This is a genomic window from Flavobacterium cheonanense, from assembly GCF_039539185.1.
Lineage (GTDB): Bacteria > Bacteroidota > Bacteroidia > Flavobacteriales > Flavobacteriaceae > Flavobacterium > Flavobacterium cheonanense.
Genome location: NZ_BAABCT010000009.1, coordinates 1 through 57671, shown reverse-complemented (window position 1 = coordinate 57671; position 57671 = coordinate 1). Strand labels below are relative to the sequence as shown.

Annotated in this window: 52 protein-coding genes (1 of these 52 running past the window's edge); 28 read left to right on the top strand and 24 right to left on the bottom strand. The window is 33.1% G+C overall.

Annotation, left to right across the window (positions count from 1 at the left end):
* From ABD766_RS13585 to ABD766_RS13565, 5 genes are all read right to left on the bottom strand, one after another.
* On the bottom strand, nt 1–285 hold the 5' portion of the coding sequence (locus tag ABD766_RS13585; RefSeq protein ID WP_344817185.1) for a sensor of ECF-type sigma factor. Its footprint begins 174 nt before the window's first position; only the first 285 of its 459 coding nucleotides appear in the window; the start codon lies at nt 283–285; its stop codon lies beyond the left edge, outside the window.
* A gap of 12 nt (nt 286–297) precedes the next feature.
* The gene (locus ABD766_RS13580; RefSeq protein WP_344817184.1) at nt 298–711 is read right to left on the bottom strand and encodes a hypothetical protein; all 414 of its coding nucleotides are present in this window, start codon (nt 709–711) and stop codon (nt 298–300) included.
* Between the two features lie 30 nt (nt 712–741).
* On the bottom strand, nt 742–1284 hold the full coding sequence (locus ABD766_RS13575) for an RNA polymerase sigma factor (protein ID WP_298308502.1): 543 nt from the start codon (nt 1282–1284) through the stop codon (nt 742–744).
* 96 nt (nt 1285–1380) lie between these two features.
* Complete coding sequence (locus ABD766_RS13570; protein ID WP_344817183.1) at nt 1381–2484, bottom strand: SRPBCC family protein; 1104 nt, start codon at nt 2482–2484, stop codon at nt 1381–1383.
* A 119-nt stretch (nt 2485–2603) separates the two neighbouring features.
* Nucleotides 2604–2822, bottom strand: a complete 219-nt coding sequence (locus ABD766_RS13565) for a hypothetical protein (protein WP_425556445.1) — start codon at nt 2820–2822, stop codon at nt 2604–2606.
* 48 nt (nt 2823–2870) lie between these two features.
* On the opposite strand from ABD766_RS13565, the gene ABD766_RS13560 reads away from it, so the two are divergent.
* Nucleotides 2871–3254 (top strand): pyrophosphohydrolase domain-containing protein, encoded by a 384-nt coding sequence (locus ABD766_RS13560; protein ID WP_344817182.1) that lies wholly within the window; start codon nt 2871–2873, stop codon nt 3252–3254.
* 166 nt (nt 3255–3420) lie between these two features.
* Here ABD766_RS13560 and ABD766_RS13555 read toward each other — a convergent pair whose 3' ends face one another.
* A complete protein-coding gene (locus tag ABD766_RS13555) occupies nt 3421–3915 on the bottom strand; it encodes a GNAT family N-acetyltransferase (RefSeq protein WP_344817181.1) in 495 nt (164 codons plus the stop codon).
* A 164-nt stretch (nt 3916–4079) separates the two neighbouring features.
* Between ABD766_RS13555 and menD the strand changes: the two genes are divergently transcribed.
* A complete protein-coding gene (gene menD / locus ABD766_RS13550) occupies nt 4080–5738 on the top strand; it encodes a 2-succinyl-5-enolpyruvyl-6-hydroxy-3-cyclohexene-1-carboxylic-acid synthase (protein ID WP_344817180.1) in 1659 nt (552 codons plus the stop codon).
* Here the strand turns inward: menD and ABD766_RS13545 are convergent.
* Entirely contained in the window at nt 5735–6172 is a 438-nt protein-coding gene (locus ABD766_RS13545) for an SET domain-containing protein-lysine N-methyltransferase (protein ID WP_344817179.1), read from the bottom strand. The genes menD and ABD766_RS13545 overlap by 4 nt on opposite strands.
* A gap of 210 nt (nt 6173–6382) precedes the next feature.
* Here ABD766_RS13545 and ABD766_RS13540 point away from each other — a divergent pair, with 210 nt between their 5' ends.
* A complete protein-coding gene (locus ABD766_RS13540; protein ID WP_344817178.1) occupies nt 6383–7210 on the top strand; it encodes a CvfB family protein in 828 nt (275 codons plus the stop codon).
* A gap of 812 nt (nt 7211–8022) precedes the next feature.
* Here the strand turns inward: ABD766_RS13540 and ABD766_RS13535 are convergent.
* The gene (locus ABD766_RS13535; protein WP_344817177.1) at nt 8023–8706 is read right to left on the bottom strand and encodes a hypothetical protein; all 684 of its coding nucleotides are present in this window, start codon (nt 8704–8706) and stop codon (nt 8023–8025) included.
* Nucleotides 8707–8838: 132 nt separating this feature from the next.
* Here ABD766_RS13535 and ygiD point away from each other — a divergent pair, with 132 nt between their 5' ends.
* Entirely contained in the window at nt 8839–9672 is an 834-nt protein-coding gene (gene ygiD, locus ABD766_RS13530; RefSeq protein ID WP_344817218.1) for a 4,5-DOPA-extradiol-dioxygenase, read from the top strand.
* A gap of 36 nt (nt 9673–9708) precedes the next feature.
* Here the strand turns inward: ygiD and ABD766_RS13525 are convergent, their stop codons facing one another.
* Nucleotides 9709–10137, bottom strand: coding sequence for a PH domain-containing protein (locus tag ABD766_RS13525; RefSeq protein WP_344817176.1), 429 nt, complete (start codon nt 10135–10137; stop codon nt 9709–9711).
* Between the two features lie 2 nt (nt 10138–10139).
* Nucleotides 10140–10667, bottom strand: coding sequence for a hypothetical protein (locus ABD766_RS13520; RefSeq protein WP_344817175.1), 528 nt, complete (start codon nt 10665–10667; stop codon nt 10140–10142).
* Between the two features lie 60 nt (nt 10668–10727).
* On the opposite strand from ABD766_RS13520, the gene ABD766_RS13515 reads away from it, so the two are divergent.
* The 12 genes from ABD766_RS13515 to ABD766_RS13460 all read left to right on the top strand — a co-directional run bounded on the left by ABD766_RS13515 (nt 10728) and on the right by ABD766_RS13460 (nt 22049).
* Entirely contained in the window at nt 10728–11567 is an 840-nt protein-coding gene (locus ABD766_RS13515) for a 1,4-dihydroxy-2-naphthoyl-CoA synthase (protein ID WP_298392284.1), read from the top strand.
* A gap of 85 nt (nt 11568–11652) precedes the next feature.
* Entirely contained in the window at nt 11653–12249 is a 597-nt protein-coding gene (locus ABD766_RS13510) for an outer membrane beta-barrel protein (protein ID WP_344817174.1), read from the top strand.
* A 3-nt stretch (nt 12250–12252) separates the two neighbouring features.
* Nucleotides 12253–12768 (top strand): PH domain-containing protein, encoded by a 516-nt coding sequence (locus tag ABD766_RS13505; RefSeq protein WP_344817173.1) that lies wholly within the window; start codon nt 12253–12255, stop codon nt 12766–12768.
* Nucleotides 12768–14279, top strand: coding sequence for a PH domain-containing protein (locus ABD766_RS13500; protein ID WP_344817172.1), 1512 nt, complete (start codon nt 12768–12770; stop codon nt 14277–14279). Before ABD766_RS13505 ends, ABD766_RS13500 begins: the two co-directional genes overlap by 1 nt.
* A 76-nt stretch (nt 14280–14355) precedes the next feature.
* Nucleotides 14356–14793: an Imm7 family immunity protein gene (locus ABD766_RS13495; RefSeq protein WP_344817171.1), complete on the top strand. Its 438-nt coding sequence runs from the start codon at nt 14356–14358 to the stop codon at nt 14791–14793.
* A gap of 125 nt (nt 14794–14918) precedes the next feature.
* The gene (gene menA / locus ABD766_RS13490) at nt 14919–15875 is read left to right on the top strand and encodes a 1,4-dihydroxy-2-naphthoate octaprenyltransferase (protein WP_344817170.1); all 957 of its coding nucleotides are present in this window, start codon (nt 14919–14921) and stop codon (nt 15873–15875) included.
* Between the two features lie 12 nt (nt 15876–15887).
* Nucleotides 15888–16565, top strand: a complete 678-nt coding sequence (locus tag ABD766_RS13485; RefSeq protein ID WP_298308556.1) for a metal-dependent hydrolase — start codon at nt 15888–15890, stop codon at nt 16563–16565.
* A 111-nt stretch (nt 16566–16676) separates the two neighbouring features.
* Nucleotides 16677–17882: a tetratricopeptide repeat protein gene (locus tag ABD766_RS13480; RefSeq protein ID WP_344817169.1), complete on the top strand. Its 1206-nt coding sequence runs from the start codon at nt 16677–16679 to the stop codon at nt 17880–17882.
* 37 nt (nt 17883–17919) lie between these two features.
* Nucleotides 17920–18957: an o-succinylbenzoate synthase gene (locus ABD766_RS13475; RefSeq protein WP_344817168.1), complete on the top strand. Its 1038-nt coding sequence runs from the start codon at nt 17920–17922 to the stop codon at nt 18955–18957.
* A 71-nt stretch (nt 18958–19028) separates the two neighbouring features.
* Nucleotides 19029–20120 (top strand): efflux RND transporter periplasmic adaptor subunit, encoded by a 1092-nt coding sequence (locus ABD766_RS13470; protein ID WP_344817167.1) that lies wholly within the window; start codon nt 19029–19031, stop codon nt 20118–20120.
* A complete protein-coding gene (locus tag ABD766_RS13465) occupies nt 20120–21376 on the top strand; it encodes an ABC transporter permease (protein ID WP_344817166.1) in 1257 nt (418 codons plus the stop codon). The genes ABD766_RS13470 and ABD766_RS13465 overlap by 1 nt, the downstream gene beginning before the upstream one ends.
* Before the next feature lies 1 nt (nt 21377).
* Nucleotides 21378–22049, top strand: a complete 672-nt coding sequence (locus ABD766_RS13460; RefSeq protein ID WP_344817165.1) for an ABC transporter ATP-binding protein — start codon at nt 21378–21380, stop codon at nt 22047–22049.
* Between the two features lie 101 nt (nt 22050–22150).
* On the opposite strand, the gene ABD766_RS13455 is transcribed toward ABD766_RS13460, so the two are convergent.
* Nucleotides 22151–22723, bottom strand: coding sequence for a pentapeptide repeat-containing protein (locus ABD766_RS13455; protein WP_298308570.1), 573 nt, complete (start codon nt 22721–22723; stop codon nt 22151–22153).
* Nucleotides 22724–23391: 668 nt separating this feature from the next.
* On the opposite strand from ABD766_RS13455, the gene ABD766_RS13450 reads away from it, so the two are divergent.
* From ABD766_RS13450 to ABD766_RS13415, 8 genes are all read left to right on the top strand, one after another.
* A complete protein-coding gene (locus ABD766_RS13450) occupies nt 23392–24432 on the top strand; it encodes a GMP reductase (RefSeq protein ID WP_344817164.1) in 1041 nt (346 codons plus the stop codon).
* 1 nt (nt 24433) lies between these two features.
* Nucleotides 24434–24961 (top strand): NUDIX hydrolase, encoded by a 528-nt coding sequence (locus tag ABD766_RS13445; RefSeq protein ID WP_344817163.1) that lies wholly within the window; start codon nt 24434–24436, stop codon nt 24959–24961.
* A gap of 72 nt (nt 24962–25033) precedes the next feature.
* Nucleotides 25034–26152 (top strand): vWA domain-containing protein, encoded by a 1119-nt coding sequence (locus tag ABD766_RS13440; protein WP_344817162.1) that lies wholly within the window; start codon nt 25034–25036, stop codon nt 26150–26152.
* A gap of 217 nt (nt 26153–26369) precedes the next feature.
* Nucleotides 26370–27827, top strand: coding sequence for a MoxR family ATPase (locus ABD766_RS13435; protein ID WP_344817161.1), 1458 nt, complete (start codon nt 26370–26372; stop codon nt 27825–27827).
* Nucleotides 27828–28201: 374 nt separating this feature from the next.
* Nucleotides 28202–29278 (top strand): acyltransferase family protein, encoded by a 1077-nt coding sequence (locus ABD766_RS13430; protein WP_344817160.1) that lies wholly within the window; start codon nt 28202–28204, stop codon nt 29276–29278.
* Nucleotides 29279–29335: 57 nt separating this feature from the next.
* Nucleotides 29336–31627, top strand: coding sequence for a beta-glucosidase BglX (bglX, locus tag ABD766_RS13425; RefSeq protein ID WP_344817159.1), 2292 nt, complete (start codon nt 29336–29338; stop codon nt 31625–31627).
* 698 nt (nt 31628–32325) lie between these two features.
* Nucleotides 32326–33522 carry a tail fiber domain-containing protein gene (locus tag ABD766_RS13420; RefSeq protein ID WP_344817158.1) on the top strand — a complete coding sequence of 399 codons (1197 nt, stop codon included), beginning with the start codon at nt 32326–32328 and terminating at the stop codon, nt 33520–33522.
* Between the two features lie 487 nt (nt 33523–34009).
* The gene (locus ABD766_RS13415) at nt 34010–34288 is read left to right on the top strand and encodes a hypothetical protein (RefSeq protein WP_344817157.1); all 279 of its coding nucleotides are present in this window, start codon (nt 34010–34012) and stop codon (nt 34286–34288) included.
* A 258-nt stretch (nt 34289–34546) separates the two neighbouring features.
* Here ABD766_RS13415 and ABD766_RS13410 read toward each other — a convergent pair whose 3' ends face one another.
* The 10 genes from ABD766_RS13410 to ABD766_RS13365 form a co-directional block, all read right to left on the bottom strand.
* Complete coding sequence (locus ABD766_RS13410; protein WP_344817156.1) at nt 34547–34846, bottom strand: GIY-YIG nuclease family protein; 300 nt, start codon at nt 34844–34846, stop codon at nt 34547–34549.
* Nucleotides 34847–35226: 380 nt separating this feature from the next.
* Nucleotides 35227–35724 carry a hypothetical protein gene (locus ABD766_RS13405; RefSeq protein ID WP_344817155.1) on the bottom strand — a complete coding sequence of 166 codons (498 nt, stop codon included), beginning with the start codon at nt 35722–35724 and terminating at the stop codon, nt 35227–35229.
* A gap of 46 nt (nt 35725–35770) precedes the next feature.
* Entirely contained in the window at nt 35771–37006 is a 1236-nt protein-coding gene (locus ABD766_RS13400) for an McrC family protein (protein WP_344817154.1), read from the bottom strand.
* A 2-nt stretch (nt 37007–37008) separates the two neighbouring features.
* Nucleotides 37009–39699 (bottom strand): McrB family protein, encoded by a 2691-nt coding sequence (locus tag ABD766_RS13395; RefSeq protein ID WP_344817153.1) that lies wholly within the window; start codon nt 39697–39699, stop codon nt 37009–37011.
* A gap of 12 nt (nt 39700–39711) precedes the next feature.
* On the bottom strand, nt 39712–40608 hold the full coding sequence (locus tag ABD766_RS13390; RefSeq protein WP_344817152.1) for a DUF2971 domain-containing protein: 897 nt from the start codon (nt 40606–40608) through the stop codon (nt 39712–39714).
* A 179-nt stretch (nt 40609–40787) separates the two neighbouring features.
* On the bottom strand, nt 40788–41612 hold the full coding sequence (locus ABD766_RS13385) for a DUF4339 domain-containing protein (RefSeq protein ID WP_344817151.1): 825 nt from the start codon (nt 41610–41612) through the stop codon (nt 40788–40790).
* 492 nt (nt 41613–42104) lie between these two features.
* Nucleotides 42105–44981, bottom strand: a complete 2877-nt coding sequence (locus ABD766_RS13380; RefSeq protein WP_344817150.1) for a class I SAM-dependent DNA methyltransferase — start codon at nt 44979–44981, stop codon at nt 42105–42107.
* A 901-nt stretch (nt 44982–45882) separates the two neighbouring features.
* The gene (locus ABD766_RS13375) at nt 45883–46266 is read right to left on the bottom strand and encodes an HU family DNA-binding protein (protein ID WP_344817149.1); all 384 of its coding nucleotides are present in this window, start codon (nt 46264–46266) and stop codon (nt 45883–45885) included.
* Between the two features lie 347 nt (nt 46267–46613).
* Nucleotides 46614–47501 (bottom strand): hypothetical protein, encoded by an 888-nt coding sequence (locus tag ABD766_RS13370; RefSeq protein WP_344817148.1) that lies wholly within the window; start codon nt 47499–47501, stop codon nt 46614–46616.
* A gap of 596 nt (nt 47502–48097) precedes the next feature.
* A complete protein-coding gene (locus ABD766_RS13365) occupies nt 48098–51403 on the bottom strand; it encodes a T9SS type B sorting domain-containing protein (protein WP_344817147.1) in 3306 nt (1101 codons plus the stop codon).
* Between the two features lie 372 nt (nt 51404–51775).
* On the opposite strand from ABD766_RS13365, the gene ABD766_RS13360 reads away from it, so the two are divergent.
* Nucleotides 51776–52546 (top strand): TlpA family protein disulfide reductase, encoded by a 771-nt coding sequence (locus ABD766_RS13360; RefSeq protein ID WP_344817146.1) that lies wholly within the window; start codon nt 51776–51778, stop codon nt 52544–52546.
* A gap of 49 nt (nt 52547–52595) precedes the next feature.
* Here the strand turns inward: ABD766_RS13360 and ABD766_RS13355 are convergent, their stop codons facing one another.
* The gene (locus ABD766_RS13355) at nt 52596–53168 is read right to left on the bottom strand and encodes a hypothetical protein (RefSeq protein WP_344817145.1); all 573 of its coding nucleotides are present in this window, start codon (nt 53166–53168) and stop codon (nt 52596–52598) included.
* A 253-nt stretch (nt 53169–53421) separates the two neighbouring features.
* Here ABD766_RS13355 and ABD766_RS13350 point away from each other — a divergent pair, with 253 nt between their 5' ends.
* Nucleotides 53422–55041 (top strand): ABC-F family ATP-binding cassette domain-containing protein, encoded by a 1620-nt coding sequence (locus tag ABD766_RS13350; protein ID WP_344817144.1) that lies wholly within the window; start codon nt 53422–53424, stop codon nt 55039–55041.
* 86 nt (nt 55042–55127) lie between these two features.
* Here ABD766_RS13350 and ABD766_RS13345 read toward each other — a convergent pair whose 3' ends face one another.
* Entirely contained in the window at nt 55128–55997 is an 870-nt protein-coding gene (locus ABD766_RS13345; protein WP_344817217.1) for a lysophospholipid acyltransferase family protein, read from the bottom strand.
* Between the two features lie 100 nt (nt 55998–56097).
* On the opposite strand from ABD766_RS13345, the gene ABD766_RS13340 reads away from it, so the two are divergent.
* Both ABD766_RS13340 and ABD766_RS13335 read left to right on the top strand, forming a co-directional pair.
* Nucleotides 56098–56745 carry a rhomboid family intramembrane serine protease gene (locus ABD766_RS13340; RefSeq protein WP_344817143.1) on the top strand — a complete coding sequence of 216 codons (648 nt, stop codon included), beginning with the start codon at nt 56098–56100 and terminating at the stop codon, nt 56743–56745.
* Between the two features lie 43 nt (nt 56746–56788).
* Complete coding sequence (locus tag ABD766_RS13335; RefSeq protein WP_344817142.1) at nt 56789–57475, top strand: SIMPL domain-containing protein; 687 nt, start codon at nt 56789–56791, stop codon at nt 57473–57475.
* A gap of 73 nt (nt 57476–57548) precedes the next feature.
* On the opposite strand, the gene ABD766_RS13330 is transcribed toward ABD766_RS13335, so the two are convergent.
* Nucleotides 57549–57671, bottom strand: a 123-nt coding sequence (locus tag ABD766_RS13330) for a T9SS type B sorting domain-containing protein (protein ID WP_344817216.1), incomplete at its 5' end; no start/stop codon positions are given.

Sequence of the window (57671 nt, the reverse complement as noted above, 5' to 3'; positions counted from 1 at the left end):
AGTAGTAGCATCTTTTTCTGATAATTTATCAATGGAATTATCCGCTCTGTCCATGTAAACTTTTAGTTTTTGCTTTCTGATTTCGTGTTGTTTGTCCTCAAAAGCATTGTAAAGAGGCCAAAATTTAGCCGATTCCTCTGGAGTTAAATCCAGTTCATTAGTGATAAAAGCTACTTTTAAGGATTTTACTTGTTCCTTTTTCTCTTTTAGTCGACTACCAGGTTGAGCAAAAGTTGAAATAGAAAGTAGTAATAGTAGTAAAGTAATTAATTTATATTTTTTCATTTTAGTTTTGTTTTAGTTTGTAATGTAATCTTCAATTTGTGAATTGTTAAGAAGTACTTCCTCTAGGGCTTCATTTTCAATTTTATTCTCTATTTTAATGTTTTCTATATCTTCTGTATCCAATAAATTAACAATATCATCATCAGATATAGATGTATGTTGCGTTAAATAGTTTTCAATTTCATTAGAAGCCATTTCATCGCTATTATTTTGTAGTTGATTCGCTATTGGAATACTTAATGCCAAAACAATTATTGCTGCTGCAGCGTAAAATATTCTACTGTATTTTGCATAAAACGAAATTACTTTTGGTTCTTCAGAAGGTAACTGATGTAGCACTTTCTCTGAAAAAGTTTCAAAGTAATCCTCTGGAATCTTGAATCCGGAGGTTATTTTTTCGTTTGTATCTAATTTAAAATTATTCATATTTATAAGACAAGTATTGTTTAAAAAGGTTTAATTAGAGTTCATATATTCTTCAATTTTTTTCACGGCATGATGGTAAGAAGCTTTTAACGCTCCAACCGAAGTACCTAAAATTTCCGACATGTTTTCATATTTAATTTCTTCGAAGTACTTCATTTTGAAAACTAGTTGTTGTTTTTCGGGCAAGAGTAAAATGGCTTTCTGAAGTTTTATTTGAATATCGTTTCCATCAAAATACGAATCGGATTGCAAATTTTCTACAATTTTGGTTTGCATAGCTTCACTTGTAGTTCCGTTGCGTTTGGCTTTGTTATTAATAAAAGTTATGGCTTCATTAGTTGCAATTCTATACATCCAAGAAAAGAGTTTACTATCGCCTTTAAAGTTTTTAAGATGCTGAAATACTTTGACAAAGGTGTTTTGTAAAACATCATCGGTATCATCGTGATTGAGAACAATATTTCTGATATGATTATACAATGGTTTCTGATAATCGCGCAAGAGTTTTTGAAACGCGACATTTTGCGTTTTAGGATTTAACAATTCTTGTATGAAATCTTTTTCTTCTTGCAATTCAGAAAATTTATCTTTTGTTCTGCTAATATACCAATTAGAATAAAGATAATTGAAAAGGTTTAATCAGAAACTTTTAAAATCTTTTTTAAGAATTTATGGAGTAGTAGTTTCGGTAGGTGCAACAACTGGAGCAACAACAGTTGAATCGGCAGGTTTTCTATAAACAGGTCGAGGTGCAGCTTTTGGATATACTGGAACATAAACCTCTGTTACCCATTTGGAAGGGCTTTTAATATCATCCATGTTTTTAGAATAAACCTCAATAATTTGTTGCGATGTATTTCTAACTAAGTTGTTTTTAGCGATATGTTGATAAGCTTTGTTCCAAGTTTGCTGTGTATGAGAATAATCTCCAGTCAAAGTGGTTTTCAATGCTGTGTAAGGTTTAAGTTCACCAGATTCCATGTCACTTCCTTCAGAAATATGAATAGAATCTTTTATGGGCATACAAACAGAAAAGCCAACTAAATCATTTGTTCTATCATATTTGTGATAAATAATGAACGGTTTGCCATTCATTACTAAACTATTTTTTTCAAAGAAACGTCTCATTCTTGGTAACATAATTTTTATGTTACGAGTTACGTCTTTTTCTTTACAAACTTTAAACTGTTTTAAGTAAAAGCCTCCTTGTCGATTGACAATTCCGTTAACTTTTATATTAAAGGTATTGATTTCGTAATCAAGAGTCTTGTTTAAATTTTCTAAACTTTTTTCGTTAGTATCTCCAACAACACTATTAATTCCACCTTGAAAAAAGGCCAATACTTTTGATTTAAAATCTAAGGTACCTTTAGTTCTCCAAGTTACTTTTGTTCCACCAATCGTATCTTTAAATTTCCAAAAAATTTCTGAATTTTCTCCATTGGAAACCATTTTTTGATAAATACTTTCATTGTCTTTTACAAAAAAAGTTTTCAAGTTTCCATTACCATTATCTCCTGTCCAAGAGCACGAAGCTCCTTTTCCAGAAGTAAGTTCAGGGTAAGTAAATTTTATGGATTCATCTTCTAGAATCCAAGAACCAAAAGTTTCCCAATTTCTATAATCGTTGATGTAATTAAAAACAGTTGCTTTGGGATTCTTGATTACCTTACTTCTAGTTACATCATAATTTGCTCGCTGAGTTGAAACAAAAACAGTTAGTCCTACGAGTATTAGGAATAATAATAAAAAGATGTATTTAAGTATTCTCATTAGAGGTTAAGAATTCGCGACGTAAATGTAAGAAATTAATTTTATTATTAAACTATTCTAAATGTAGAAGTTATTTTACAATTGAATTCGTAATTAATATTTCTTTTAGACGCTAATTTTTAATGCTTTAAGAAAATTTTGATTAAAAAAAGAAGCAAGATAAATCCAAAGAAACCCAATAGTATTTTGTAATTTCCTTTATAAAATTTGTTGTGTAATGCTTTATCTTTTCCGTAAGCGTATATCATGGCAATTACAAAAGCCACAACAAAAAAACCTGCAAATACCCATTGACCAGTTGTAAACATATTCTCTAATTTTTCAACAAATTTAGGCAATTGAAATCATAATTTGTATTTTGGCTTCATAAATTAATTACAAATAAAATGCAAGACAAACTTAATGCAGTAAAAGAGTTTCACACTGCTTTCAAAATAGGATATAGTGAAAATATGAAAGCTAGTTTGGGTGAAAGTAAAAACCTACTTCGCTTTAATTTAATGAAAGAAGAAAATGAAGAGTACCTAGAAGCAGCTCAAAATGATGATATTGTAGAAATTGCTGATGCTCTAGGTGATATGCTTTATATTTTGTGTGGAACAATCATAGAACACGGATTACAACACAAAATAGAAGAAGTATTTGAAGAAATCCAAAGAAGTAATATGAGTAAACTAGGTGAGGACGGAAAGCCAATTTACAGAGAAGACGGAAAAGTAATGAAAGGACCGAATTATTTCAAACCGAATTTTGAGGAGATTTTAAAATAGTCTCAGTTTTCAGTCTTAGTTTTCAGTTTCATTTTCTGTTTTTCATCTTGTTTATCCATACAGTTTGTCATTCCGTAGGAATCTCATTAGAATGTAAAGAAAGTCTCAGTTTTCAGTCTCAGTTTTCAGTTTACAAACTGCGACTGAAAACTGCGACTGAAAACTACTAAAGCATCTTCTGAACAAAAACACTATGCAACCAGCGGTCAAATTTGAATCCAGAATCTTTTATGGTACCAGCAATTTCAAATCCAAATTTCTTATGAAAATCAATGCTGCTTTGGTTTTCTGAATCAATTACGCCAATCATTGTATGGAGTTTTTGAGCTTTCGCTAAATCAATTAAGTTTTCTAAAATCAATTTACCAATGCCCTTTCCAATATGATTGGGATGCGCATAAACCGAATGTTCTACTGTAAATTTATAAGCTTCACGAAATCGGAATTCGCTGTAATATCCAAATCCAACTACAATATCATTTTCGGTAGCCACAATAATTGGAAACCCTTTTTTTAGTTTGTCATCAAAAATCGCAATCTGATTTTCTAAAGTTCTTGGCTCGTAATCATACAATGCTGTAGAATTTAGAATATTATAATTTACAATTTCTAAAATAGCTTGCGTATCTTCAATTTGGTAAGGTCTGATTTTGATTTCCATGATTCAAAAATAGTATTTTTATGTTATTTGAAAAATTATATGGTCGCTATTATTAACTTAATTTTCTTAATGGTTTAATTTAAACTCAAAAAATAACTTTGTACTTTTGTACGAATCAATTTAAAGTACAGGCAAAGCAATGCTTTGTCTCTAGCCAATATAAAATGACGTACCCAAAAATACCTTTAGCACAATCCATCATCGAAATACTTCGTGCCAAAGGAATCACAACCATAATAATTTCTCCAGGTTCAAGAAACGCTCCATTAACCATCGGATTTGCTAGTCATCCAGATTTTACTTGTTATAGCATTGCAGACGAACGTTCGGCAGCTTTTTTTGCTGTTGGAATGGCACAACAACTCAAGAAACCAGTGGCTGTGGTTTGTACTTCTGGTTCGGCTTTATTAAATTATTATCCAGCTTTTGCAGAAGCATTTTACAGTCAAATACCATTTGTTGTAATTTCTGCTGACAGACCACAAAGCAAAATTGATATTGGTGACGGACAAACTATTCGTCAAGAAAACGTGTTTGACAATCATTCGTTATTTAATGCTAATCTTACAGAAAATGCCTCTGATGAAAATGATTTTTTAATCAATGAAGCCATCAATACGGCTTTCGCCAAAAAAGGTCCAGTGCATATCAACGCACCATTTGAAGAACCTTTATACGAAACGGTTTCTGAATTGACAGTGGAACCTAAAGTGATTTCGGCAACTACAAAAGAATTTATTTACGACGAACCCATTTCAGAATATGCTAACATTTGGAACACTTCCAAAAAGAAATTAGTTCTTGTTGGAGTAAACGAACCCAATGCAGTTGAACAAAAGTTTCTAGATAAATTAGCCAACGATCCTTCGGTTGTGGTTATGATTGAAACTACTTCCAATTTGCATCATCCAAAGTTTATTAATACCATTGATTCGATAATTACGCCATTCACACATGAAGATTTTCTAGATTTTCAACCCGAAATTTTAGTGACTTTTGGCGGAATGATTGTTTCCAAACGCATCAAAGCTTTTCTAAGAAAATACAAACCAAATCACCATTGGCATATTGACGATTTAAGAGCTTACGATACTTTTGATTGTTTGACCAAACATTTTGAAGTGCAACCCAATTTGTTTTTTCAATCCTTCTTTATGTTGACAGAAACTGTTGAAAGCAATTACAATCAATATGCTCAAAATATCAAAGCATTGCGTCAAAAACGTAGTTTAGAATATTTAGCCAAAATCCCATTTACCGATTTTAAAGTATTTGAAAAATTGATTCCGGCTTTGCCTAAGAATTCGCAGTTGCAAATTAGTAACAGTTCGCCAATTCGTTATGCTCAATTATTTGATATTGAAATAAGTATTGAAGTTTTCAGCAATAGAGGAACAAGCGGCATCGACGGAAGCACCTCAACCGCAATTGGAGCGGCTGTTGCAAGTAAAAAGCCAAACGTTTTCATTGCAGGCGATATCGGATTTTTATACGACAGCAACGCACTTTGGAACAATTACATTCCGAAAAATTTCAAAATTATTTTGATTAATAATGGAGGTGGAGGTATTTTCAGAATTCTTCCAGGTCACGATGAAACGTCAGTTTTCAATACATTTTTCGAAACTTCTCATTGCTTAACAGCGGAACATTTATGCAAAATGTACGGATTAAACTATCTTACAGCCAGTACCGAAACCACTTTGGAAGAAAGTTTAATAGCAATGTTTTCAAATGATGAAAAACCAACTTTGTTAGAAGTTTTTACACCAACTTTGGAAAACGATAAGGTTTTGTTGCAATATTTTAAAGAGTTGGTTTAGGAATGTTTCTTCCAATATCGTTTCCCATAATCACAGAAAATTTCTTCGCCAGATTTTATTTTTCTAATTGCAATCAGACATACATTATTATTTTCGTCTAAAGTAATTTTGGCATTATTTTTAAAATTGTCCCGAAACTTAGGGATTGAAAAACCACTAGCATCATTGGCGTATTTTGCAAAACAATCGGTGTTTCTACAATCTAAAATACTTCCGTTGTGTAGATTCATAAAGTATTGATTGGTGTTATTTTTTGCTCGCAATTCAGCTTCAATATCAGATAAGATTTCGCCTTTAAAAATCGAAATAACTTCGTCTATATAAATGTCAATAGCAGTAAACAAACCATTGCCAGAATCCGGAAGTTGTGAAGTTTGGATATACAAATAATCCGATTCTTCGGCTTGAATTTTATTTGGGTCGTTTTTTGACATTTTGAATATATAGTACTCAAATATAATCAATTTCACTACAAACCATCAATTCCTAATTTATAATTCATAATTCATAATTGCTATTTTGTACCTTTGCGCAAATTATACGCATATTATGAAATCGCCATTAACAACAAGTTGCGCAAGCAAACACCAATAAATAAAAAAGCGATTCCATATATGACCGCTAAAAAATTATATTTTACATATATGAAAATTGGACAGTTCAATACACTAAAAATAGATAGAGATACTCAAGTAGGTTTATTTCTTACCAATGGAAAAGAGGATGTTTTATTACCTAATAAATACGTTCCAAAAGTATTTGAGATTGGCGAAGAAATGACAGTTTTCGTTTATCTTGACCATGAAGAACGTCCAGTGGCGACTACTTTAGTACCTTATATTTTCTTAAACGAATTCGCACTTTTACGAGTAAATTACATCAATCAAATTGGTGCTTTTATGGATTGGGGAATGGAGAAAGACATTCTAGTTCCGTTTAAAGAGCAAGCACGTCCTATGGAAAAAGGAAAACGCTATTTAGTGTATCTTTACATGGACGAAAAAACCAATAGGTTAGTGGCTTCTAGCAAAACCAACCAGTTTTTGGATAACGAAAATATTACGGTAGAAAAAGGAGAAGAAGTAGATTTAATCATTTCTCACATTACCGAAATCGGAATCAACGTTATCATCAACCAAAAGCACAAAGGTTTGGTGTATAAAGATGAAGTTTATGACGATGCCATTCGTACAGGTGACAAAATGAAAGGCTATATAAAATTGGTTCGTCCTGACGGAAAAATTGATGTTTCGTTACACAAACAAGGTTCTGAAAACATAGAACCCAATTCAGAAATTATCATGAACGAATTAAGAGCCAGCCGAGGTTTCCTAAGATTGAATGACAATTCTAATCCAGAAGATATTAAGACGGTTTTGAAAATGAGTAAGAAAACCTTCAAGAAAGCAATCGGACTTTTGTATAAAGAAAAGTTGATTGAAATTAAAGAGGATGGGATTTACCTAATATAATAAAAAAAAGCACTGAATTCAGTGCTTTTTTTGTGACTTCATTTTGATTCGAACCAACTGATGATAATATACTTAAATTCTAGCAACCTCATTACAAATGGCTTTTGTTCTTAATGACCATTTTGTCTTAACATATTTATAATTTGTATCCATTGGAGAGAACATTTTACAATTATTTTTAATTTTTATTGATTATTAATTTCTTAGATTAATAAAAAGTAGCCATCACTAACTTTGATAAATTACACTACCTACACATTAAAAATTCTCTCTCTATTTAGTTTAGCCACAATAAAAACTAACAAAAATGAAAATAAAATATAACAACAAACCAATATGCCTCCGTTTTTATCCTCTTTAAAGTCTTGATTTAGAAAAGCTTTTTTTTGTATTATTAAATAATAATTTAACACCCATAGAATAACCATTGAAGAAGCAATAATAATTGGATTTACTATTTGAACTAATCCTAAATAATTGAGTGTTAGAAATACTGCAATTAGATTAAGCGAAATAAGAAGAGTTGATAGAAATGAAGTTGAGAGAATATTATTGTGCTTTTCACGTATAGCGTAGAACATATAAATTCGAAATAATAAGTAATAATAAATTTTCATAATTAATTTTGAATAGGTTTATCGTATAATGTTTTTCCAGTTAAAGTCTGGTCTCTCGTAACATGTACTTCTTTCAAATATTTATGTTTTATCAAAAATAAGAAAAATTGCGCAATGTCAGGAGACGTTACCGCAGCTTTTTATTGGACAATTTTTTAAATTAGAACTCTTTGCTCGGCTCGGCTGGGGATTTATTTAGTTGGTTAATAACGTTTCATTCAAAATCCATTTTTTAACTAGTTTTTCATTTTGGGTAATAGCAACGATGTAGTATTTTTTACTTACAAAAGCTTTCGATTCTGTGATAGATTCTTTTTTTACGCCTTCATGATTGATGTAATTAGAATGAATGAAAAATACTTCGTTGTTTTCTTTCAGTAAATACCCAACGTGAAAATCTAAACCCACAAAGTACAGTCCGTCTTTTTTAGTAGCGATAAAATGTTTTTTAAGTTCACTCGGACTTTTTTCTAAAACTTCAATTGCTCCTTTTATTTGAAGTAGTTCAGCTTCTTTTTTTGGCTCTTTTTGAGCTAATTTATAGCGGTTTAATTTAAATCCAGCGTGACTTAAAGTTGTTGAAACAAAATAACCACAAGCAATTTCACCTTGCTTTGGAATTGCGGTGTAACCATCAAAAGACCATTTTGTTCCGTACCAAAACGGAATTATTGTGGAAGTTAAATTTTTAGTTATTAATTGTTTAGTAGATTGTATTACTGCTTTCTTTTCTTGTGCAGAAGCCTTCAAATAGTTAGCTTTTATTGCTTTTCGTTGTGTTTCAATTTTGTTTTTAGCTATTGAATAATCACTTTTTGCCTTTTGATTTATAGTAGAGAATATAAAAAACGTAAGTAGTATTAGTATCTTAATTTTCATGAGTTTTATTTAAGATTTAAAACGTTGTTAATTATTATTTAGTATAAGAAATAATTTAATATATTTGTATATACAAATGTTAGTATCTTGGAAAGAAAAACATTCATAAAAACACTAATAGGAGGAGCGGCTATGGCATCATTAAAACCATTTTATAATTGGACTAAAGACTTAGCAGAACAAGAAGAAAAACTTCCAGCATTGTTTATTGGTCACGGTTCACCAATGAACGGAATTGAAGACAACGAGTTTTCAAGAACTTGGGCAAAATTCGGAAAAGAAATTCCGAAACCTAAAGCTGTTTTAGTTATTTCAGCGCACTGGTTAACAAATGGAACGCACATCACCGCTATGGAAAATCCTAAAACGATTCATGATTTTGGTGGTTTTCCTAAAGCGTTGTTTGATGTTGAATATCCTGCAAAAGGAAGTCCAGAATTAGCAAAAGCAACGTCCGAATTAATTACCTCAACCAATGTTGGTTTAGACCACGATTGGGGTTTAGACCACGGAACTTGGACAGTGGTGCGACACATGTATCCCAATGCAGATATTCCTGTATTGCAATTGAGTATTGATTATAATAAACCTCCTCAATACCATTATGATTTGGCTAAACAATTGGCTTCTTTAAGAAAAAAAGGAGTTCTGATTATAGGAAGCGGAAATATGGTGCATAACCTTCGAATGGTGGCTTGGGACAAACTGCAAGAACCTGAATATGGTTTTGATTGGGCAATAGAAATGAATACCATATTCAAAGAAAAAATAGGAAATAATGATTTCAAATCTTTAATAGAATACGAGAAACTTAATGCAGCAGCTAAACTTGCTATTCCAACACCAGATCATTATTATCCGTTGTTGTACAGCATCGCTTTGCAAGACAGTAAAGACGAGGTAAGTTTCTTTAATGATAAGCCGGTTGGAGGCTCGTTAACAATGACTTCTGTGAAAATAGGATAAATAAAGAAGGTAAGCATTACGCTTACCTTTTGTGTATTAAATCACTTCAATTTTCGGATTTATTTTCTTAATTTCTTCAATGAAAATATCACTCATTTTAGGTGAAATAAACAAATCATCAAACTGATTGTAAGTCACAATAAAACCTTTGGTGTCTAAAGCTGGTTTCAACATTACTGGAACATTCAATCCTGAAAAACGCTTTATAGATTTGATTTTGGTGATATCAACTCTACCACGAATTGGTCCCGAACGATATAAAAGAAAGTTGTTTTTAATAACATATCTCGTATCCAACAAAACCCAAAGAATAAAAGCAGTTACCAAGGATATAATGATAATGGGAGCAACAGGAATATTTCCTTTGGTTAAGTTTAAAACTAACATAGTAATTAAAAATAATACCAAACCCCATAGGATAGCAATGGTAAAAGTGTTTTTTGTGGATAGAAATCGTTTTTTCATTATTATTTTTCAATTAATTTAAATGATTTTACAAATTGTGTAGCGGCTTCAGCTTTAGTATTTCCCATTATAATCAGAATAAAGAAATGATTTTCTTTTACAATACAAAGGGCTTCCATGTCAACTTCACCAGCTGTTCCACCAAATTTTGTTGCTTTATATTTACCATCATACAAGAAAGTTTCATCCATTGTTGAGGTGTATTTTCCTTCCATTTGGGTTTCAAAATTTTTAATAGCACCATTTTTTGCGCCATCCAAAATTCCTTGTACACCAACATCTCCAAGTTTTTTTATCAATTCAGCAGGGTATATATTTTCTGAAAGTGTAATAACAAAGTCTTCACCTTCACAAGTGTAAGCGGTACTTTCTATTTTTCCGGCTTTAGTATCCACTTGATTTTTCTCTACTTCAGGTTTTGTTGGAAAGGCAGCCATAAATCCTGCATCAGGAAAAGCTGTTGCTTTTACTTGTGATGTAGCTGTTAATGAAGTTATTAATACAAATAAAGCAACAAATAAATTTTTCATAAAGAACTTTCTTTTTAAATAAGTTATAAAAATAGTATTTTTACGCTTAAAAAAAAGAATATGTCAGAAATTAATTGGGTAATCGCTAAAGAATTTGAAGATATAACCTATAAAAAATGCAATGGAGTAGCGAGAATTGCATTCAATCGTCCAGATGTGCGCAATGCATTTCGTCCAAAAACTACAGCAGAGTTGCTACAAGCCTTTCACGATGCACAGGAAGATACTTCTATTGGAGTGGTGTTGCTTTCTGCAGAAGGTCCAAGTTCTAAAGACGGAATCTGGTCATTTTGTAGTGGTGGTGACCAAAAAGCAAGAGGACATCAAGGATACGTTGGAGATGATGGATATCACAGATTAAATATTTTAGACGTGCAACGCTTAATTCGCTTTATGCCTAAAGCTGTAATTTGCGTTGTTCCTGGCTGGGCAGTTGGTGGCGGACACAGTCTTCATGTAGTTTGCGATTTGACTCTTGCAAGTAAAGAACACGCTATTTTCAAACAAACCGATGCCGATGTAACTAGTTTTGATGGTGGATATGGTTCGGCTTACTTAGCTAAAATGGTCGGACAAAAGAAAGCTAGAGAAATCTTTTTCTTAGGAAGAAACTATTCCGCACAAGAAGCTTTTGAAATGGGAATGGTTAATGCCGTAATTCCTCATGATGAATTAGAAGCTACTGCCTACGAATGGGCACAAGAAATATTAGCCAAATCACCAACGTCTATTAAAATGCTAAAATTCGCCATGAATTTAACCGATGATGGAATGGTAGGACAACAAGTTTTTGCAGGAGAAGCAACAAGATTAGCCTACATGACCGACGAAGCCAAAGAAGGAAGAGACGCTTTTCTAGAAAAACGCAAACCTAACTTCGATAAAAAATGGCTGCCTTAATTTAGTTGTCAGTGTTTAGTGTTCAGTGCTCAGTTATCAGTCAACACACACAGTTTGTCATTCCGTAGGAATCAATAATTTTACCATGAAAAACATAATAATTTTAAGTTTACTATTGTTATTATCTATTAAATCTAACTCTCAAGAGAAGGTAAAGCAGAATGATAATAAGTTTTTGATTTCATTACATTACACAGGAAATATCAGAAATGACAATTTTGTTAGTGATAACTTTAATGGAATTCTTGGTTTGAACGCTCATTATGTTTTGTTCAATAACGAATTAATTAGTGTTCAAGGTGGATTGGGATTAGATTATTTTCAAGGTCGAGTTATTGATAATCAAGTTGATTTAAAAAACAGAATAATGGTCAATCCAAATTTTGGAGTAGAGTTTAATGCTAGTAAAACATTCAAACCTTTTTTTAACTTGGGCTACTCATTTTTTACATCTAAAATTGTTATTGAAACTTATACTCCTAGTCTTTTTGACCCAATGGATCCTGCTTTTCAAGCTAGAAGTTTTGAAATCACAGAAACTTATAATAGTCTTTCAATCAATCCTGGATTTAGACTTTATTTTAATGATAAAGTTTACTTTCAAACAGATTATAAATACTTACCAATAGAATCTAATATTAATGCACATATCCTAGCTTTGGGAATAGGTCTAAAATTTTAATTTATGGAAGAATTTACTAACGAAGTTATAGATACCAAGCAACTTCCTCGATATGAAGAAGTACAATTGACACCTTTGCATCCAAAGTATTGGAAAGTTACACTTATAAATTTTTCTATCGTATTTGTTATTATTGGTATTGCTTTGACATTGCTTTGGTTCAATAAAGAAGAATTTTCAGATATTGGATTGTATTTTGCAATTACTTATTTCGTTGTGCTTTTATTTTCTTTATTAATTAATCGAATTGCTTTCAAGAAAAAAGCCTATGCTTTCAGAAATCACGATGTAATTTACAGAAGTGGTATTATTTCAACCAATACTATGGTAATTCCTTATAATAGAGTACAACACGTTGCATTACATGAAGGTTTTGTTTCTAGAATTTTTGGTTTAGCCAAAGTAGAAATCTTCACAGCTGGAGGAAGCTCAAGCGATTTAGAAATTCCTGGTATTGAAAAGAAAGAAGCCGAAAACATCAAGCAGTTATTGATGGGTAAAATTCAAAAGCAACTGTAATGGAAACCAATTTCAATCAGCCACAAAGACAATCTTCCATTGGAGTTTTGATCATGTTTGTTGATTCTTTGCAGAAATTTGCAAGGGCTTTTTGGCCTATTATTCTAGTTTCTCTTTTTAAAGTAGATAATCTTAGCAAATTGTATGTGTTTATAGCAATCATTGGTGTAATAGTAGTTGTTGGTGTCATTGCTTATTTAAGATATTTAAATTTCACATTCTATATCGACGATGTTAACGACGAGTTTATTGTTAACGATGGTGTAATCAACAAAACTAAAACTACCATTCAACTCAATAAAATTCAACAAGTAAATATTCATCAAAATCTTGTGCAACGCCTTATTGGTGTTTATGCTTTAAGTGTAGATACTGCAGGTAGTGATAAAAAAGAAGGCAACATTAAAGCTATTTCGCATCCATTAGCATTGGCATTGAAATCAAAATTATTAGACAATGAAAATTTAAAATCAGTTGTTTCCGATGAAAATACTACTGAGGTTCAAGAGGCAATTCCGACATCAGAAACACATCCTTTTCTAAAAATCAATCTTGCAAGTTTATTTAAGATTGGAATTACTTCTAATTATGTAAAAAGCATTGGTTTGATTCTAACGTTCTTCTTTACCATTATAGAAAACCTACATCAAATAGGAAAAGAAGATGTAATTGACGAAGATAAAATCGAAACAGCAATAAGCAATTATCCAGTTATCTATGCCATTCTTGTATTTGTTATAGTGATGTTTACTATTATATTTCTAATTAATATTGTTAGAACAATAGTCAAGTATTTCAATTTTTCTATCGCTAAGCAAAAAGGTTCTTTATTACTTTCTTACGGATTAATCAACACAGAAAGTACTATTCTAAAACCTGAGAAAGTGCAAATCGTTAACATTTCAAGAAATTTCTTTCAGAAAAAACTTGATGTACTCGAAATCAAAATCAAGCAAGCCACAAGCGATGAACAGAAACAGAAAAAGAATTTAATAGAAATTCCGGGTTGTAATTCGCAAGAGCGCGATGAAATTCTAAAACTGCTTTTCAATCAATTGCCAGAAAGAGGAGTGATGATGCGACCTAATTTTCGTAAATTAGTTTTCTCTATTTTTCTAACAATTATCTTACCTTTAACAGGATTTTTTATCTTTGGTACTAAAGTAGATGCAATAGTATTTCAATACAGCCATTTTACTGTTTTTTATACAGTATTTTTGTTATTAATTCACGTATTCGGATTCAGAAATTACCGTTTATTTGTAAGTGATAATCATATCATCAAACAAAGTGGCGCTTGGGATGTAGACAATGAAATAATCGAAATTAAAAAAATACAAGCCATTACAACCTCGCAATTGTTCTGGCACAAAAATCTAAATATAGGTTCGTTAACTTTGCACACAGCAGGAGGAAACCTATCGTTTTATTTAGGTGAATACAATACAATAAAAGAATACGTAAACCTTTGGCTGTACGAAATAGAAACATCAGACAGCAACTGGATGTAATTTTAGTAAAAAGTAATTAGTAAAAAGTAATTAGTTGACAGTAAGTTTACAAAGACTGCGGTAAAATAAAATTAAAATGTATAATTGTCAAGGTTGGATTGTTTTGAGAATAAGCCCAAATAGCATAAAAGATATTGAAATATGTTCTCAAGAATATGATGACTTAGAAGATGAATTTATTCGGAAGTTTATCGAAAAAGTGCTAAAGGAACTAAAAAGAATAAGCAGCGAAAATCATTTTATAAAATATGAATTAATTAGTTTTAATAATATGTCTGATTTTCTAACAATTCAGTATTCTAGAAACCATAGGTCAGATGTACTTATAAAATTCTTTGAATTTGTTGCAAATTTAGGAAATGGTTCGCATGGATTACTATACGAAACGAATGATGAAGATATAGATTTTCAGAATGAAAAACCTTATAAATTATACAGATTATTAGGAAATAAATTTGAAGAAATTGAAGAGAAAATATTTAATGGTAATTTAAATGGTTTAGAATATTTATAAATACCTACCGCTAACCGCCATGAATAGTGATTAGTAAATAGTAATTAAAGTAAACGTGAATACTATTTTCTTCTAAACTTTTAAACCCTTAAACTAAAAGATTAAACTTTTAAACATTTTAAAAAATGAAACACTGGATTGAAGCCGCACGAGTAAGAACCTTACCACTTTCTGTATCCGGAATATTGGTAGGTAGTTTCTACGCTATGTCTCAAGGAATTTTCAATTGGAAAATTGTGATTTTAGCACTTTCTACTACCTTAGGATTGCAAATTCTATCCAACTTTGCCAACGATTATGGCGACGGAGTAAAAGGAACAGACAACGAAGATAGAATAGGACCAAAGCGAGCCATTCAAAGCGGATTAATCACGCCAGGCGCAATGCGTTATGCCATATTCATTACAGCATTTTTGACCTTAGTTTCAGCAATGTTATTGATTTATGTATCGTTCAAAGGAAAGTATTTTCTTTACTCTATTATTTTCTTTGTTTTAGGAATTCTAGCTATTGCTTCAGCTATTCGTTATACCGTAGGTAAAAATCCTTATGGCTACAGAGGTTTAGGCGATGTTTTTGTATTTACCTTCTTCGGATTGGTAAGTACTTTTGGAGTATACTTCATGTTTGCCAAACAAATCGATTGGTTGTTATTTCTTCCAGCAACAGCAATCGGATTGTTGAGTGTAGGGGTTTTAAACCTAAACAACATGCGTGACGAAGAATCCGATAGAAAGTCGGGTAAAAATACTATTGTTGTTAAAAATGGTGGAGCTTGGGCTAAAAAGTATCATTATTTCTTAATCATTACAGCAATGGTGCTTATGCTAGCTTTTGCATTAATTTTCGATTTCAGCTATAGAGATCCAAACCCAGGACGATTCAATTTCGATTTGTATTTCTTCTTAATTGCTTATTTTCCGATAATCGCACATCTTAAAAGAGTAGCCAAAAATAAAGAACACAAATTGTTAGATCCTGAATTAAAGAAATTAGCACTTAGCACTTTTCTGTTATCGGTGTTATTGTCGTTATCACTTATTTATTTACTTTCTGACTTTTTAATTTTTTATACTAATTAAAATTTAATTGAAATGAAAATCACATTCTACGGACACGCTTGCATCGGAATTGAAGTAAGCGGAAAAAATATCTTGGTCGATCCATTCATTACTGCCAATCCAAAAGCAAGTCACATTGATATAAATTCGCTCAAAGCAGATTATATTTTACTTACTCATGCACATCAAGACCACATTCTCGATGCAGAGGCTATTGCAAAGCGCACAGACGCAACTATTGTCTCTAACTATGAAGTAGCAGTGCATTACGGAAATAAAGGTCTAAAATACCATCCTATGAATCATGGTGGAAGTTGGCAGTTTGATTTTGGTAAAGTAAAATTAGTCAATGCCATCCACTCAAGCTCTTTTCCAGACGGAAGCTATGGCGGAAATCCATGCGGATTCGTAATCGAAGGCGAACACAAAAACATTTATATCTCTGGAGATACAGCGCTAACTATGGATATGAAACTTATTCCAATGCGCACTAAACTTGATTTGGCAATTTTGTCCATCGGAAACAACTTCACTATGGATGTTGAAGACGCCATTCTTGCTGCCGATTTTGTAGATTGCGATAAAGTACTCGGAGTACACTTCGACACCTTCGGATATATCGAAATCAACCACGACGAAGCCAAAAAGAAATTCTTCGATGCAGGCAAAGACCTAATGTTATTAGAAATTGGTCAAAGTATTAAGCTTTAAATTCAGGAGCGAATGGTATGGTAATTGTTATCAACCCTATTCCTGCTGTACGCACTACATGGTAGATGCTTCCATCAGGGCTAATTAGTAATTGTATTGAATCAAATTAAAATGTTAAAGAAATTATATCTTATCCTACTAATACTTACAGTGGCAATAGCTTCTGCACAATCTAAAGATGGTTATTGGGACAATGTTCGAACCACAAACGAAACTATTATTCTTAAAGCCGGAGAGAAAAAAGTAATCAAAACAGCCGATTTTCCCGAAGGAACAACAGAGATAGTTTACCGAATAACACTTTTAGACGATAATCAAAAACTGTCTTCTAGTTTGGTTTCAGTTCTTAAAGCCATTCCCGATCCAACAGGAATCAGTCAAGGAACTGCTGGAGTTATATTTTTAGCTTCTTCTATTTCTGGTGACGACAAAACTAAATACGCTATCTTCTCGCAATCCAAAGAGGCAGAGGAGTTTCTAACGGCTGAAAAACCCAACAAAGCTTGTTTGTATCAAGAAACACCTGTCAACAAAGAAGCGCGTTTGCTTAAAGCTAAAAATTCTGATTGTTTTACTGCTAAAACTCAAAATCTTTACTTCGTTTTCGAAAGCGATAATTGGGTGATGAAAGAAAAAGTAATCTTAGAAGTAGTGCCTTGGATTGACAACAAAGCCAGTCGCGGTTGGAATAACGATACTAAAAAAGAATTACTCAAAGTAGCTCAAAATCTAGAGTTAGCTAAATCATTAAACAAGAAAGAAGAATTCTACGCTTTGTTTCTAGAAAACATTTCCAAGAAATACAAAGCAAGTGAATACAACCAATTGCTTGCTGTTGAAAAAAATAGAGCTACAGAGTTAGCTATCGAGGAAAGCTTGCGTCAAACTGGCGAAATCAATAAATATTACGGAGCAATAAGAAATAAATCGGTTGCCTTATTCAATAAAGGAAAGATTCAAGAAGCTATTGAAGTTATTAATATAGACATCATCAATAAAAACAAAGCCACAAGTGCTGATTATGCCTTGTTAGGAGGTTATTATTTGGTAACCAAACAATTTGCCAAAGCAGAACAAGCTTACAATACAGGTTTAAAACTTAATCCATCCGATATTATTTTTCAACTCAAATTGGCTCATGTGTATATGTTTACCAATAGATTGTCAATGGCCAAAGCCCTTCATAAATCATTTTCCAATCAAAACATAGAAAGCAACAAAACTTGGAAAGAACAAGTAAATGATGATTTTAAAGAGTTCCAAAAATTTGGCCTACCATCAGAAAACTTCAAAAAGATTTTAAGAGTTCTAGAGTAATTCGCAAGTCTATTTTCTATTATCTATTATCTTTTTTATGAAAGCCTCCTACCAAAAATACATCTTAAACTTCAAACGACCTTCTGGAACCTCTAGAGGCGTTATGAACGAAAAAGAAACTTGGTTCATCATTCTAGAAGAGAACGGAAAAAAAGGAATAGGTGAGTGTGGCATCCTTCGCGGATTAAGTGCAGACGACAGACCCGATTATGAAGAAAAACTACAATGGACTTGCCAAAATATTCATCTTGGAAAAGACCAACTTTGGGAGGCGCTTTTAGAATTTCCTTCTATTCAATTTGGGGTTGAAATGGCGTTCCAATCGTTAGCCTCAAAAAATCCTTTTTTATTGTTTCCATCGGAGTTTACCGAAGGCAAAAAAAACATGGACATTAATGGTTTGGTTTGGATGGGTGATGAGGTGTTTATGAAGGAGCAAATTGAAGAAAAATTAGCGCAAGGTTTTCATTGCATCAAACTAAAAATTGGTGCTATAGATTTCCAAAAAGAACTCGATTTATTGCACTTCATTCGTCAAAATTTTGATGAAAATACTATCGAAATTAGGGTAGATGCTAATGGTGCTTTTAGTGAAGATTTAGCTTTAAATAAATTGAATCAATTAGCTGGTTATAAATTACATAGTATCGAACAACCTATTGCAAAAAACCATACTGACACTATGGCAGAGCTGTGTAAAACCACTCCAATTCCTATTGCTTTAGACGAAGAACTTATTGGTGTGTTTTCATACGAAGATAAAGAACAGCTTTTGCAAAAAATAAAGCCACAATACATCATTTTGAAACCTAGTTTTGTAGGCGGATTTCGTGGTACAAAAGAGTGGATTGATTTAGCTAAAAAACACAATATTGGTTGGTGGATTACTTCTGCTTTAGAAAGCAATATCGGTTTAAATGCCATCACACAATGGACCTATTTACAACTAAATCCAATGCCTCAAGGACTCGGAACTGGAGGATTATATACCAATAATTTTGATAGTCCGTTAGAAGTAAAAAATGGGCAAATTGCTTACAATACTTCTTTAGATTGGGAGTGTAAATTAATCTAATTATTACTTCCGAATTTCATTAAATTTTCGTATATTTGATAGGCGATTTTATTCGTTTAATACCTTTTCAGATGCGATATTTTCTAATTTCTTCCATAGTCATAGGTTTTCTATTGATTTCTTGTTCTAAAAAAGAACTAACCGAAACACAACCTAAAAAAGGTGATGTAACCGAAAGTGTTTATGCTTCGGGAATTGTAAAAGCCGAAAATCAATATATTGTTTTCTCAACGGTTAATGGTGTTTTACAAACTATAAATGTTGAAGTAGGACAAACCATAACCGAAGGGCAAGCTTTATTTCAAATAGAAAGTGATAAAGCAAACCTAAATACTGAAAATGCTCAACTGGCTTATCAACTCAGTAAACAAGACAATAATTACATTCGAGATAAAATTTCCGAAATGGAAACTAAGGTTCAAGCTGCTAAAGATAAATTGGCGTTGGATTTGTCCATTTATAACAGAAATAAGAACATCAAGAAATACAATATCATTTCTGAAGTAGATTATGAAAGGATTGAATTGGCTTATAAAAATTCTAAATCCAATTATGAAGCAGCTGTAAAGCAATTAGCACAACTTAAATCGCAACTGCAAAATGACCAAACTCGTAATAGTATCAACTTAAAGATTAGTCAAAAGACTAAAGCTGATTATACGATTAAAAGTGCCTTCTATGGAGAGTTATTTGATGTTTTAGTCAAAAAAGGCTCTATGGTTACTACACAAACACCACTAGCCATTATTGGAAAGAAAAATTCGTATTTGCTCGAATTAGAAGTAGATGAAAACGATATGGTTCGCGTTAAATTAGGTCAAACCATGCTAGTAAGTATGGATAGTTACAAAGGAAAAGTATTTGAAGCAACCGTTGATAAAATTTATCCAATTATGGATGAGCGTTCCAGAACATTCAAAATAGAAGCTCATTTTTTAAATACACCACAGCAATTATATCCAAACTTAACAGCCGAAGCTAATATTGTAATAAAGGTTAGAAAAGACGTAATTACTATTCCGAAAAGTTATCTTATTGATGGTGAATATGTTTTGGTTAACAAAGACGAGAAACGTAAAGTAAAAGTAGGATTAAGCGATTACCAAAATGCTGAAATTTTATCAGGTTTAACGGTTGACGAAACCATTTATTTACCGCAATAATGAATTTCAAACTAATTTTTAATATTGCCATCCATTTACTTAAAGCCAGACTCAAACAAACTATTGTGGCTGCAGTCGGAGTTACGTTCGGAATTGCAATGTTTATCGCTTTAGTGAGCTTTATGAATGGTTTGAATGATCTATTAGATGGGTTAATGTTAAATAGAACTGCTCATGTTAGACTTTACAACGAAATAAAGCCTACTTTAAAGCAACCTATTGAATTGTCTGAAAAATACAAGAACAGCACTAATTTCATAAGTTCTATTAAGCCCAAAGACAGAGGAAAAGCCATCTACAATAGTCAAGCAATTATCAATTATCTAAAGCAAGATAACCGTATTATTGATGTGGCACCCAAAATCAATGTACCTGTTTTTTTTAATTCCGGAACCATTGAAATTTCTGGAGTTATTAACGGAATTGATGTTTTGCCAGAAGAAAAATTATTCAAAATAAGCGATTATATTATCGAGGGTAAAGTGGCTGATTTGATTCAAAACAACAGTATCATTATTGGTAAAGGATTGGCTGATAAAATGTTACTTGCTGTTGGTGATATGATAAAAGTAACCTCAGCAAAAGGAAATCTTGCGTCGTTAAAGATTGTTGGAATTTCACAATTTGGTATAGCTGAATATGATAACACAATGAGTTATACTTCTTTGGCAACAGCTCAAAAATTGCTTGGAGAGTCTACAAATTACGTTACAGACATACAAGTAAAATTGTTTGATATAACCACAGCTCCGAGTGTTGCAGTTGAATTTCAAAACAAATTTGAAATCGATGCAATTGATTATCAAACGGCCAATTCACAATTTGAAACAGGAAGCACAGTGCGAAGTATTATTTCCTATGCTGTTGGCGTTGTGTTGCTTATAGTAGCTGGATTTGGAATTTATAATATTCTAAACATGATGATTTTTGAAAAAATGGACAGTATTGCCATTCTAAAAGCAACTGGTTTTTCAGGTAATGACGTAAAATGGATTTTTATTTTGTTAGCGCTAATCATCGGATTGGTTGGTGGTGTTTTTGGATTGATTTTCGGATTTGTATTTTCTTCAATCATAGATGTAATTCCGTTTGAAACGGCTTCTTTGCCTACAATAAAGACTTATCCAATCAATTTCAATCCATTGTTTTACGTAATCGGAATTGTTTTTGCATTGCTAACGACCATTATCGCTGGACTTTTTCCAGCACTCAAAGCCAGTAAAATTGATCCTGTAGAAATCATTAGAGGAAAATAAAATGAGTAAAGTATTAGAAACAAAAGGTTTGACCAAATATTTTTACGACCCAGTTAAATTTCAAGTGTTGAAAGGAATTGACATGACCATAAATCATGGCGAATTTGTTTCCATAGTCGGAAAATCAGGTTGTGGAAAATCTACATTACTGTATTTACTTTCAACAATGGATACCGATTATGAAGGACAATTGTTTATAAACGAAGAACTTATAACAGGAAAATCAGATAAAGAATTAGCCGCAATCCGCAATGAAAAAATTGGTTTTGTATTTCAGTTTCATTATTTACTTTCCGAATACAATGTGCTTAAAAATGTCATGTTGCCAGGAATGAAACTAGGAAAACTATCAAATTCTGAAATCGAACACAATGCGATGGATCATTTAAAAACTCTTGACATGCAAGAACAAGCTCTAAAAATGCCAAATCAATTGAGTGGTGGACAAAAGCAACGTGTAGCTATTGCAAGAGCGTTAATCAACAATCCATTAATTATTATGGGCGATGAACCAACAGGAAATCTGGACAAAAAAAACAGCGACTTAGTTTTTGATATTTTCAAAAAACTTACGTTAGAAGAGAAGCAAACGTTATTAATAGTAACCCACGACAACGATTTTGCAGCAAGAACCAACAGAATCATAACAATGGAAGATGGAAATATTATTTAAAACCTAACACCTAACACCTAACACCTAACATCTAACACCTAACACCTAACACCTAACACCTAACACCTAACACCTAACACCTAACACCTAACACCTAACACCTACTTCACCACAATATCATATTTCTCCAAAAGTCCTTTCAAACCATCTTGAGAGAAAACAGCTTTTTTAATTTTGTTTTTATCTGGGTCGAAAGCGTAATCATAGCTGGTAGAAAAATCAGCTTTATTGGCGATGGTGTCAATAAAAACAGCTCTTCTTAGGTTGCAATTGTCAAACAATACTTCGGTTAAATCACTGCCCATAAAGTCGGCTGAAATCAAACTACAATTGATGAACTGCATTTTCTTGAGCTTTAAAGCATAAAATTTAGCGTAGTCTAACAAGCAATCTTTAAAGTGGAATTCAAACAGTACTTGGTCAGTCATGGCAAAATTCACATTCGTGAAATTACATTTAGTAAAAAACACACCACGTAGAGAAATATAATTGATTTTAGTTTCCGCAAAATTGCAATCAAAGAAATTACAATCAATAAAAGTTACCGTTTGAAACGTACAAGCTCTGAAATCGCAATTGTAAAAAGTACAATTCTCAAAATCTTTAAACTTGGTATTGGTATCGTCAAACGTTTGGTCTCTAAATTCTTGGTCTAAAATATAATCGGTGTGCATGTTTTTTATTTTGTGAGCGTAAAGTTAGGGAAAAATAGTGTTCAGTTCTCGGTTTTCAGTTCTCAGTATTCAAGTTTACAACCACCGTCACTTCGAGTGTTTTTTATATAATTGCGACCAAGCAATTGTATATAAAATTTATCGAGAACTTAGAAGCAATAAATAACATTCTTTAACTGTGTGCTCCAAAAAAATCCGCCTCAATCCGCGTTTGCGTAGCATCCGTTTCATCCGCGTTCCAATCTTAACACAAAAGTCACAAAAGATTTTAAAGATTTCTCAGATTATTTCAATCTGTGTTCCAAAAAATACATTGTGTAACTCTGTGCCAATCTCCTAGCAACTCTGTGCCACCAAGTTCAGTATTCAGTGTTCAGTGTTCAGTTCTCAGTATTCAAGTTTACAACTACCGTCACTTCGAGTGTTTTTTATATAATTGCGACCAAGCAATTTTATAAAAAATTTATCGAGAACTTAGAAGCAATAAATAACATTCTTTAACTGTGTGCCACCAAAAAAATCCGCCTTAATCCGCGTTTGCGAAGCATCCGTTTCATCCGCGTGCCAAAACTAAAAACTCACACCTTTTTGTTAATAAATTCCAATAATATTATTTCATATAAACCCAACGATATAATACATTTGAACGTAATGAAAACTTATGTAAAATGAGAATAGAAACCGAACTAAAATTAGGATTTAAAGATGTAATGATAAGACCAAAACGTTCTACGCTTAACAGTAGATCACAAGTGTCATTAGAAAGAGATTTTAAGTTTAAACACAGTACCGTTACATGGACAGGAGTTCCAATTATGGCAGCTAATATGGATACTGTTGGAACTTTTGAAATGGCTTTAGCTTTAGCAAAAGAAAAACTATTTTCATGCATTCATAAGCATTATACCGTTCAAGAATGGAATGATTTTATAAAAAAAGCACCATCTGATATTTGTGATTATATTGCAGTAAGCACCGGAACAGGCAAGGCAGATTTTAAAAAGATTGCAGAAATTTTTGAACACAATCCGCAACTCAAATTCATTTGCATTGACGTAGCTAATGGCTATTCTGAGCATTTTGTGGCGTTCTTGAGACAAGCGCGCAAACAATATCCTGATAAAGTTATCATTGCAGGAAACGTTGTTACTGGCGAAATGGTAGAAGAATTACTTTTAGAAGGTGCAGATATTGTAAAAGTAGGAATCGGACCAGGTTCGGTTTGTACTACAAGAGTTAAAACAGGAGTAGGGTATCCACAACTTTCTGCAATTATTGAATGTGCCGATGCAGCTCATGGTTTGGGCGGACATATTATTAGCGATGGTGGCTGTGCCATTCCAGGTGATGTTTCTAAAGCATTTGGAGCTGGAGCTGATTTTGTAATGCTTGGCGGAATGTTAGCCGGACATACCGAAAGCGGTGGTGAAACAATTGAAATTAACGGAGAAAAATTCAAGCAGTTTTACGGAATGAGTTCGGAAACCGCAATGAAGAAGCATGTTGGAGGAGTAGCGGAATATCGAGCTAGTGAAGGAAAAACGGTTCAAGTTCCGTTTAAAGGCGATGTAATTGATACCTTGCATGATATACTTGGTGGCATTAGAAGTACTTGTACTTATGTTGGGGCTTCCAAGTTGAAAGAATTAACTAAAAGAACGACTTTTATTAGAGTTTTAGAACAAGAAAATCGAGTTTATACCAAATAGTATGTCAGATAACGAAACGTCCTTTTTCAAATATTGTCCCAATTGCAGTTCGCAAAACCTAACTTATGTAAACAATTTCAAGTTGCATTGTTCCGATTGTGATTTTGTTTTGTATCACAATATTGCTGCTGCCGTAGCCATAATTTTCACTTATGAAGATAAAATTCTTTTCACAGAAAGAAACGTCGATCCAGACAAAGGAAAACTAGATTTACCAGGTGGATTTATAGATCCAAATGAAACTGCAGAAGAAGCGGCTTGTCGTGAAATAAGTGAAGAATTAGGATTAACAATTACTTCAAATGATTTGACCTATGTAACCACAGCACCAAATAATTACCTTTATAAAAATGTGCCATATAGAACTATGGACATCTTCTACGAATGTCAACTCAATAGTGATGTAATTTCCATCAATGCAGCCGATGAAATCAAGTCGCTAATCTGGATAAAAAGAAGCGAAATCGACTTAAATAAAATCGGATTTGTATCTATTCGAAAAGTTATTGGTGAACGTTACATCAAATAATAAAGTTACTTTAACTAAAAATTAGTATTCGTTCTGTTGGGTTCTAAACTTTAAATAGTAATTTTATATGCTATGGAAAAGAACACTAGAAAAGGATTTTTCTTCAAGAAATACGAAGCACCCAATCTTTCGCCATTTGATAAACTTTTTGATATTTTCAAAGAGTTAATCACGCACACTTCAGGCGACTTTGATGAAGCCATCGATTGGTTACGACAGTTGGACGTTGAATATAAATTAACGGACGAAAACTACACTATCGACGATTTTATTGAAGACTTAAAGAAAAAAGGATACATCCGCGAAGAACTAAAAGACGATGGAACTTCGGGAACCGGAATTACTGCCAAAACAGAAAGAGCCATTCGTCAAGCGGCTTTAGACCAAATTTTTGGGAATCTTAAAAAATCAGGTACCGGAAATCATAAAACTAAATATTCAGGAAGTGGTGATGAAAAGACAGGCGAATTTCGAGACTATCATTTTGGTGACGGCTTAGAAAGTATTTCGTTAACCGAAAGTCTGCGAAATGCACAAATCAATAATGGAGTTGATGATTTTAAGTTAACCGAAAATGATTTGGTTGTTGAAGATGCTCAATTCAAATCTCAAATGAGTACCGTTTTGATGATTGACATCAGCCACAGTATGATTTTGTATGGTGAAGACCGAATCACACCAGCCAAAAAAGTGGCTATGGCTTTGGCAGAATTAATCACAACACGTTACCCAAAAGACACCATTGACATTCTAGTTTTCGGAAACGACGCTTGGCCAATCGCGATTAAAGATTTACCCTATCTAAAAGTCGGACCTTATCACACCAATACCGTTGCCGGATTACAATTGGCAATGGACATGTTGCGTAGAAAACGAAATACCAACAAGCAAATATTCATGATAACAGACGGAAAACCAAGTTGCGTTCGTGAAAAAGACGGAACCTATTACATGAACAGTAATGGTTTGGATGAGTATATTGTAGAGCAATGCTACAATCAAGCGGCACAAGCCAGAAAATTGCATATTCCAATAACAACGTTCATGATTGCAAACGATCCGTACCTGCAGAAATTCGTAAACCGATTTACCGAAGCCAATCAAGGAAAAGCATTTTACACTGGACTCAAAGGTTTGGGAGAAATGATTTTTGAGGATTATGAGACGAATAGGAAGAAGAAAATAAAATAGTTTTCAGATAGCAGATTACAGATGGCAGATTTCAGTTTTCAGATAGCAGATATGAGATTTTAGATATCAGAATTCTATTACCATCCAAAAAATCCGGAGGATTTAAACCTTTATAGAAAATAATATAATATTAAAAAAGAATCCAGCGGATTCAAACGTTTATAGAAAATAATATAATATTAAAAAAGAATCCAGCGGATTCAAACGTTTATAGAAGATGAAAGATATAAAAACACTAGCAGAATTAAAAAAATCCGGTTGGATATCGAGAAGTATTAAAGACGAGTTGCGTGATAATTTGCGAACTAAAATAAAATCGGGTAAACCAGTTTTTGAAGGTGTTCACGGATTTGAAAACACCGTAATTCCTGAATTGGAACGTGCCATTTTATCACGTCACAACATCAATTTACTTGGACTTCGTGGTCAAGCGAAAACGCGTTTGGCTAGAAAAATGATTGAATTATTAGACGAATATATGCCGATTGTGGAGGGTTCAGAAATTAACGACGATCCATTAAATCCGATTTCAAGATTTGCTAAAGATTTAATTGCTGAAAAAGGTGATGCTACTTCAATAAAATGGATTCACAGAAGCGAACGTTTTTCTGAAAAATTAGCTACACCAGATGTAACAGTTGCCGATTTAATTGGTGATGTCGACCCAATAAAAGCCGCTAACTTAAAATTATCGTATGCTGATGACCGTGTAATTCACTTCGGAATGATTCCAAGAGCAAACCGTTGCATATTTGTAATCAACGAATTACCTGATTTACAAGCGAGAATACAAGTGGCTCTATTCAATATTTTGCAAGAAGGCGATATTCAAATTCGTGGTTTTAAAGTGCGAATGGCATTAGACATGCAATTTGTTTTCACAGCCAATCCAGAAGATTACACTAATCGTGGAAGTATTGTAACACCATTGAAAGACCGAATTGGTTCCCAAATTCTAACACATTATCCTGAAACGGTTGCCATTGCTAAAACGATTACGCATCAAGAAGCTAAATTAGACCAATTACAATCAGATGCAGTTCATGTTCCCAATTTAGCGAAGGATTTGCTAGAACAAATAAGTTTTGAAGCAAGAGAAAGTGAGTATATTGATGCCAAAAGTGGTGTAAGTGCGCGTATGAGTATCACAGCTTATGAGAATTTACTAAGTACTGCCGAAAGAAGAGCTTTGTTGTCTGGAAGCGATAAAACGTCAGTACGATTATCCGATTTTATGGGAATTATTCCTGCCATTACGGGTAAAGTTGAATTGGTTTATGAAGGTGAACAAGAGGGTGCAGCAGTTGTAGCACAATATTTAATAGCAGATGCCATTAAGACGTTCTTCCCTGCTTACTTTCCCAAAATTGAGAAGTTAGAACGTGATGCTGATTCCAGTCCGTATGCCAAAATATTAGAATGGTTTTTTGCAGAAACAGGTTTCGAATTGTTAGACGATGCTACAGATGAAGAATACAAAAAACAATTGGATGCCGTAACACCATTAGAAGATTTAATCCAAAAATACCAACCAGAATTCCCAACAGAAGACAAGTATTTCTTAAAAGAATTTATACTTTGGGGATTGGTAGAATACGATAAACTAAGTAAAGATAGAGTAGATGTAGGCTATCAGTTTAAGGATTTGTACAGCAGTTATATCAATAAACTATAAATAGTAATAATCGAGAATCTTAAACAGGTTCTCGATTTTTTTTAGACGATTCTTTTCAGCCTTAAATTCCGCCACTGATTCACAGATTATTCTATGTGCTCTATTTAAAGCGAAGCGACTTTATGTTCATAGAAAAACTATGTTTCTATGTGGTTAAAAAATTCCATTGTGCAACTCTGTGCTAAACTCAGTGCAACTCTGTGTTCCAAAAAAAGCCACCTCGACCTACGGCCACTCCTCCAGAGGAGGAGAAACCTAAAAAGAAATCCGCGACCATCTGCGTTTGCGAAGCAATCCGTTTCATCCGCGTTCCATTTTCCAAACAAACGCCACACTCATAAAAATTTGTAACTTTACCCCATTACAAATCCACAATGACAGCCGACCAACCCAAACCCAACCATTTCAAAGCCCTTACAGGAGTTCGTGCCATTGCAGCCATAATGATATTTGTTTACCATAACCGCAAGTATTGGAAAGACGATATACATCCAGAGTTGTTTCGCTTTTGTAACGAACTAAATCTAGGCGTTCAGTTGTTCTTTGTGTTAAGCGGATTTCTTATTGCTAAAAGCTATGGAAGCAAACCTTTACAATCATTAACGCATTACAGGAAGTATTTCGTCCAACGAATTGTTCGCATTATGCCTTTGTATTGGTTGTTGCTTACATTATATTATTTGGATTCAGGATTTGGTAACTACCGTTTTTCTTTACCTCATTATCTTTTATTACAAGGCTTTTCTTCAACCCATTCCTTAGATGCTATTTCACAATCTTGGTCACTTACGGTTGAGATGACTTTTTATGCTTTCGCACCATTGATGCTATTACTTTTAGAAAAGCACCTCAAATACCTACTACTTTTTTTGATAGTACTATTTACAACTACATTGCTGTTAGGTCATTTGTGGACACTTTACAACGGAAATCCCGATAAGTATTTGGTTCCCATAGATTTTGTAACCATGAGCACTTTTGCAGGTCAATCGCTCTTATTTTTTGCCGGAATATTTTTAGCCTACTATCCTAAATTTTGGAATCAAATTCCTTTTTCTAAATATGTCACTGCTATTGGTGGTTTAGGTTTTGTTTTAACCTTGTATGTTATCGGATGGTTCCAAGAGAGTAGAGTAGATCACGGCACTAACCATTGGCAAGGTAAACTATTGTTCTTTATTGTTTTGCCTTTTTTTATAGTACTACTATTTCAAGGTTTGATGAGCCAGCGAACTTATTTACAGCAGTTTTTATCATCCAAAGTTATGGTCTTGTTGGGTAACGCTTCTTTTGCTTTTTATCTAGTTCATATAAGTTATGTTAATTTGAAACTTAAATCTTTTGTATTTTTTCCCGACCGAAATTTTATACTTTTATGGTTGGTATCCATTGCTTTATATTACGGTTTTGAAAAACCAATTTATGATTGGTATAGAAAGAAGCGGTCATAGAGGTGTTATAAATACAAACAGCAAGCGATACTATACGTTAAAAATAAATTTACAAGTATGATAAATAAACAGTTACTTCTTTTAGGAATAGTTTTACTAGTAACAGCTAACATAAACGCACAAAACAAAGACTATTTCGATTCTAAAAAGCCAATTGAAGAGCGCATCGATTTACTAATGAATCAAATGACTTTAGAAGAAAAAGTAGGTCAAATGAATCAATATAATGGATTTTGGGACGTTACAGGTCCGACTCCTAAAGGTGGCACAGCTGAAATTAAATACGAACATCTTCGAAAAGGATGGGTAGGCGCAATGCTTAGCGTTAAAGGTGTTAAAGAGGTAAAAGCAGTTCAAAAAATAGCAGTGGAAGAAACCAGATTGGGAATCCCAATACTATTCGGATTGGATGTAATTCATGGTTATAAAACATTGAGTCCAATTCCTTTGGCTGAAGCAGCAAGTTGGGATTTGGAAGCTATTAAAAAGTCAGCTCAAGTAGCTGCCGATGAGGCCTCTGCATCAGGAATTAATTGGACTTTCGGACCCATGATGGACGTGTCTCGAGATGCTCGTTGGGGTAGAGTAATGGAAGGAGCAGGTGAAGATCCTTTTTTGGGTAGTAAGATAGCGGTGGCAAGAGTGCAAGGTTTTCAAGGTGAAACTAGTGCCGATTTAGCTAAAGCAAATACTATTGCGGCTTGTGCCAAACATTTTGCTGCCTATGGTTTTGTCGAAGCCGGTCGCGAATACAACACTGTTGATATCAGTAATTCTAATCTATATAATCTTGTATTACCTCCATTTCAAGCGGCTAAAGAAGCTGGAGTTAGAACCTTTATGAATTCGTTTAGCATTCTAAATGGAGTTCCAGCTACAGGAAGTAGCTTTTTGCAACGTGAACTTCTGAAAGGAAAATGGAACTTTGATGGTTTTATTGTATCCGATTGGGGATCCATTAGAGAAATGAAAAACCACGGATTTGCAAAAGATGCTGTCGATGCTACAGCCAAAGCTGTTATAGCAGGCTCTGATATGGATATGGAATCTCATTTTTATGTTGCAGAATTAGTCAATTTGGTTAAATCTGGAAAGGTAAAAGAAGCATTGATTGATGATGCCGTTCGAAGAATACTTCGAGTAAAATTTGAATTGGGACTTTTTGACAATCCTTATAAATACTGTGATGAAGCACGAGAAAAAGCAGTTGTAGGAAGCAAAGCCATCAATGAGGCTGTTTTAGATATGGCAAAAAAGTCAATTGTATTATTGAAAAATGAGAATAATCTATTACCATTAAAGAAATCCGGACTTAAAATTGCGCTAATTGGTTCCTTAGCAAATGATAAAACAAGTCCGTTAGGTGGTTGGAGAGTAGCTTCAGAGGACGGAACGGCTGTTTCTGTTTTGGAAGGGATGCAAAGTTATAAAGGCAATACGGTAGCTTTTGAAAAAGGAGCCGATTTGACTATTGGAAAAACCACTTTTGTAAACGAACTAGTTTTCAATACCACAGATAAAAGCGGATTTGAAGCCGCTAAAAATCTTGCTAAGAATTCAGATGTTGTAGTGATGGTTCTAGGCGAACATGGCTTTCAATCTGGAGAAGCTAGAAGTCGCTCCAATTTAGATTTACCTGGCGTTCAACAAGAGTTGTTAGAAGAAGTTTTTAAAGTTAATCCCAATATTGTTTTGGTTTTAAATAATGGAAGACCTTTAGTGCTATCATGGGCAAAGGAACACATTCCGGCTATTGTAGAAGCTTGGCAACTTGGAACACAAACAGGTAACGCAGTAGCTCAAGTAATATATGGTGATTACAATCCGAGTGGCAAATTACCAATGAGTTTTCCAAGAAACGTCGGACAATGCCCAATATACTACAATTATTACAGTACTGGAAGACCAACGAATGATGAGAAAAATGTGTTTTGGTCACACTACACCGATGTTGAAAACACACCTTTATATCCTTTTGGCTATGGCTTGAGTTATACCAAATTTGAATACAAAAATCTAAAAGTTAGTAAGCCAGAATACAATAAAGGAGAAACGGTAAAAGTCACCATAGAAGTTACCAACACTGGAAATTACGACGGAAAAGAAGTAGTGCAACTCTACCTTCACGACGTTGTGGCAAGTATAGCAAGACCCGTTCAAGAACTAAAAGGATTCGAACTAACCAATTTGAAAAAAGGTGAAACCAAAACCATAACATTCACGCTAACCGACAAAGAATTAGGATTTTTCAACAACGAAGGCAATTATCAAGTAGAACCAGGCACCTTCAAAATAAGAGTAGGCGGTAGCTCCGATAGTGGTCTTGAAACACAATTTGAGTTAAAGTAGTGGCTTCGAGTAACCTCAGCCACAGCATAGCGTAGGCAGGGCTTCGAGAGCATTTCGACAAGCTCAACGTGGCACCTCAGCCACCGCTAAGAAATTCTCATAAAACAAAATATCTACGTTGGCTGAGGCCACTCGAAGCCAATGTTACGTGAACACCTCCGTTGGCTAAGGTTCTTAATTGTAGAATATTCTCCGTTGGCTGAGGCCACTCGAAGCCAACGTTACGTGAACGTCTTTCAAAAACTTTTTTTAAGCAAAACATCTCCGTTGGCTGAGGCCACTCGAAGCCAATGTTACGTGAACACCTCCGTTGGCTAAGGTTCTTAATTGTAGAATATTCTCCGTTGGCTGAGGCACTCGAAGCCAACGTTACGTGAACGTCTTTCAAAAACTTTTTTTAAGCAAAACATCTTCGTTGGCTGAGGTCACTCGAAGCCAACGTTAAGCCAACATCCTTCAAGCCCCTTTTTATCTTACTCAAATCGATTGATTTTTAAAGACTTATATTGCTTTTAAGCCTTTAATCTGTTTTTTATTACGTTAATCGAGTTTATTTCATGCATACTTTTAATAAGTTGTAATTTTTCACAATAATTAAAGATTTTAGATTTTTTTCAATGCAAATTTCTTTAAAAAAGACAATTTAAGATAGCTAAAACAGTTTATTAAAATAAGGTTAACCTGGAAACAACAACAAAATGAGAAAGATTATTTATGCAATTTTATTTAGTACTACTTTAGGATTTCAAATGAATGCTCAAGTAGGTATAGGTACCACTTCTCCTAATTTAAGTTCTAGCTTAGATGTTAGTTCTTTAAATACAGGTGTCTTAATACCTCGTGTAAGTTTAACTTCAACTACTGTTGCCGCACCAGTAACCACACCAGCAACATCGTTATTAGTTTACAATATCAATACAGCTGGAGATGTTACGCCAGGGTATTACTACTGGAATGGAGTTTGGATTCGTTTAGCTACTGGAAATCCTTGGACGATTACTTCTAACATTTTTAATAATAATGGAACACATTCTATTGTAACCTCTATTCCCTCTACTATTACTTCAGCTAGGGCTGCTTGGTTGGTAGGAACAAATGCAGCATCCACTAATGCTATTACTGCTACTGGATTTTTAGGTACAACTACTAACCAGCATATTGATTTGGTTTCTAATAATATTGTAAGAGGTAGATTATCCAATTTAGGTGAATTTTTTATTGGAACTACCAACACTGTTTTGGCAGGAGATTTAATGAATGGTGTCGGCAATGTTGCTTTTCCATGGGCAGTTAATGGTTATTCCTCATTTAATGGTAGTGGAACTTTCGGACAAATTACTAGTGGTACAACGGTTTTTGGCGGTGTTCAAGGTGAGTATAATGGAACAAGTTTAACTGGTGCAGGTGTGAGAGGAATAAGTTTTAATCAATCCACTGGAGTTAGCGGACAAGAAATATCATATAATGGTTGGGCAGTACGTGCAGATGGTGACATAGGAACATCAGGTGGTTATTTCATAATTTCTGATGGAAGACTTAAAAAAGAAATTGCACCCATTGAAAAAGCATTAGACAAAATACTTAAAATTGAAGGTGTGTCTTATCATTATGATACCGAAAAATACAAAAAATACTCCTTAAATCCACGTCACCAATTAGGCTTTATAGCTCAAGATTTAGAGAAAGTTTTACCAGAAGCCGTTGTTACTAAAAATCTTTCTACTACCAATACCAGTAGAGAAGAAGGAGGTAAGGATGTAGAAGTAATGCAAGTTAAAACCGTAAACCTTGATGCTGTAATTCCAGTATTAGTAGAAGCGATTAAAGAACAACAAGCTCAAATTGAAGATCTTAAAAAAGAAATTCAATTGTTGAAAAACAACACAAAACCATAAGCAGGGCTTCGAGTACCTCAGCCACCGCTTTAAATAAAACATCTACGTAAGCAGTGGCTTCGAGTAACCTCAGCCACCGCTAGAACCTTTTTTTAAGCTACATATCTCCGTTGTCTGAGGTCCTTAAATGTAGGATATTCTCCGTTGGCTGAGGCCACTCGAAGCCAACGTTACGTGAACATCTTTCAAAAACTTTTTTTCAAGCAAAACACCTCCGTTGGCAGAGGTTTTACATTGAGGCTCTCGAAATGCTCTCGAAGCCAACGTTACGTGAACGTCTTTCAAAAACTTTTTTTCAAGCAAAACACCTCCGTTGGCAGAGGTTTTACATTGAGGCTCTCGAAATGCACTCTAAGTCAACGTTACGTGAATTCCTCATGACCTAATAATCAATGAATTTTGTAAACTTTTGTGATAGTTTTATAACTCTTTTAGCATAGTAGCGCCTAACTTTGTTAGAAACAATAATCCACTAAATTTTAATAGTATGAAAAAAGTAATGTTAGTGATACTACTTTTTGCAGGAATCTCATTTTCCTCAGCACAAGTAGAAAAACAAGACGACCTACAAGAAAATATTCTAGATAAAATAGAACAAGAACCACAACGACCAACTCAAGTAAGATTGGAACGCGCCTCTAAAATTGAAGCACAAAGAATACACGCTGAAAAAAAAGCCGAGAAAAGAGCCGAAAAAAAAGCAAAGAGATTAGCAAGAAAACTCGCTAGAGAAAAAGCAAGACAACCATCTGTTCGACAAGAATAGTACTCTCAGTAAGCAGTGGTTTCGAGAGCCACAACCACCGCATGACGTAAGCAGGGCTTCGAGTAACCTCAGCCACCGCTAGAACACTTCCTTAAGCAAAATATCTCCGTTGGCTGAGACTCTTTATTATAGGATATTCTCCGTTGGCTGAGGCTCTCGAAGTCAACGTTACGTGAACACCTCCGTTGTCTGAGGTTTTTTATTATAGAATATTCTCCGTTGGCTGAGGTAACTCGAAGCCAACGTTACGCAAACGTCTTATTGTTGCCTGAGGCCACTCGAAGGCAAATCCCTATAAGCCTTCGCTAATTCAGGTAGCAAATCAACATTACCTTCCATTAAAGCTTCTTTCTTTTTTCTACTCCAACCTTGCACTTGTTTTTCACGATAGAAAGCCTCATCAATTCTTTGGTATTCTTCATAATATAATAGAGAAACAGGCAATCGTTTCTTAGTATGATTCGCGCCTTCACCATTTTGATGTTCCGCCAATCGTCTTTCTAAATCATTCGTACTTCCAGTATAATAACTACCATCCGAACAAAGTAAAATGTACATATAACCTTTCATAAAAATAATATATATAATAAGCAGTGGCTTCGAGTAACCTCAGCCACCGCATCACGTAAGCAGTGACTTCGAGTAACCTCAGCCACCGCATCACGTAAGCAGTGACTTCGAGTAACCTCAGCCACCGCTAGAACTCTTCTTTAAACAAAACACCTCCGTTGACTGAGGCCACTCGAAGTAAACGTTACGTGAATACCTCAGCCACCGCTAGAACTCTACTTTAAACAAAACACCTCCGTTAGCTGAGGCCACTCGAAGTCAACGTTACGTGAATACCTCAGCCACCGCTAAGAAACCTTCCTCAAGCTACATATTTCCGTTGGCTGAGGTTACTCGAAGTCAACGTTACGCAAACATCTTAAAACCAATCATTCATCATCATCATCATCATCAAAATCCAAAAAATCATTGATATCAAATCCTTCATTTAGACCATCATCTACAGGAGGAGTTGCGCCTTCTGGATTAAACAATTCCCATTCATCCCAATAATAGTTGGTGGTGTCAAAACTTTTTACCCATTCTATAAAAAGTAGTCTAAAAGCATCAATTTCATTACGAATCAACTTCACATATTCTAAATCTTTATATTCTTTATGAAATCGTAGGCTTCCTACTTGAACATACAGATGCATTGCGTGTTCTCTAATAATAGCTGCATTTTGCATTCTTATGCTATACATATCGCCACCTTCAGCACCAGCAATTTTTGCCGGAATAATCATAGCGTCTTCCATCATTAAATGTTTTGTTGCTTGTATGTATTCATCCTCCTCAGGAAGTGAAGCAACTAAACTTTGCACCAATTGAAAAAGCAATTCCGCTTTTTGATAAATAGGTAAGTTTTTTAGTTTGTCTAAGGCCATAACGGTAGTATATTAATTACAAATCTATAGGTTTGTCCTCTTTATGTTAACGAGCAATCACATCAAACCAATTCAATATTTTAACTCCAATATTTTCGTCTAATTTGTTTTCCTCAAAAATCGATATTTTTCCTAAGGCGCATGCATGATGTTCATTTTTATGCTCAATTTTTTCAAATGAAACAAAGCTATCATCATTAATCATTGATGGTGTATTTGATGGATACAACAACATGGCTTTATCAGATTTCCAATAATCATTATAAACATACATCTGTCTCAAATCATTGGTTGATGGTTCAGAATAATCTATGTTTTTCCATTTGGTGTCAATGATGTATTTCTGACTTCCTTTCTCAATTACTATATCAGGTCGAATAGAAATAGTTTTCCAAAACGTTTTTGATTCTTGACCATAGATAGTTACCTCTTTTGGAGCAGCTTGTTTCAATCTTATCAAAACATATTCTTCCCAAAGCGAATTCATATCAAACAACAACGCCAACATTCGTTCATTGCCACTAGACACATTGGGCGCATAATTCAAGATAATTAATCTTGCTATAGCCAAAGCCGTTTCATAAGGAGCCGTTTTTCTATTCTTTGGTACTTTGGTAAAAGTAGCTTCATTAACATTGATGCTTTTTACTTCTGGAAAATCCAATTGCACGGTTTTACATTTACTATATAGATAATTGCCTTTACTGCATTTTTCTACAATGTCTAAAGCTTTATATAAAATTTGATGTACCAAATGGTCTTTGTCGTACACTTGATGCGTAGTGTAAAATCGTTCTTTATGCACCAAGTTCTTATTGATATGACCAGCAAATTCTAGCTTACCTTTTAGCGCTTTTACATTACTGGTTTCTTTATAATATTGTTTGATTAAACCTTGATGGAGTAGGAGTTGCACCTCATTCAAAAACCACTCAAAGTAAATGTCTAACAGATGAATTTGTTGTTTGTTTACATCAGCTTCGCCTACTTGTTGCACTTTTAGTTTTCGGGTTACTCGAAGCATATTGATTAAAGCCTTTTGCCAAACCGCTTCGCTCTTTCCATCATTATCTATCTTTGGCAGAATCTCAATCGTTAAGCCATCTACTTGAATAACGCCTACGTATTGCTTGAACACAATACCATTATGTTTTAAATCAAAATACTTGTAGTAATGCAAAGCATTAAGTTTTGACAATGCCACAAAATGACGTTGTTCAAACTTTCCTTCTATTGCTAGAAAGCTATGTTCAAATACTTGTATAACGTTTTGTTTTAACATAATTAAGCTAATAATGTTGTAATAGCTGTATCAAAGTCAACCTTATCAAAAGGAATTAACTCATAAGACTTAATAATATCCACTTCGTTTTTAGTCTCAAAATCTGCAAAAATAGATTTGTCATTTGTTTTAGCTATGCTTTTCTCTCTTACAAATCCTTTTCCTAGAACCAAACCTATTTTTCCATAATCATTATAAAAATACTCTTGTAATAAAGGAATTATTTCATTTTCAAACGAACTCTTAAAATCTGGTTTTATAAAATAAGCATGTCCTAGTGTATGGTTTCTATCCAACAGTACTTCAATTCGATTGTTGATTTTTTCCATTATTGCGTTACGTGAATAATCCGTAAAACCTTTTCTATTGACAACTTCGCTATTAGGCATTAATTCTTTGAAAGTAAACCTTCTTCTTAAAGCCGTGTCTAAAGCTTCTACACTTCGGTCGGCTGTGTTCATGGTGCCAATAATGTATAGATTTGAAGGGACACCAAAAAATTCTTTACTATATGGTAATGTTATTTCTATAGCTTCATCTTTTCCAATCCGTTTATCCTCTTCAATTAATGTGATTAACTCTCCAAAAATTTGAGAAATATTACCACGATTTATTTCATCTATTATGATTACATAGTTTTGTTTGTTCTGTTTATACTTTTCATCTAGGTTATTTATTATCTGATTCTCATTTAATTTTAATTCCTTTTTCATGAAAGCAACTATGTCTAACATATCTTTTTGAAATGCACCAGAAGGTCTAGCTTTTTTATTATGAAATGCATCATATACATTTTGCTTAGTTATAGTAAATGTGTATTGTGATGGTGAATTTAAAGAAGAATATTTAAGCGAATTTTTTGTAGATAATCCGTAATCCCATGAGCCTATTTTCAACAATTTTTTATTTGAAATTTGAGATCTAACCAACTCTATTAGTTTATTCCAACTATCCTCAAAATTATTTACAATTACTTGTGATTCTTGTGACTCTTGTGATTGTGCTTTATTTCCTATGGCTTTAAAAATACCATCTTGTATTTCATAACTTAAACCACCATCTTCTTCTCCACGCATAACTGGTTTTATCCCTTCCACAAAATCCTCATAACTCATGCTTTGATGAAACGTTGTAAATACGATTTGCCCCAATTCAAACAATTTCGTGTATTCACCACTGATTGCTTTTCTTCTTTCCGCTTCAGACAAATTCTTGTCTAAATCGTTAATGAATTTAGCATTAATGATACTAACTGCCAATTCTTTGGTAGTATAGGTTTTCCCAGTTCCTGGCGGACCGTAAAGGATTTGATTTAAAGGAAAGTTGTTTTCTTTATTTTCTGTTTTAGTTTCCAAGGCTGTTGCTTTTTTTAAGTCGTAATAATCAGATTCTAGATTTTTTATGGTGCTGATACAATAATCAATTAAATCATCCCAATTATTGAATGCATCACTTTTAGGTCGATTTACAATTTTTGAATTATAAAAATCACCTCTCTTTTTTAGGTATTCAATTCTTTTTTTGTCAGTATCAGCTAAACCTACTGTGTCAATTTTTATGTTGAAATGAAAATCACTATCAAGTCCAATTGTAAATGCCAACCATTTGTCTTCGTTGTCTTTTGATGTAGGATAAATTTTAGACCATATATAACCTTGAAAGTAATTGGCTTGATTCGTAGGTTTTTTTAATAAATTAAATTTTCCTTTTGTGAAAACTTCTTTTTGAACAATCTCAGTTAGATAGTGTAATTTTTCATAAGCTAACTTTAGTATGTCGTAGTATTTATTTACTTCTGGTTTGGCTCTGTCACAAATTAAACCTTGTGATTTATTTAATATCTCAAATTCTAACGCAGTAAAAAAATCAATATGGTGATTTCTTGTTTTTTTTGTACTACTTATCCATTTCTCTACATTTTCACCTTTAAAAAGTAAATACTTTAAAACACTATTGGTAGTATTGGCTTCAGTATTCCAAGTGGCTCTTTTAGTATTTTTTATGCTGTTGTATTGTAATAAAAATTCCTTGGTATGATTTTCTATAATTGTTAGCGGTATCTCATTCCAAGCATTTATTTCAAAAGAGATTAAAACTTTGTTTTCTGGCTTGCCGTTAAATTTCTCTTCAAAAGTTACATTCAATAAACTTTTATTGCTTTCATAGAGTTCTTTATCCAAAATCATGGCTATTCTTGCCTTGCCATTTTCTTCTCTAAAAGCAAACACAGCTCGCATCCCAATAATAACCATTGCTTGTTTTTTAGCATCTCGCAAAGCCATCCTGATTTTATAAGGATTGATTTCGTTATTATTTATGATATTATGAAGATAATTTAACGCGTCTTGAAAAATAGCACTGGTTTGTTTTAAACTTTTATGAAAAGTTACAAACGATTGCGCTTCGGTATTGTCATAAACTAAATCTTCTATAACTTCAAAATCAAAAGCTTCACAAAAACCATCTCTATTGGCTGCGTTGGAACTAAAATCTTTGCTTTTAAAATCAATTTCACAGAAAATGGCTAATTCACTTACAGTATACTTGAACGGAAGTATTTTACCATTTTTAGATAGTTTATATTTCCAATTCTCTTCCTCAACCTTTTCAGGTGCTTCTTTTGGCGCAATAGTATCCCACCAAGAGTTGACTTGTTCGGGTGTTAGGGCTTTTATAAATTCGTTGAATGTCATTTATTGTTTTTATTATATTAAAAGTTTATTCCAAACTATTTCAAAATTAGAGTTCGATAAATTTCCTTCAAACACTTCAATTCTATTTTGATAAACTTCGTTTACTATTTTTAATAATTCTTTTTTTAATGAATCACTACAATTTACACCAAGATATAAAGCTTTGATATCTTTTTTTCTGTATGCTATTTTTCTAGAAGAATCATCTGATAAATTATTTCTAATACTTCTTAATTCTTGTTCATATTTCCATTGTTGTGCTTTTGTGAAAATTACATGAAAAATTGCATCTTTTTGATTCTTATAATACTCAGCTTGTAAATAATTGTCAACATAGTTTACATCAAGAGGATTAATTCCTTCTAAATCTTTATTTGAATGAAACTCAAGACAAAATCCTGTATGATTTGTTGCATAATGTGACCACATTAAAATTGAATCAACTTTTCTACTAAAACAACATATCCCAAGTTTTGTAAAATTATCTTTTAAGATTTCTTCTTTATCTTTTATTCGCTTTCTTTTATTTGTTTTTTCAAAACTGATTAAATTGATGTTACAGTCAAAAGGATCATTAAAATTTTTATAATTGGAGAAGAATAAATAGCCTTGTTTAAAACTTTCTACATTGTAGTTTTGATTGCCAAAATATTTAAAAACGGTTTGCGTAACACCTAGATTATCTCTGAGTTTAGACAATGTTATTTGATTAGTTATAGTTGGAGCTATTTCAGTTTTTGGTTGATTCAGTTTATATTTTAAAAACTCAAATTCAAATTCATTAATTTTTGAATTTGGGTTTGATTCAATTTTAAATCCACCTAAATTAAGAATAGAAATACCTTTTTCAAGACTAATGTTTAATTCTCGAAGTACTTTATTAATTCTGATAGTTCTTTCTAATTTCATTTAATGTTAACTTTTACCTGCAACGCATCTTTCAAAACCTGCTGCAACAAAATTTGAATTTAATCTTTACTTTTCTGTAAACCATCGCAATATTAAATCAAACTCTTTATTTTGGTCTTTAAAAACGATAGACTTTGAGCAGCTGTGCTTCTTTGTTTTTGTATACTTTAAAGATATTGTTATTGCTTAACATTTGTAAAATAAGGATCATCTGAATTATTTGCCCAATTGCCAGGAGCATAACCAAAATTCATTTTATCACAATAAATCCCTACAATATTTACTAATACATTTTTGCCTCTACTTGAATTAGGTGCATTTTCAATTTTTTGTGAGTTTGGTGGAATGTTATAAATGGTAATTTCTTCGGTTTTGTAACATTCTCCGCTATCAATTTCATAGCAAATAGTAACGTTAATTTCATCTATTTTGTATTCGGTTTTGTTTGTTGCAATTATTTGTAAATTTTCAATCCCACCAATGTTGTAATACGTAAAATCATTCGTTGCTACAGAAATATAATCTGACCAATTATTTCTATATTTTTTATTCTTTTCTGTTATGGCAGCATTAATACTTGCTCTTTTGTCTTCTTTTATAATAGAATCCGACTTAATAGTAGAAAGTTCTATTTCGGCAGTACTTGGCTGTGATGTAATAAATGAAAATGCAATAATCGCAAGTAGTAATACACTCAATCCAATGACAACATTTCGTATCGTTTTTGATTTCTTTGATTCATCAACCACTTGGGATTCTCTATTTGTTTTATTAAAATTTGGTGGATGAATTGAGGTGTTTTGATGAGCTAAATTATCAAATTTTGGTGGTAAAGCATTTGATGCTATTATTGATTTTAATTCTTCAACATTGCTAGCTGTAGTCCAATTGGGTAATCCTTCATACCAAATAGGAGTATCACCTTTTATTTGCATTGTTGCAAGTTCTTCTATATTGAATGGCCCATTTTCTGTTTCGCCATTGTGAATAAAATATTTTTTCATTCTTGTAATTTTATTTATTTGATTTTTAATTAATTATTCTAATATTATAATTCTTAAATAATTTATAGGTTCTTTTTCTGAACTAATAACCTCATAGTAACCTTCAACATTTTCTCTTTTCTGGTGTTAACCCTTACAACTCTATATCCATTACGACCATTTTGTCATGTTGACATAGGAAACATCGCACTAGTTACTCACGTGTTGTGTTATTATCATTTGAGATTCTTCGTGCCTCAGAATGACAAAAAAATGGAATGACAAAAACATTAACTATTCTCAACAATCTCAATTTACTCACTCTTTTTTATTGTTTTTTGGTATTCATGAATAAAAATCGATAATGTATTATTATAAAGTCACGATTGTTCTACGATTTTTATTTCTTCCTCACTCAATTCATACAACTCATCAACCATAGCATCAATAGCTTTATAAGTAGCATCAATTTGAGCTTTTAAATCTTGTGCTTTTTTAATTTCTTGAATGAATTTATGATTTTTTCTTCTTCTCCTTCACAAACAACCCAGCTGTATATTTCTCATACAACTCAAATAAAAATTCCATACGTTTGGCTTCGCTGGTAAAGGCTTGTTTGCTGTAGGACGCATCCACGGCTTTGTCTAATTCGTTGTGCGCTTTTACTAATGCTGGCGGCATGGTTAAGGGATTGTATAAATCTGCTAATGAGCTATTAGGAAAAGAAGCTCTAACATCTAAAACCTGTTGTGCTTTTTCTTCAGTCGTTTTTATTTGTTTTTCAGATGGATTTTCTGGCCAAGGATAATTGTTGTAAACAATGCTTGCTGAGTATCTATAATCACTTTTTAATCTACCACAAATGTATTTTACCCATGCCATATGCATTATGGATGTTAGAATACCAAAATGATAAAGTTCGACATTTGGTAGAACATACAATTGATTTGATGCCACAATATCAGGTGAAAGAAATGCTATTGGAATATATTTTCTGTTCACTGAAGATACCGTTGGAAAGGCTAAATAATTTGTTTTTGGTTGTCTTACTTCAGCAAAAAGAGTTGGAGTTTCAGCTAATTTTTTTGTATTTCCTCTTTCACTATTTGAGCGCCACTTTCTAACTAATTCTACTCTTTCCTTAATTAATGAATTATTTAAAATTTCAGATGGTTCGGCATCAGCCAACCATAAACAAAAACGCTTTTCTGAATGTAGTAATTCTCTACCACCGATAAAAGGTTTAATTAATTTTTCTGAATTTTTATTTGCTAAAATAATTTTATTTCGGTCTAACTCTGATAAAGTATAATTACCATCGTCTAAGGCAAAACTTCCATAAATAATTTCAGGCACATTACAAATTGGAGATTTTCTATTCTCAACAGTAATATCTTTACTTTCAACCAAAAAAGGATTTATATTTTTAACTTTTAATTCATGTGGTTCACCTTTTATATTTTCATATTCAAAAATTCTTTTATCATTTGTATCAAAATTCGCAAAACCAATAATAACACAATGTACTGCTGCATTTCCTTTGGCTTCATTACTCCATGAGAAAGTTTGGTGTGCAAAATGTATTTTGATTTTATAATGATTAAATAATAAACTCCACAAAATGTTTACTTGTTCACCTTGTGAAATTGAATTTGTTGAAACAAATGCAACTTTAGTTTTTGTATTTTGTATTAATTGAGCCGCTTTTACATACCACCCAGCTACATAATCCATGACTCTAGATCCTTTAATTCCTTTGAAAATAATCTCTATATCACTTTTCTGACTACTATTTTGTTCTTTTTTTCCGATAAATGGAGGATTTCCTATGATGTAATCATACACACCTTTGTTATTACTTGAGTTAGGTATTGTATGAACTGGGTTGATGTTTATTTTTTTGGAATAAATATTCAAGACATCATAGTTTTCTTTTGGTTCATTTACTTCAAAAATATTCGTTACTTCTGCGTTTATATCAATTATTTTTTTGTCATCAAGATTATTCCAATCTGCTCTTAAAGCATTTCCATGCACAATTTTTGCCGATTTTTTCAACGGCAAACGTGCAAAGTATTGTCCAAATTCATTGCTTATTTGCATGTTCATTTGGTGGTCAATTAACCACATGGCTACTTCGGCTATTCTTGCAGGAAATTCTTCGTATTCAATGCCGCACATCATATCAACATCGAGCCAAATGATATCGCTAACATCTAAAACTCCTTGCCCTGATTTGTAGGTAGCTCTTAACACTTCTAATTCTAACAAACGTAATTCGCGATAGGTAATCACTAAGAAGTTCCCACAACCACAAGCCGGATCTAAGAATTTGAGTTGACTAATTTTTTTATGGAATTCGGGTAATTTGTTTTTATTGCCTTTTAAACTTTCAAATTCAGCCCACAGTTCATCTAAAAACAAGGGTTTGATTAGTTTTAAGATATTGCTTTCGCTGGTGTAATGTGCTCCTAAGTTTCTGCGTTCTTTAGGGTTCATTACACTTTGAAACATGGAACCAAAAATAGCCGGTGAAATTTTACTCCAATCGATGTAACAACAATCTAATAAAGCTTGGCGCATTTTGCTGTCAAAACTTGCCATGGGTAAAATTTCTTCAAACAATTTACCATTTACGTACGGAAAATCGTTTAATTGTTCGTCCAAGTTTTTGAATCGTTTGTCTTTTGCGGTGTTTAACACCTGGAACAATTCTTGAATTTTGGAAGCTAAATCACTTCCATCTTCGGCGGTTCTATGTTCTATGTAATCTTGAAATTGTTGCTTATCAAAAATAGTAGTGTCTTCCGCAAACAAACAGAATAAAATGCGAACTAAATATACTTCTAATGGATGCCCTTCGTACCCAATTTCTTCTAATCGGTCGTGGAGTTTTCCCATTAATTCGGCAGCTTTGATATTCGCAGGGTCTTGTTCTTTGTAGGTTTTCTTTTGATAGCCTAAAAGATAGCCGAAGCTCTGAACATTATGAATTAATTCGTCAATGGTAAACTCTAGAGTAGTTTGTTCTTCGGTATCATATAATCTGAAAATATGGAAATCGCACACCAAAACGTATTTTGGCAATTCGTTTTGTTTTAATCCGTGTGTATAATCAATCGCTTGTTGAAAGGCTTTGTCTAGGTTTTTACCACGGCTTTTCATTTCTATCAAAATAGTACCTTTCCAAAGCAAATCGATATACCCATCGGCATCCGAAAGTTTCTTTACTCGGTGTTCAAAAGTTCCAATTTTTTTTCGAGTGATACCAAAGACATCAAAAAAAGCATCTAAAAATGGTTTAGCATCTGCTTCTTCATTGGTGGTGTCTTTCCATTCTTTGGAAAATTTTACTGCTCTGTCTTTTATTTCGTTCCAGCTTAAAGCCATATTATTTATTATTACTTTTCTTATAATTCAAACCTACCAAAAATAAATAACTTTAACAATAGTTTACTAGGTAGTTTTACGTGATTTTGTAAAGGTAGAAAAGAAGTTTTATAGTATTTTACGGTTTCCTGTATTTTAGTAAAAAAAAGTAACAAAAGTTTCTAAACTTACAGCTGGAAGGGTATAATTTTGATTAGTTTACCTAAAAAAAAGTTGAAAATGCTGGTGTGGTAAGGCTTAAAAAAGTTATTCACATAATTTAGTATATTAAAATTAATACATTAAATTTACATCATAATTCGATAGAGTAACTGGAATTACTCGAGGTCTTACAATACTTAATTGCTCAAAAATCGGGGTTCTAGCTGCTTTTTTTGAGCTTTTTTTATGGAGTAAAGTGTAGTATTCTTCTCCTTTGGAAGAGTGGCTGAAAGCCGAGGTGGTTTTTAATGGAACATAAAAGCTATTGAAATTAGAACGAGGATGACACAGATGCAACAGATTTTTAAGGATTTTTTTGTTGCTTTAAATTGTTTGTTTTTTTGTCAGTTCGAGTGATTTTGAAGTTTAAAATTGCAAAAATTGAAGCTTAAAATGGTATCGAGAACTGTTTTTTAGTACTAATTTTCCATACAAAAAGACTCAAAAATGATGGTTTTTTGCATAAAAAAAAGCTGAAAAAGAGTTTTTTATTATCTTTTTTTCCTTTAGATAGTTTTTTTTCAATTTGTACGGACGAGAATTTCAGTTCATCAGGACGAGACAAATGCTTCGTCAGTACGAAACAAAAACTTCGTCGGGACGAAATGGTGAAAATTTTCGTGAAAAAATGCACAAAAAAAAGACCCCGAGCACTGGAATACTCGAGGTCTTACAAACTAAATTACTTAGTTTCGGGGTTCTAGCTGACTTTTTTGTAAGATAATGTGCTTAACAAATTGCGCATTTTCTTACCAGGTCTGAAAAGGATTCTGTTCTTTTTGATAACACTAGAAGATACTTCTTCTGCGGTGTCTTTACCTTCAGAACTTAATCCTACTTGGAAGTTACCCAAACGTCCCAATTTTACAATACGACCTTCGTTCAATTCGCCAATGATATTGTGTTCTAACGACATCAATACCGCATAACAATCGGCTTCGGTCACAGTACATTGATAAGAAATTAACTCCGCGAGTCTTTCTAAATCGGTTTCGCCGTCTGCAATAGCAGCAGCATAGAATTTTTCTGGTGCAAGAATGTCTTGAGGGTTCTTTCTTTGAAGAACCTTGAATTTAACTGGCATAAGTTTTTAAGTTAAATTATACAATAATAAATTTTGCCTCTGAGCAAACCTTCGGATATTTGCCTGACCGACAGATACAAAGATTGATAATTTTAAACGAAAAAGAAAGTCAAAGTTATTGACAATCGACTTTACTTTTTAACAATGTGTAAGAAAACCACCAATTTTTACGTTTTGTATAACTACTTGTTAAATAGTGTTTTACAAATGGAATAAATAAAAAAAATCCCTAAAAATAAGGGATTTATGAATTTTTACGATAAGTTTTCGTGGTGGTTTTGGAGGGTTTATTATTTTGTGTTTTTGCAACTTTTGGGTAGCTTAAAGTTGCAAAAATAGCAGGTAAATTAGATTCCAATTGCTATGGTAAAATTAGATTTATTTCCTGCAAGAGTTTCTTTGAATAGGTATTGGTATCCAATTTTCATATTGAACTTGCTATCATCGGCTACTTTAAATAGAAAATAGGCCTGAAGAGAGGTTACAACATCATTATCTGTTTTGAATAGCTTTTGCAGTACTTCTTTCTTTCCAGTAGCACCTTGCAACATTACAGAAATTGAATAGCGACCTGGCTTATATTCTCCATTTTCGTTATACTTTCCTGCATCACCATCGCCTTGATAAGTAAAACCAATTCCACCGCTTCCAATGAATTCCATGTCGTAGGAATTAGTAACATTATTTTGAATGTTTAATCCTCTAACGTCAGCGTAAAAGCCATAGTATATCACATCATTGAATCCTACAAATGGTTTTTTGAAAGAAGGCATGATACGAAGTGTTAGAGGAGCGGCTTCATAATCGAGTACATCCCAAGAACTTGCTGAGTTGATAGAATCATATTGTGTAGAAAGTTTAGATATTAACAACATTGGAATATTAAATCTGTATTTTCTATCACCTTTAGCTAATTTTTCAGCATCCGGATTTGCAACATATAATTTGTAATGTAAAACTTCGGCACTAATAGATACTCTATTTCCTGTGTTGATTAGTGATGTTGAAAGTGTACTGTTATTAAAAAAGTCAATTGGTTTTTTTATAGTTTCTTCTGTAGTTTCGGTTTCTTTTGTTGTAACACTTCCCTGAGCATCTTTTACTTCTTCTACAAAGACATAAGCATTTTTATCTTTTTTTACTTTAATAGGTTCCATGCTTAAAGTAGTGAACGGAGTTTGAGCAAAGTTTAGTCCGCTTATAAAAAGAGCGATAATTAAAATTTTTGATTTCATAAAGTGTTATTTTTAGAGTTAGTGAAAACAAAATAAGTGAATATAGTTTATTTAAATACTCCCTATAAATAGGTATTTTTAGTGGTTTTTATTGATTTATGAAAAGCCACCTCGTCCTTCGGCCACTCCTCCAGAGGAGGAGAAATCTAAAAAAGTAATCTGCGTAAATCTGCGTTTGCGAAGCAATCCGTTTTATCCGTGTTCCAATTTTAAACACAAAAGGCATAAAAGATTTTTCAGATTATTCCAATCTGTGTTGCAAAAAAAAGTCCTCGACCATCAGTAGCATCCGTTTCATCCGTGTTCCATTTTAAACACAAAAGATTTTAAAGATTATTCTATTTCTCGCAAAGACACAAAGACGCAAAGAGAAAAACTCTGTGAAAAACTCCGTGCTCCAAAAAAAAAGCCACCTCGACCTTCGGCCACTCCTCCAGAGGAGGAGAATTCTAAAAAAGAAGTCTGAGTTCCATTTTAAACACAAAAGGCATAAAAGATTATATTTCTCGCAAAGACACTAAGGCGCAAAGATAAAGCCACTGTGTAACTCCGTGCCATACTTCGTGCAACTCTGTGTTATCAAAATACACACAAGATTATCGCTTCATACTAAAATGCCCTTTATGCGTTCTACCATCGGCACGGTAGGCAACAAACCAATAATCGTCAGAAACCAGTAGATTTCCGTTGTAAGTGCCATCCCAACCAGCGCTCTTTGAAGTGAAAGCTGTTACGGTTTTACCATATCTATCAAAAATCTCTACTCTAAATTCAGGTTCGTTTTCAGCGTCTTTAATTCTCCAGTAATCGTTATAGCCATCACCATTGGGTGTAAAATATTTGGTGTAGTAAAGCAACCAAATGGTTTTAAGGGTAATGCCGCAAACAGCTTTGTCTTTTACATAAATGGTATACAATCCTGGTGCTAAATTGTTAAAGTAGTTTTCGTCTTGAAACGTAGTGCCATCTAAAGAGTACTCATAAGAACCATTGCCAGAAGTTATCACAGTTATACTATTTTCATTCGAAGTCCAATCGGAGGTTTCAAAACCTTCTATGACTGGTGGTCCCGAATTAATAACAGTGATGTCTTTAGTGTTAGTACACGTTTGTCCGTTGTAGGTATTTGTTGCTGTAACCGTTAAATTGGTTACACCAATAGCCGTAATACTTACCGATGGAGTAGTAGCACCATTCGACCAAAGATAAGTGGTTGTTGGTAAATTATTGAGCGATGCATCAACGACCGTCGGATTTGTTGAGCAATTTAAATAGCTGGAATTAAGATTCAGACTAGGAGTTTGTCCGACAATTAAGTTAAAACTTCTTAATTCATAACAATTAGGAAGCGAATTAAGTACGATTCTAGTATGAATAAGTTGCGGATTACTTACCGGATTGAAATTAACCAAGTTAGTAATAGCGTTAGTTCCATTTTGCGCATTAGCCAATGTCGTGTGATAAGTTATGGTATAATCACTAGCTGGTTGCGTTCCTAAAATAACAGCAGTTTGTTGCGTTAAATCGAAAGTTTCGTTGTTGGTAATAACCGTTTTGCATTCTAATAAATCACTTGGAGTTGTTATCAAAATGATGGAACCAAGCGTACTAACATCAAACAAACGGTTGACAATATTGCCGCAAATATCTTCTATTTGAAAAAGATAAATGGCAGGCGCTAAATTGAAAAAAGTATTGGAAGTACCATTGTCAAAAAAGAAAGGCAATCCGTCTTTTTGTACCAAAGTATAGCGTAAAGGAGTAGTTCCGTTGGCTTCAACAAAAACATCTAACGCTCCACTTGCAGAACAAGGCAATCTATAGGCATCTATAAATTCTAAGGACTCGTTGTAACTTAAGGTTGGTGCTAATATTTCAATACAATTTTTATCAGCGCTACTTACAACAGCTGTATTCCACTCGCTACCATTATGGTATGATAAAAAGGCACGAACAATTCGGAAAGTACCATTAAAACTGAAATTAAAATTGGTAGCATTATTGGCTAAGGAAATGGAATTAGTTTCGTTTGGAACAGTTCCATTCGTATAAATTGCATTGGTGCTAGGATTACCCCAAGTATTTGTAACCGGATTAAGTAATTTTTGCAACCAATAGGTTTGACCTGCTGTTCCGTTACTTACAAAGTTTAAAGCAATATTGAAAGAACCACAATTAGGAAGCAATGAAAAATTGGAAGCCGTAATGCTATAACCTTGTACACTTACAGTAATGGTATTAGTGAAATTACATTCGTCAGTTCCAGTAAAAGTGTAACTGCCTGCAGGTAGATTATTCATATAAAGAACACCATCAGGAGCAATGTTGGAAGATACATTAAAAGGTAAACTAAATCCAAAAGAAGCAGGAGCAGCTGTAATTCTAATAGAAGTTAATTTTGAATTCAAACTTTCAATTCTAATAGCACTAGTACCCAAACCACAACCATTTCTTATGGCACTAGCTAAACCTTGATCTACATAAGCAGGAACAACAGTTGAAATAAGTGGTATAACATCATTACAAGTATTGGTCAGCTGAAAAGTATAATTCCCAAGAGGAACCGGATTTAGGGTAATAGCACCATTAGCATCAATCAAAGAAGAGATGTTATGAGGTAAAGGAAACGGATAATCCGAAGGTGCTACTGTAACTAAGCCACTGGTGATGATATAGCCAGGTATAGCGATGTTTATATTTCCTGTTGTAGTCAAACAACCATTATGAGTTCCTGTAGCTGTTGGAAGTGGAGGTCGGTCTATTATCGAAAAAGAGACACTTTGAATAGTACCACAGGCATCTGTAATGGTGGCATCATAATTCCCAATAGGTGTAGGCAAAGAATCATTTCCAAAAGAAACACTATTTTGATTATAAGGACCAGGATAAGCGTTATTGAAAAGCGCAGGATTAAATCCAGCCGGAAATGAATTAAAATTTATCGAATAAGGAGGAACAAAATTCGATAGCGTAAACGTAAAAAAGTTTTCGTTACAATCGAGTGTGGTAATGGTGTTAGTTAAATTTATTCCGTTGTTTACAATAAAATTTGAAGAATAAGTTGTTCCACAAGCATCCAGAATAGCAAGCGAATAACTAAAATTCTGATTGATGTAATTGGTCATGGTTTGCACCAAATTTTGTGATGTGGTATTCCCAGTATTCAGCGTACTATTCAAAACAATAGGAGCGCCTCCACTAGGAGGAAAAATAGTGTAAGTAATATCTAATGGATAGCCAATAACAGTTCCAGTAGCAGCGGTCAAGGTATTGGTAACCGAAACCAAATTGCAATTAACTGGTGAAGTTTGAGCCGTTTGAGGTTGTCCGATAGTAAGACCAGTAGTATTTTGAACCACCGTAAAAGTTGTTACAACACCTATTCCACAATTATCAAAAACTCTAATTCTATAAACGCCAACAGGCAAACCAGAAAAAGTATTAGAACTCTGTAATGGAAACAATAACGGACCACTAAATATTTCATAAGAAACTGGAGTTCCAGTGATTGTATTAACAGTGATGGTACTAGTATTAGAACAAGCCTGATTTAAACTTTGAACCGAAAAAGCTAAGGGCACAACCGAGTTTACTATGGTCGCATCTTGTTGTTGTTCTGTAGTAGTGGCGCCAACTGTTTCTCTAGCAATTACTCTATAATCTCCTGCAACCAATCCGTTGAGTGTTGCAGCAGTTGTTGTTGCAAAAGGAGTAGTGGTATTGGGTAATTTATAGATGATGTACTGAATACTTCCTCCAGCAATAGTATTGGTTGCATTAAATAGCAAACTACCATTTCCAGCACAAGTTTCATTAACACTTGTAACAGAAAGGTTGAATCCAAAACCATCAAATTGGTTCAGAAGAAAGATAAGATGAAGTATGTAAAGGTACCTTTTCATAATAAATATTATTAACAAATCTACTAAATGTATTTTAATAAAACACGATTATTGGTAACATTTTAACGATAAAATGGTAATTTTGTTGTTTTTTGTATGTATTAGATTACATAAATTAATTCATTTATCAGAATGAGTTATTTAGTGGGAATGAAGATCCGTGCCCACAATGAAAATAACCTGGTTATGTAGTTGAAAAAGGAATGTTAGATGGTGTTTGTGTTTTTCAATATTTTAAATTGTAGGACCACACCACGCGAAGGGATTCGTGCGGTAGCTGCGTTTGTAAATTTTAGCTTATGTAAGTAATTTCAATAAAACGGAAGAATAATAAAATTGATTTGTAATTTTGAAATCTATAAAGTTTTCACAATGACCAAATATTTAAGTTTTACGTTTCTATTGTTGCTAGTTTCTTGTTCGGGACAAACGAAATTGGGTGAACCTGAAGTTAATCCTACAGCGATTCAAAGTAATTTTATGAATTGGTGGAAGTACCACAATGAAAACATCATGCTTTCAAGAGATTTTACGCCAATTGATGAAAACGGAACCGTAATCGAGAAAAGTGCTTTCTTGAAAACTTTGATGGATGGAAAAACGATTCCTATTCGTTTGAAAACTGCGGACACGATTTTCCAATACCAATTGTTTAAACTTTTACCAACTTCTGATTCTAATATCAAAGCGACCATAGCTCAAGTGTCGTTTGATGAAAACGATAATTTTAACCAAGAAGGCAAACCTTTTCCGAAGTTTACTTTCACTGATTTAGAAGGAAATACTATTTCTAACGAATCTATGAAAGACAAGATTATGGTCGTAAAATGTTGGTTTATTCATTGTGCGGTTTGTGTGAAAGAAATTCCTTCGTTAAACGAAATGGTGAATCAATACAAAGACCGAAAAGACATTGTTTTTGTAAGTTTAGCCGAAGATACGCCGGAGCAATTGAAAGTGTTTTTAGCCAAAAAACCATTATCGTATTCCGTAGTTCCAAACATGAAAAAATACATGAACGAAGTGTTGCAATTGAATGCTTTTCCAACGCATTTTATTGTGAATAAAGACGGTAATATTGTTAAAGTTTTAGCCAACGATCATGCTTTGAAAGTCGCTTTGGAAAAGGAGAGTAGGAAGTAGGTTTTTTGTTGTTTAGTTCAAAGTCAGGAAACTTTTCTCAGCAAGTGATTTAATTTATTTCAAAAGATTCAATACATTTAATCATTAAAGCAAAGTTTGTTTCGATGTTGTCTTCACTTTGACAACTTGTTGTTAAAGAATAAAATGTTTCTTTTTCTTTACCCTTTAATATAAACGAAATCATTTCTATTGAGTTTGAACCTTCTAATTTTTGATAAATATAATAAGAATCATATTTTAAATTCTTTGTATATCCACTTTCAATAATTATTGGCATCAAACTACTTTTTTTAATATTCTTTTGGATTGTTTTAAATTCATCCAACAATTCCATATTTTTTTCTAAACTTTTATATTTTTGAATTGAAATTATCTTAGTGAATTTTGTTATTGAATCAGTTGCTCCAATATCCATTCCAAGAATTATTTGTGGATTATTATATTCTTCAGCTTTCCATTCCCAATTTTTCGGAATTGTGATTGAAAAATCATTTTCCGGATGAATAATTTTAGTTTTACCGTACTTAATAGGATAGTTTGAATATTCCTCAAGTTTAGTTATTTTTTTTGTACAAGCCCAAAAAAGTAAAATCGCAAAAATATATTTCAATTTATTAATCATTTTAAATTCTGTTTATTTTTCAAAGATTTGGTTTTTCTGGTGTTTTCAAAATATAGAACAACTAATAAATATGCACAATAACCTTTCACATCCTTCACAAATATACCAATTTCCTACAAACAGTAACCGCGTACTTTTACCTGTTTATCAACAAAATGTTGGGCAAAAGTGCTTAGAAAAAAAACTAATCACTAATTACTAAAAACTAATCACTAATGCTTACTTTTGCACCGAAATTAAAACATAATAAAAAATGCTTACTGTATCTAATTTATCAGTTCAATTTGGTAAAAGAATCTTATTTGACGAAGTAAACACTACGTTTGTTCAAGGAAATTGCTATGGCGTAATTGGTGCCAATGGTGCTGGGAAATCTACGTTCCTTAAAATTCTTGCTGGCGATATTGATCCTACTTCTGGTCGTGTAATTCTAGAACCAGGAAAACGTATGTCGGTTTTGAATCAAAATCACAACATGTTTGATGAACATACGGTTTTAGAAACAGTAATGATGGGTAACAAAGTACTATTTGCAGTGAAATCTGAAATGGATGCTTTGTATGCCGATTATGATGATAAAAATGCCGATAGAATAGGTGAGTTGCAAGTGCAATTTGAAGAAATGAACGGTTGGAATGCCGAATCGGATGCTGGTTCGATGCTCTCTAACTTAGGCATTGGTTCGGACATGCATTATACTTTAATGGCCGATTTGGAAGGAAAACTTAAAGTTCGTGTGTTATTAGCACAAGCGCTTTTCGGAAATCCTGACGTTTTGGTAATGGATGAGCCAACGAACGACTTGGATTTTGAAACCATCACTTGGTTAGAAAATTTCCTTGCCAATTATGAAAATACCGTAATTGTGGTTTCGCACGACAGACACTTTTTGGATTCGGTTTGTACACACATTTCGGATATTGATTTCTCAAAAATTAATCACTATTCTGGTAACTATACGTTTTGGTACGAATCAAGTCAGTTAGCTGCAAAACAAAAAGCACAGCAAAATAAGAAAGCGGAAGAGAAGAAAGCCGAGTTGGAAGAGTTTATCCGTCGTTTTAGTGCGAATGTGGCTAAATCGAAACAAGCAACTTCTCGTAAGAAGATGATTGATAAATTAAATCTTGATGAAATCAAACCATCAAGTAGAAGATATCCTGCGATTATTTTTGATGTTGAAAGAGAAGCTGGAGATCAAATTTTACATGTTCAAAATCTTGCTGCATCAGTGGATGGTGAAGTATTGTTTAAAAATGTAGATTTGAACATGGCGAAAGGCGATAAAGTAGTAGTGTTTTCTAAAGATTCACGTGCTACAACCGCTTTCTATGAAATTTTAAACGGAAATCAAAAAGCGGACGAAGGAACTTATGATTGGGGAATTACAACAACACAATCGTATTTGCCAAATGACAACAGTGAATTTTTCACAGACGGAAGTTTGAATTTAGTAGATTGGTTGCGTCAATTTGTGAAAACAGAAGAAGAGCGGGATGAAGTTTACGTTCGTGGATTCTTAGGAAAAATGATTTTTTCTGGAGAAGAAGCTTTGAAAAAATGTACGGTGCTTTCTGGAGGAGAAAAAGTACGTTGTATGTTGTCTAGAATGATGATGATTCGTGCTAACGTTTTAATGCTAGACGAACCAACAAATCACTTAGATTTGGAATCGATTACGGCATTCAACAATTCGCTTAAAAACTTTAAAGGTTCGGTTTTGTTTACAACACATGACCACGAGTTCGCGCAAACGGTTGCCAACAGAGTTTTAGAAATCACACCAAACGGAGTTATCGACAGATACATGACCTTTGACGAATATCTTGACGATGAAAAAGTGAAAGAGTTGAGAAAGAAAATGTATAACTAAGTACGAAGTACGAAATAGAAAAAAGGTCTAAAATTTTAATTTTAGACCTTTTTTTATACTGAACACTGAACACTGCCAACTGAACACTACTTCTTATGTTTCCAGCGTTTGTGTGTCCACAAGTAAAATTCTGGTGCTTCGTAGATTTGTTGTTCTACTTTTCTCATAAAATTTTCTGATAGTTTATAATCTGGAATGGATTTTACATCATCAGCAAGTACTTCGAAAGAAGCTTCATAATAACCGCGTTTTACCTTCTTTACTTTTAAGAATATTACATTCATATCGTATCTTTTGGCAAGCATTTCGGCTCCTGTATGAATTGGGGTTTCTATTCCCAAAAAGCTATCCCAATGCATTGTATCTGATCTTCTTGGAGTTTGATCACTTGCAAAACCAAAAATGCCTAATACTCCATTTTTAGCATTTTGTTCAATAGTAGTTTTAGTTTCTTTGGTCGTAATAAGGTAAGCTTTGAATTTGGCGCGAATATTTTTCACTAATTTATCAAAATACGGATTTGCAATTTTTTTATAAATTCCATATCCTTTGAAGGTAATGTGATTGTTCATTGATAAAACCCATTCGTAACTTGCATAATGTGCGCACATTAGAGCAATACTTTTTCCTTTTTTTTCTAAATCCAGATAAACATCAAGATTTGTATAGCTAAAACGTTTATTAATTTCTTTTTCGGAAATCGACATTGTTTTTATCATCTCAAGAAACATATCGCACAAATGATGGTAGGATTTTTTCTCAATAATTAATCTCTCTTGTTCTGATAAATGAGGAAGTGCAAGGGCAATATTTTTTCTAACTGTTTTTTTTCGATAACCGATTACGTAATAAACTAAGAAATAAACAAAATCAGAAAATAGGTAAAGTACAGGAAATGGCAGAATTGAAATGAGCCACAAAATAGGGTAGACAAGAAGGTAAATTAAAAACTGCATTCCTTTATTTTTATGCAAATATACAGTTTCTGACAATTTAACAACTTTGGTTTAACAAAACCTAAAGAACAATTCCTATTTTTACGCAAAATAGTTTGATATGGAGTACAATTTGTTTTTGATTGGATTGATTGCGATCAATGTTATAATTAGTTTTAAAGGATTTAATGACTTATCTTTTTTTAGAAAGTATCAATTTCACGTGGGAAGTATTCGTTCTGGAGAGCAGATTAGAATGATTTCGTCAGGATTTCTCCATGTTGATATTGGTCATTTGGCTTTTAATATGTTATCGCTTTACTTTTTTGCGCCTGTTGTTTATGGAATTCTTAATAATTTTTCATTCGTATTAATCTATTTTGCGAGTCTTATCTTCGGAAGTCTTCTTACTATGATTTTTCATAAAGATGATTATAGTTATAGTGCTGTTGGAGCTTCTGGAGCAGTTATGGGAATTATTTATTCGGCAATTTTATTAGATCCAAGTTTAGACATTTATTTCTTTTTTATACCAATTCCAATTCCAGGTTACATTTTCGGAATAGGATATTTGCTTTACTCAATTTATGGAATGAAAGCAAAAAGCGATAATATTGGACACACAGCACATTTTGGAGGCGCTATTGGTGGCTACTTATTTACATTAATGAAAAAGCCTTCTTTGTTTATAGATAATACATTTATGGTTGTGATTTTGGCAATTCCAATTCTTATTTTGTTTGTAATGGCTAAACGAGGCAAGCTATAATTGGCACGGCTTTTGGATATCACTTTTTATAAAACATAGAATCATGAAAAAAACAATTTTAATTTTAATGACATTCATTGCTACGATGACACAAGCACAAGAACAAAAACAAATCCCACAAGTATCCGTTTCAGGAGAAGGAAAAGTTATGGTAAAACCAGACCATATCGTCATCAATTTTGGTGTTGAAAACACTGGAAAAGATGCAACCGAAGTAAAAAAACTTAATGATGAAACGGTTGATAAAGTTGTGAAATTTGTAAAGAAATTTGGTATTCCAACTTCCGATTTTCAGACAACAAGTGTAAGTTTAAATAGAAATTACGATTATGAAAAGAAGAAGTATAATTATCAAGCTTCACAGACAATAAGTATTACTTTAAAAGATATTACGAAATATGACGCTTTAATGATGGGATTGGTTGATAATGGTATCAATAACATTAGCGATGTTGAATTCAAATCTTCTAAAATTGAAGAATATAAATCGGAAGCTAGAAAACTTGCGATGAAAGACGCAAAACGCAAAGCAGAGGATTATGTTTCAGTTTTAAATCAAAAAATAGGGAAGGCGATTTTGATTACTGATAATTCGCAATCTTTTTATGCGCCGCCTGTTATGTACAAAGCCGATATGATGGTTGCTGAAGCAGGTGCACCAAGAGAAACCCTTGCCGTTGGAGAGATTGAAGTTTCTGCCAATGTTTCTGTAAGTTTTATTTTAGATTAATTTATCTCTTATATTAAATAAAAAAACTCCTCATTTTTGAGGAGTTTTTTGTTTTTTAATTATGTTGTCTTTTTTATCTTTTTAATGAGAAATGGGCTTTAAATTGTTTCATCGCACCAGCTTCTGGATAGTCAACTGTAAACCAGTAATCCGTTGATGGCATTAGGTTTCCGTTGTAGGTTCCATCCCATCCTTT

Bases quoted from the DNA above. Each gene is read 5' to 3' on its own strand.
- ABD766_RS13580 (WP_344817184.1), bottom strand. From the start codon at position 711: ATGAATAATTTTAAATTAGATACAAACGAAAAAATAACCTCCGGATTC.
- ABD766_RS13570 (WP_344817183.1), bottom strand. From the start codon at position 2,484: ATGAGAATACTTAAATACATCTTTTTATTATTATTCCTAATACTCGTA.
- ABD766_RS13560 (WP_344817182.1), top strand. From the start codon at position 2,871: ATGCAAGACAAACTTAATGCAGTAAAAGAGTTTCACACTGCTTTCAAA.
- ABD766_RS13555 (WP_344817181.1), bottom strand. From the start codon at position 3,915: ATGGAAATCAAAATCAGACCTTACCAAATTGAAGATACGCAAGCTATT.
- menD (WP_344817180.1), top strand. From the start codon at position 4,080: ATGACGTACCCAAAAATACCTTTAGCACAATCCATCATCGAAATACTT.
- ABD766_RS13545 (WP_344817179.1), bottom strand. From the start codon at position 6,172: ATGTCAAAAAACGACCCAAATAAAATTCAAGCCGAAGAATCGGATTAT.
- ABD766_RS13540 (WP_344817178.1), top strand. From the start codon at position 6,383: ATGAAAATTGGACAGTTCAATACACTAAAAATAGATAGAGATACTCAA.
- ABD766_RS13535 (WP_344817177.1), bottom strand. From the start codon at position 8,706: ATGAAAATTAAGATACTAATACTACTTACGTTTTTTATATTCTCTACT.
- ygiD (WP_344817218.1), top strand. From the start codon at position 8,839: ATGGCATCATTAAAACCATTTTATAATTGGACTAAAGACTTAGCAGAA.
- ABD766_RS13525 (WP_344817176.1), bottom strand. From the start codon at position 10,137: ATGAAAAAACGATTTCTATCCACAAAAAACACTTTTACCATTGCTATC.
- ABD766_RS13520 (WP_344817175.1), bottom strand. From the start codon at position 10,667: ATGAAAAATTTATTTGTTGCTTTATTTGTATTAATAACTTCATTAACA.
- ABD766_RS13515 (WP_298392284.1), top strand. From the start codon at position 10,728: ATGTCAGAAATTAATTGGGTAATCGCTAAAGAATTTGAAGATATAACC.
- ABD766_RS13510 (WP_344817174.1), top strand. From the start codon at position 11,653: ATGAAAAACATAATAATTTTAAGTTTACTATTGTTATTATCTATTAAA.
- ABD766_RS13505 (WP_344817173.1), top strand. From the start codon at position 12,253: ATGGAAGAATTTACTAACGAAGTTATAGATACCAAGCAACTTCCTCGA.
- ABD766_RS13500 (WP_344817172.1), top strand. From the start codon at position 12,768: ATGGAAACCAATTTCAATCAGCCACAAAGACAATCTTCCATTGGAGTT.
- ABD766_RS13495 (WP_344817171.1), top strand. From the start codon at position 14,356: ATGTATAATTGTCAAGGTTGGATTGTTTTGAGAATAAGCCCAAATAGC.
- menA (WP_344817170.1), top strand. From the start codon at position 14,919: ATGAAACACTGGATTGAAGCCGCACGAGTAAGAACCTTACCACTTTCT.
- ABD766_RS13485 (WP_298308556.1), top strand. From the start codon at position 15,888: ATGAAAATCACATTCTACGGACACGCTTGCATCGGAATTGAAGTAAGC.
- ABD766_RS13480 (WP_344817169.1), top strand. From the start codon at position 16,677: ATGTTAAAGAAATTATATCTTATCCTACTAATACTTACAGTGGCAATA.
- ABD766_RS13475 (WP_344817168.1), top strand. From the start codon at position 17,920: ATGAAAGCCTCCTACCAAAAATACATCTTAAACTTCAAACGACCTTCT.
- ABD766_RS13470 (WP_344817167.1), top strand. From the start codon at position 19,029: ATGCGATATTTTCTAATTTCTTCCATAGTCATAGGTTTTCTATTGATT.
- ABD766_RS13465 (WP_344817166.1), top strand. From the start codon at position 20,120: ATGAATTTCAAACTAATTTTTAATATTGCCATCCATTTACTTAAAGCC.
- ABD766_RS13460 (WP_344817165.1), top strand. From the start codon at position 21,378: ATGAGTAAAGTATTAGAAACAAAAGGTTTGACCAAATATTTTTACGAC.
- ABD766_RS13455 (WP_298308570.1), bottom strand. From the start codon at position 22,723: ATGCACACCGATTATATTTTAGACCAAGAATTTAGAGACCAAACGTTT.
- ABD766_RS13450 (WP_344817164.1), top strand. From the start codon at position 23,392: ATGAGAATAGAAACCGAACTAAAATTAGGATTTAAAGATGTAATGATA.
- ABD766_RS13445 (WP_344817163.1), top strand. From the start codon at position 24,434: ATGTCAGATAACGAAACGTCCTTTTTCAAATATTGTCCCAATTGCAGT.
- ABD766_RS13440 (WP_344817162.1), top strand. From the start codon at position 25,034: ATGGAAAAGAACACTAGAAAAGGATTTTTCTTCAAGAAATACGAAGCA.
- ABD766_RS13435 (WP_344817161.1), top strand. From the start codon at position 26,370: ATGAAAGATATAAAAACACTAGCAGAATTAAAAAAATCCGGTTGGATA.
- ABD766_RS13430 (WP_344817160.1), top strand. From the start codon at position 28,202: ATGACAGCCGACCAACCCAAACCCAACCATTTCAAAGCCCTTACAGGA.
- bglX (WP_344817159.1), top strand. From the start codon at position 29,336: ATGATAAATAAACAGTTACTTCTTTTAGGAATAGTTTTACTAGTAACA.
- ABD766_RS13420 (WP_344817158.1), top strand. From the start codon at position 32,326: ATGAGAAAGATTATTTATGCAATTTTATTTAGTACTACTTTAGGATTT.
- ABD766_RS13415 (WP_344817157.1), top strand. From the start codon at position 34,010: ATGAAAAAAGTAATGTTAGTGATACTACTTTTTGCAGGAATCTCATTT.
- ABD766_RS13410 (WP_344817156.1), bottom strand. From the start codon at position 34,846: ATGTACATTTTACTTTGTTCGGATGGTAGTTATTATACTGGAAGTACG.
- ABD766_RS13405 (WP_344817155.1), bottom strand. From the start codon at position 35,724: ATGGCCTTAGACAAACTAAAAAACTTACCTATTTATCAAAAAGCGGAA.
- ABD766_RS13400 (WP_344817154.1), bottom strand. From the start codon at position 37,006: ATGTTAAAACAAAACGTTATACAAGTATTTGAACATAGCTTTCTAGCA.
- ABD766_RS13395 (WP_344817153.1), bottom strand. From the start codon at position 39,699: ATGACATTCAACGAATTTATAAAAGCCCTAACACCCGAACAAGTCAAC.
- ABD766_RS13390 (WP_344817152.1), bottom strand. From the start codon at position 40,608: ATGAAATTAGAAAGAACTATCAGAATTAATAAAGTACTTCGAGAATTA.
- ABD766_RS13385 (WP_344817151.1), bottom strand. From the start codon at position 41,612: ATGAAAAAATATTTTATTCACAATGGCGAAACAGAAAATGGGCCATTC.
- ABD766_RS13380 (WP_344817150.1), bottom strand. From the start codon at position 44,981: ATGGCTTTAAGCTGGAACGAAATAAAAGACAGAGCAGTAAAATTTTCC.
- ABD766_RS13375 (WP_344817149.1), bottom strand. From the start codon at position 46,266: ATGCCAGTTAAATTCAAGGTTCTTCAAAGAAAGAACCCTCAAGACATT.
- ABD766_RS13370 (WP_344817148.1), bottom strand. From the start codon at position 47,501: ATGAAATCAAAAATTTTAATTATCGCTCTTTTTATAAGCGGACTAAAC.
- ABD766_RS13365 (WP_344817147.1), bottom strand. From the start codon at position 51,403: ATGAAAAGGTACCTTTACATACTTCATCTTATCTTTCTTCTGAACCAA.
- ABD766_RS13360 (WP_344817146.1), top strand. From the start codon at position 51,776: ATGACCAAATATTTAAGTTTTACGTTTCTATTGTTGCTAGTTTCTTGT.
- ABD766_RS13355 (WP_344817145.1), bottom strand. From the start codon at position 53,168: ATGATTAATAAATTGAAATATATTTTTGCGATTTTACTTTTTTGGGCT.
- ABD766_RS13350 (WP_344817144.1), top strand. From the start codon at position 53,422: ATGCTTACTGTATCTAATTTATCAGTTCAATTTGGTAAAAGAATCTTA.
- ABD766_RS13345 (WP_344817217.1), bottom strand. From the start codon at position 55,997: ATGCAGTTTTTAATTTACCTTCTTGTCTACCCTATTTTGTGGCTCATT.
- ABD766_RS13340 (WP_344817143.1), top strand. From the start codon at position 56,098: ATGGAGTACAATTTGTTTTTGATTGGATTGATTGCGATCAATGTTATA.
- ABD766_RS13335 (WP_344817142.1), top strand. From the start codon at position 56,789: ATGAAAAAAACAATTTTAATTTTAATGACATTCATTGCTACGATGACA.